At 69.5% G+C, this 56,505-nt stretch carries 49 protein-coding genes and 8 pseudogenes (1 of these 57 only partly in view); 30 read left to right on the forward strand and 27 right to left on the reverse strand.

Annotation, left to right across the window (positions count from 1 at the left end; genetic code table 11):
- Positions 1 to 45 precede the first annotated feature (45 nt).
- Entirely contained in the window at positions 46 to 660 is a 615-nt protein-coding gene (locus LJ657_RS39395; protein WP_232654497.1) for a carbon-nitrogen hydrolase family protein, read from the forward strand.
- Positions 661 to 833: 173 nt separating this feature from the next.
- Entirely contained in the window at positions 834 to 1,595 is a 762-nt protein-coding gene (locus tag LJ657_RS39400) for a class I SAM-dependent methyltransferase (protein ID WP_232654498.1), read from the forward strand.
- A gap of 166 nt (positions 1,596 to 1,761) precedes the next feature.
- On the opposite strand, the gene LJ657_RS39405 is transcribed toward LJ657_RS39400, so the two are convergent.
- Positions 1,762 to 2,121: a hypothetical protein gene (locus LJ657_RS39405; protein WP_232654499.1), complete on the reverse strand. Its 360-nt coding sequence runs from the start codon at positions 2,119 to 2,121 to the stop codon at positions 1,762 to 1,764.
- A gap of 163 nt (positions 2,122 to 2,284) precedes the next feature.
- Here LJ657_RS39405 and LJ657_RS39410 point away from each other — a divergent pair, with 163 nt between their 5' ends.
- The 4 genes from LJ657_RS39410 (at position 2,285) to LJ657_RS39425 (ending at position 4,797) form a co-directional block, all read left to right on the forward strand.
- On the forward strand, positions 2,285 to 2,779 hold the full coding sequence (locus LJ657_RS39410; protein WP_232654600.1) for a MarR family winged helix-turn-helix transcriptional regulator: 495 nt from the start codon (positions 2,285 to 2,287) through the stop codon (positions 2,777 to 2,779).
- Positions 2,780 to 2,914: 135 nt separating this feature from the next.
- Positions 2,915 to 3,532: a DsbA family protein gene (locus tag LJ657_RS39415; RefSeq protein ID WP_232654500.1), complete on the forward strand. Its 618-nt coding sequence runs from the start codon at positions 2,915 to 2,917 to the stop codon at positions 3,530 to 3,532.
- 45 nt (positions 3,533 to 3,577) lie between these two features.
- Positions 3,578 to 4,384, forward strand: coding sequence for an MBL fold metallo-hydrolase (locus tag LJ657_RS39420; RefSeq protein ID WP_232654501.1), 807 nt, complete (start codon positions 3,578 to 3,580; stop codon positions 4,382 to 4,384).
- Positions 4,385 to 4,386: 2 nt separating this feature from the next.
- Positions 4,387 to 4,797 carry a nuclear transport factor 2 family protein gene (locus LJ657_RS39425; protein ID WP_232654502.1) on the forward strand — a complete coding sequence of 137 codons (411 nt, stop codon included), beginning with the start codon at positions 4,387 to 4,389 and terminating at the stop codon, positions 4,795 to 4,797.
- Positions 4,798 to 4,825: 28 nt separating this feature from the next.
- On the opposite strand, the gene LJ657_RS39430 is transcribed toward LJ657_RS39425, so the two are convergent.
- Positions 4,826 to 5,470, reverse strand: a complete 645-nt coding sequence (locus LJ657_RS39430) for a dihydrofolate reductase family protein (RefSeq protein WP_232654503.1) — start codon at positions 5,468 to 5,470, stop codon at positions 4,826 to 4,828.
- Positions 5,471 to 5,530: 60 nt separating this feature from the next.
- Entirely contained in the window at positions 5,531 to 6,058 is a 528-nt protein-coding gene (locus LJ657_RS39435; RefSeq protein ID WP_232654504.1) for a helix-turn-helix domain-containing protein, read from the reverse strand.
- On the opposite strand from LJ657_RS39435, the gene LJ657_RS48380 reads away from it, so the two are divergent.
- The 3 genes from LJ657_RS48380 to LJ657_RS39445 all read left to right on the forward strand — a co-directional run bounded on the left by LJ657_RS48380 (position 6,042) and on the right by LJ657_RS39445 (position 8,932).
- A complete protein-coding gene (locus LJ657_RS48380) occupies positions 6,042 to 6,275 on the forward strand; it encodes an FCD domain-containing protein (RefSeq protein ID WP_308117121.1) in 234 nt (77 codons plus the stop codon). The genes LJ657_RS39435 and LJ657_RS48380 overlap by 17 nt on opposite strands.
- Positions 6,275 to 6,550, forward strand: a complete 276-nt coding sequence (locus LJ657_RS48385) for an FCD domain-containing protein (protein ID WP_269787467.1) — start codon at positions 6,275 to 6,277, stop codon at positions 6,548 to 6,550. The genes LJ657_RS48380 and LJ657_RS48385 overlap by 1 nt, the downstream gene beginning before the upstream one ends.
- A 93-nt stretch (positions 6,551 to 6,643) precedes the next feature.
- A complete protein-coding gene (locus tag LJ657_RS39445; RefSeq protein ID WP_232654505.1) occupies positions 6,644 to 8,932 on the forward strand; it encodes a transglycosylase domain-containing protein in 2,289 nt (762 codons plus the stop codon).
- 10 nt (positions 8,933 to 8,942) lie between these two features.
- Here LJ657_RS39445 and glpK read toward each other — a convergent pair whose 3' ends face one another.
- On the reverse strand, positions 8,943 to 10,457 hold the full coding sequence (gene glpK, locus LJ657_RS39450) for a glycerol kinase GlpK (protein ID WP_232654506.1): 1,515 nt from the start codon (positions 10,455 to 10,457) through the stop codon (positions 8,943 to 8,945).
- 42 nt (positions 10,458 to 10,499) lie between these two features.
- Positions 10,500 to 11,267, reverse strand: coding sequence for an IclR family transcriptional regulator (locus LJ657_RS39455; RefSeq protein WP_232654507.1), 768 nt, complete (start codon positions 11,265 to 11,267; stop codon positions 10,500 to 10,502).
- 149 nt (positions 11,268 to 11,416) lie between these two features.
- On the opposite strand from LJ657_RS39455, the gene LJ657_RS39460 reads away from it, so the two are divergent.
- Positions 11,417 to 11,851, forward strand: a complete 435-nt coding sequence (locus LJ657_RS39460; RefSeq protein WP_232654508.1) for an ATP-binding protein — start codon at positions 11,417 to 11,419, stop codon at positions 11,849 to 11,851.
- A gap of 178 nt (positions 11,852 to 12,029) precedes the next feature.
- Here the strand turns inward: LJ657_RS39460 and LJ657_RS39465 are convergent, their stop codons facing one another.
- Entirely contained in the window at positions 12,030 to 13,277 is a 1,248-nt protein-coding gene (locus LJ657_RS39465) for an MFS transporter (protein WP_232654509.1), read from the reverse strand.
- A 232-nt stretch (positions 13,278 to 13,509) separates the two neighbouring features.
- Between LJ657_RS39465 and LJ657_RS39470 the strand changes: the two genes are divergently transcribed.
- Positions 13,510 to 14,625, forward strand: a complete 1,116-nt coding sequence (locus tag LJ657_RS39470) for a pentapeptide repeat-containing protein (protein WP_232654510.1) — start codon at positions 13,510 to 13,512, stop codon at positions 14,623 to 14,625.
- A gap of 48 nt (positions 14,626 to 14,673) precedes the next feature.
- Here LJ657_RS39470 and LJ657_RS49415 read toward each other — a convergent pair.
- The 6 genes and pseudogenes from LJ657_RS49415 to LJ657_RS39495 all read right to left on the reverse strand — a co-directional run.
- Positions 14,674 to 14,780, reverse strand: a pseudogene (locus LJ657_RS49415) (integrase); the annotation flags it as partial.
- Between the two features lie 216 nt (positions 14,781 to 14,996).
- Positions 14,997 to 15,782, reverse strand: a complete 786-nt coding sequence (locus tag LJ657_RS39475; protein WP_232654511.1) for an alpha/beta fold hydrolase — start codon at positions 15,780 to 15,782, stop codon at positions 14,997 to 14,999.
- 287 nt (positions 15,783 to 16,069) lie between these two features.
- Positions 16,070 to 18,997 carry a Tat pathway signal sequence domain protein gene (locus tag LJ657_RS39480; RefSeq protein ID WP_232654512.1) on the reverse strand — a complete coding sequence of 976 codons (2,928 nt, stop codon included), beginning with the start codon at positions 18,995 to 18,997 and terminating at the stop codon, positions 16,070 to 16,072.
- Between the two features lie 10 nt (positions 18,998 to 19,007).
- Positions 19,008 to 19,874 (reverse strand): carbohydrate ABC transporter permease, encoded by an 867-nt coding sequence (locus tag LJ657_RS39485; RefSeq protein ID WP_232654513.1) that lies wholly within the window; start codon positions 19,872 to 19,874, stop codon positions 19,008 to 19,010.
- Positions 19,871 to 20,824: a carbohydrate ABC transporter permease gene (locus LJ657_RS39490; RefSeq protein ID WP_232654514.1), complete on the reverse strand. Its 954-nt coding sequence runs from the start codon at positions 20,822 to 20,824 to the stop codon at positions 19,871 to 19,873. Before LJ657_RS39490 ends, LJ657_RS39485 begins: the two co-directional genes overlap by 4 nt.
- Before the next feature lie 39 nt (positions 20,825 to 20,863).
- A complete protein-coding gene (locus tag LJ657_RS39495; protein WP_232654515.1) occupies positions 20,864 to 22,189 on the reverse strand; it encodes an ABC transporter substrate-binding protein in 1,326 nt (441 codons plus the stop codon).
- Between the two features lie 866 nt (positions 22,190 to 23,055).
- Between LJ657_RS39495 and LJ657_RS39505 the strand changes: the two genes are divergently transcribed.
- Complete coding sequence (locus tag LJ657_RS39505) at positions 23,056 to 24,078, forward strand: LacI family DNA-binding transcriptional regulator (protein ID WP_232654601.1); 1,023 nt, start codon at positions 23,056 to 23,058, stop codon at positions 24,076 to 24,078.
- A 10-nt stretch (positions 24,079 to 24,088) separates the two neighbouring features.
- Here the strand turns inward: LJ657_RS39505 and LJ657_RS39510 are convergent, their stop codons facing one another.
- The 3 genes and pseudogenes from LJ657_RS39510 to LJ657_RS39520 form a co-directional block, all read right to left on the reverse strand.
- Positions 24,089 to 24,466 carry a hypothetical protein gene (locus tag LJ657_RS39510; protein ID WP_232654607.1) on the reverse strand — a complete coding sequence of 126 codons (378 nt, stop codon included), beginning with the start codon at positions 24,464 to 24,466 and terminating at the stop codon, positions 24,089 to 24,091.
- Positions 24,467 to 24,745: 279 nt separating this feature from the next.
- Positions 24,746 to 24,971 (reverse strand): annotated as a pseudogene (locus LJ657_RS39515) (substrate-binding domain-containing protein); the annotation flags it as partial.
- Complete coding sequence (locus LJ657_RS39520; RefSeq protein ID WP_232654516.1) at positions 24,896 to 25,249, reverse strand: LysR family transcriptional regulator; 354 nt, start codon at positions 25,247 to 25,249, stop codon at positions 24,896 to 24,898. The gene LJ657_RS39520 and the pseudogene LJ657_RS39515, both read right to left, overlap by 76 nt.
- A 53-nt stretch (positions 25,250 to 25,302) precedes the next feature.
- Between LJ657_RS39520 and LJ657_RS49180 the strand changes: the two genes are divergently transcribed.
- From LJ657_RS49180 to LJ657_RS39550, 7 genes are all read left to right on the forward strand, one after another.
- Positions 25,303 to 25,602 carry a tautomerase family protein gene (locus LJ657_RS49180; RefSeq protein ID WP_372488034.1) on the forward strand — a complete coding sequence of 100 codons (300 nt, stop codon included), beginning with the start codon at positions 25,303 to 25,305 and terminating at the stop codon, positions 25,600 to 25,602.
- A 147-nt stretch (positions 25,603 to 25,749) separates the two neighbouring features.
- Positions 25,750 to 27,093, forward strand: a complete 1,344-nt coding sequence (locus tag LJ657_RS39525; RefSeq protein WP_232654517.1) for an alpha/beta hydrolase family protein — start codon at positions 25,750 to 25,752, stop codon at positions 27,091 to 27,093.
- 362 nt (positions 27,094 to 27,455) lie between these two features.
- Positions 27,456 to 29,660 (forward strand): HAMP domain-containing protein, encoded by a 2,205-nt coding sequence (locus LJ657_RS39530; protein WP_232654518.1) that lies wholly within the window; start codon positions 27,456 to 27,458, stop codon positions 29,658 to 29,660.
- A gap of 15 nt (positions 29,661 to 29,675) precedes the next feature.
- On the forward strand, positions 29,676 to 31,157 hold the full coding sequence (pgsB, locus tag LJ657_RS39535; RefSeq protein WP_232654519.1) for a poly-gamma-glutamate synthase PgsB: 1,482 nt from the start codon (positions 29,676 to 29,678) through the stop codon (positions 31,155 to 31,157).
- On the forward strand, positions 31,154 to 31,636 hold the full coding sequence (locus LJ657_RS39540) for a poly-gamma-glutamate biosynthesis protein PgsC/CapC (protein WP_232654520.1): 483 nt from the start codon (positions 31,154 to 31,156) through the stop codon (positions 31,634 to 31,636). The genes pgsB and LJ657_RS39540 overlap by 4 nt, the downstream gene beginning before the upstream one ends.
- A 44-nt stretch (positions 31,637 to 31,680) precedes the next feature.
- On the forward strand, positions 31,681 to 32,766 hold the full coding sequence (locus tag LJ657_RS39545) for an NlpC/P60 family protein (RefSeq protein WP_232654521.1): 1,086 nt from the start codon (positions 31,681 to 31,683) through the stop codon (positions 32,764 to 32,766).
- A gap of 56 nt (positions 32,767 to 32,822) precedes the next feature.
- Entirely contained in the window at positions 32,823 to 34,877 is a 2,055-nt protein-coding gene (locus tag LJ657_RS39550) for an ArnT family glycosyltransferase (protein WP_232654522.1), read from the forward strand.
- 189 nt (positions 34,878 to 35,066) lie between these two features.
- Here the strand turns inward: LJ657_RS39550 and LJ657_RS39555 are convergent, their stop codons facing one another.
- Positions 35,067 to 36,305, reverse strand: a complete 1,239-nt coding sequence (locus tag LJ657_RS39555; protein WP_232654523.1) for a PP2C family protein-serine/threonine phosphatase — start codon at positions 36,303 to 36,305, stop codon at positions 35,067 to 35,069.
- Positions 36,306 to 36,651: 346 nt separating this feature from the next.
- On the opposite strand from LJ657_RS39555, the pseudogene LJ657_RS39560 reads away from it, so the two are divergent.
- From LJ657_RS39560 to LJ657_RS49420, 3 genes and pseudogenes are all read left to right on the forward strand, one after another.
- Positions 36,652 to 36,977 (forward strand): annotated as a pseudogene (locus tag LJ657_RS39560) (DUF6879 family protein); the annotation flags it as partial.
- 94 nt (positions 36,978 to 37,071) lie between these two features.
- Positions 37,072 to 38,325, forward strand: coding sequence for a phospholipase D-like domain-containing protein (locus LJ657_RS39565; protein WP_232654524.1), 1,254 nt, complete (start codon positions 37,072 to 37,074; stop codon positions 38,323 to 38,325).
- A gap of 171 nt (positions 38,326 to 38,496) precedes the next feature.
- Positions 38,497 to 38,877, forward strand: a pseudogene (locus LJ657_RS49420) (transposase family protein); the annotation flags it as partial.
- On the opposite strand, the gene LJ657_RS39575 reads toward LJ657_RS49420, so the two are convergent.
- The 3 genes from LJ657_RS39575 to LJ657_RS39585 all read right to left on the reverse strand — a co-directional run bounded on the left by LJ657_RS39575 (position 38,861) and on the right by LJ657_RS39585 (position 41,325).
- Entirely contained in the window at positions 38,861 to 39,403 is a 543-nt protein-coding gene (locus LJ657_RS39575; protein ID WP_269787470.1) for a GNAT family N-acetyltransferase, read from the reverse strand. The pseudogene LJ657_RS49420 and the gene LJ657_RS39575 sit on opposite strands and share 17 nt — an antisense overlap.
- 555 nt (positions 39,404 to 39,958) lie before the next feature.
- On the reverse strand, positions 39,959 to 40,366 hold the full coding sequence (locus LJ657_RS48785) for an aldo/keto reductase (protein WP_308117123.1): 408 nt from the start codon (positions 40,364 to 40,366) through the stop codon (positions 39,959 to 39,961).
- Positions 40,363 to 41,325 (reverse strand): alpha/beta hydrolase, encoded by a 963-nt coding sequence (locus LJ657_RS39585; RefSeq protein WP_232654525.1) that lies wholly within the window; start codon positions 41,323 to 41,325, stop codon positions 40,363 to 40,365. Before LJ657_RS39585 ends, LJ657_RS48785 begins: the two co-directional genes overlap by 4 nt.
- A gap of 141 nt (positions 41,326 to 41,466) precedes the next feature.
- On the opposite strand from LJ657_RS39585, the gene LJ657_RS39590 reads away from it, so the two are divergent.
- Positions 41,467 to 42,120 carry a TetR/AcrR family transcriptional regulator gene (locus LJ657_RS39590; protein WP_232654526.1) on the forward strand — a complete coding sequence of 218 codons (654 nt, stop codon included), beginning with the start codon at positions 41,467 to 41,469 and terminating at the stop codon, positions 42,118 to 42,120.
- 473 nt (positions 42,121 to 42,593) lie between these two features.
- Here the strand turns inward: LJ657_RS39590 and LJ657_RS39595 are convergent, their stop codons facing one another.
- The 3 genes from LJ657_RS39595 to LJ657_RS48395 form a co-directional block, all read right to left on the reverse strand.
- Positions 42,594 to 43,781, reverse strand: a complete 1,188-nt coding sequence (locus tag LJ657_RS39595; RefSeq protein ID WP_232654527.1) for a terpene synthase family protein — start codon at positions 43,779 to 43,781, stop codon at positions 42,594 to 42,596.
- On the reverse strand, positions 43,778 to 44,383 hold the full coding sequence (locus LJ657_RS39600) for an ATP-binding cassette domain-containing protein (RefSeq protein ID WP_232654528.1): 606 nt from the start codon (positions 44,381 to 44,383) through the stop codon (positions 43,778 to 43,780). Before LJ657_RS39600 ends, LJ657_RS39595 begins: the two co-directional genes overlap by 4 nt.
- A gap of 708 nt (positions 44,384 to 45,091) precedes the next feature.
- Positions 45,092 to 45,217, reverse strand: coding sequence for a hypothetical protein (locus tag LJ657_RS48395; protein WP_269787471.1), 126 nt, complete (start codon positions 45,215 to 45,217; stop codon positions 45,092 to 45,094).
- Positions 45,218 to 45,508: 291 nt separating this feature from the next.
- Here LJ657_RS48395 and LJ657_RS39605 point away from each other — a divergent pair, with 291 nt between their 5' ends.
- Positions 45,509 to 45,853, forward strand: a complete 345-nt coding sequence (locus LJ657_RS39605; RefSeq protein WP_232654529.1) for a hypothetical protein — start codon at positions 45,509 to 45,511, stop codon at positions 45,851 to 45,853.
- An 87-nt stretch (positions 45,854 to 45,940) separates the two neighbouring features.
- Here LJ657_RS39605 and LJ657_RS39610 read toward each other — a convergent pair whose 3' ends face one another.
- Complete coding sequence (locus LJ657_RS39610; protein ID WP_232654530.1) at positions 45,941 to 46,864, reverse strand: helix-turn-helix transcriptional regulator; 924 nt, start codon at positions 46,862 to 46,864, stop codon at positions 45,941 to 45,943.
- A 174-nt stretch (positions 46,865 to 47,038) separates the two neighbouring features.
- Between LJ657_RS39610 and LJ657_RS39615 the strand changes: the two genes are divergently transcribed.
- The 4 genes and pseudogenes from LJ657_RS39615 to LJ657_RS48790 all read left to right on the forward strand — a co-directional run.
- A complete protein-coding gene (locus LJ657_RS39615; RefSeq protein ID WP_232654531.1) occupies positions 47,039 to 48,385 on the forward strand; it encodes an aldehyde dehydrogenase family protein in 1,347 nt (448 codons plus the stop codon).
- 150 nt (positions 48,386 to 48,535) lie between these two features.
- A pseudogene (locus tag LJ657_RS39620) lies at positions 48,536 to 48,824 on the forward strand (hypothetical protein); the annotation flags it as partial.
- 65 nt (positions 48,825 to 48,889) lie between these two features.
- On the forward strand, positions 48,890 to 49,999 hold the full coding sequence (locus LJ657_RS39625; protein ID WP_232654532.1) for an alkene reductase: 1,110 nt from the start codon (positions 48,890 to 48,892) through the stop codon (positions 49,997 to 49,999).
- Positions 50,000 to 50,270: 271 nt separating this feature from the next.
- Positions 50,271 to 50,767 (forward strand): annotated as a pseudogene (locus LJ657_RS48790) (alpha/beta fold hydrolase); the annotation flags it as partial.
- Between the two features lie 382 nt (positions 50,768 to 51,149).
- Here the strand turns inward: LJ657_RS48790 and LJ657_RS39635 are convergent.
- From LJ657_RS39635 to LJ657_RS39645, 3 genes are all read right to left on the reverse strand, one after another.
- Complete coding sequence (locus LJ657_RS39635) at positions 51,150 to 51,722, reverse strand: YbhB/YbcL family Raf kinase inhibitor-like protein (RefSeq protein WP_232654534.1); 573 nt, start codon at positions 51,720 to 51,722, stop codon at positions 51,150 to 51,152.
- A gap of 172 nt (positions 51,723 to 51,894) precedes the next feature.
- Positions 51,895 to 53,343 (reverse strand): MDR family MFS transporter, encoded by a 1,449-nt coding sequence (locus tag LJ657_RS39640; RefSeq protein ID WP_232654535.1) that lies wholly within the window; start codon positions 53,341 to 53,343, stop codon positions 51,895 to 51,897.
- Between the two features lie 89 nt (positions 53,344 to 53,432).
- Positions 53,433 to 53,870, reverse strand: coding sequence for a MarR family winged helix-turn-helix transcriptional regulator (locus LJ657_RS39645; RefSeq protein WP_232654536.1), 438 nt, complete (start codon positions 53,868 to 53,870; stop codon positions 53,433 to 53,435).
- Positions 53,871 to 54,154: 284 nt separating this feature from the next.
- On the opposite strand from LJ657_RS39645, the pseudogene LJ657_RS39650 reads away from it, so the two are divergent.
- Positions 54,155 to 54,556 (forward strand): annotated as a pseudogene (locus LJ657_RS39650) (recombinase family protein); the annotation flags it as partial.
- A 561-nt stretch (positions 54,557 to 55,117) separates the two neighbouring features.
- Positions 55,118 to 55,950: pseudogene (locus LJ657_RS39655) on the forward strand (type IV secretory system conjugative DNA transfer family protein); the annotation flags it as partial.
- A 122-nt stretch (positions 55,951 to 56,072) separates the two neighbouring features.
- Here LJ657_RS39655 and LJ657_RS39660 read toward each other — a convergent pair.
- A protein-coding gene (locus LJ657_RS39660) for a hypothetical protein (RefSeq protein WP_232654537.1) crosses the window boundary here: on the reverse strand, positions 56,073 to 56,505 show its 3' portion. Its footprint extends 257 nt past the window's final position; 433 of the gene's 690 nt are visible here — the last part of the coding sequence; the start codon falls outside the window, past its right edge — the gene reads right to left on this strand; the stop codon is at positions 56,073 to 56,075.

Raw genomic sequence — 56,505 nt, forward strand, 5'->3', positions numbered from 1 at the left:
AAACCGAACGCGGCGTAGTCACTGGAGAGCCCAGTGCATCGAAAGATGCCCGCTGGGTTCGGCGGGAGGCTGCGCGGAAAAGATCCGGAACCTCGGGACCTCGCCGCGCAGCCCACCCAGTACGTCATCTCCGATCGCGGCGAGGTCGTCACGCGTTATGACGAGCGCCTGCTGTCGAAGACGAAGATCTCGTACATGTACTCCCCGGGCGTCTCACCGGTGACCTTCGAGGTCGACGGTGTGCGCTTCGGCTGCCTGCTCGGCATGGAGATCCACTATCCGGAGTTGTTCGCGGAGTACGAGAAGCTGGATGTCGACTGCGTGCTGCTCTCCACCAGCGGCACGCCGGGAAACACCACCGCCCAAGCCCAAGTCCAAGGCCACGCCGCGTTCAACAGCTTCTGGGTCAGCCTGTCGGGGCCGGCGCAGGACAGCGTCACCGCACCGACCGGAATCGTCGCTCCCAATGGCGACTGGCTTGCGCGGTGCCCCGAGGACGGTTCGCCATCGGTAGCCGTCGTGAACCTCGACGACAGCTCCGAGGCCGCCACATCGGCACTGACCTACGCGCGTCCCTGGCGTCGTGAGTCGCGCTCGGGCCTCTACACCGAGCACCAGGTGAGCGACCCTCGCAGCGAAGACCGGACAGCGGCCTTCTAGCTCAGAAGCAGAATCCGAGGTGTTCGCGCGTATGGGATGGCTCCCGGCGCCGCGAGCACCCCGGCTCCTGTGAGTTTTGGCAACACCTGAGGACTTGCGGTGGGAGGCGCAGGGGTCTGGCGCCGTGGGAAAATCCGTTGCCGGAACAGCAGCATCGTCGATCAAATGTCACCATGACTCATGACGCCCCGGCGGACCATGTGGAGCAGAACCGACGCTTTTGGGATGACGAGGCGGCTGCGTGGCACGGGCCGCTCGCCCGTGACCACTGGGCGCAGGTGGAACCGTCCTGGGGATTGTGGTCCACCCCTGAGTCGCAGGTTTCCTTGCTTCCCGACGGCATCGACGGGATGCGCGCCATTGAGTTGGGCTGCGGTACTGCCTACGTTTCCGCTTGGCTGGCCAGAGCAGGAGCCCACCCGGTCGGGATCGACCTCTCCGAGAAGCAGCTCGCCACTGCTCGCGCGATGCAGACCGAGTTCGGCATCGACTTCCCCCTTGTCCTGGGCAATGCCGAGAGGGTGCCCTACGAGGACAACACATTCGGCCTGGCGATCAGCGAGTACGGTGCCTCACTGTGGTGCGACCCCTACCAGTGGATCCCGGAGGCCGCCCGGCTGCTCGTTCCAGGAGGCCGGCTGGTGTTCTCGCGCTACTCACCGCTGTTCGCACTGTGTGTACCGCCCGACGGACCGGCAGCCACCACTCTGTCCCGCGGCCAATTCGGCCTGACACGGTTGGACTGGGGGAACCGCGTGGAATTCGTCCTGCCGCACGGTGAGATGCTCCGTCTGCTGCGGGCCTGCGACTTCGTCGTCGAGGATCTGATAGAGATTCAGGCTCCCCGGTCCGCGCGGGACTACCTTGAGGTTTCCGCCGACTGGGCCCGGCAATGGCCCAGCGAGGAGATCTGGAAAGCTCGGCTGGCAGGCTGACAGCTCCGCAGGCACCGTGGATCGCCCTACGCATCCCGCGGAGCACCTCGAAGACGCGCGGCCGGCACGACGGCCAGGTAGGCACCGCCAACTGAGGCGCCCATCACGCACAGGCCGGCGAGCAGCTCCACCTCCGGACCCTCGTCAGCGAGATCTCCCGTTTCTCTCAGCTCATCGCCTGCTGCAGGAGTTGGTCAGCGTGGTGGTCGGTGCGCGCGACGTTTGCGCACGACGGCCGGCATCGGTCCGGCCGCGGGGTGTCGGAGACGTCCAGCCGGTGGCAGAGCGCTCGGTCGCGGTTGTAGACGCGCATCAGGAACGCTCGCGGGTTGTCGTAGACGGTCAGGGCCGGGTTGCCGAGGATGACCCGAGCCTGGCGGTGGGTGCGGACGGCCCCGGCCACCGGGGCTCGGGCGGCGGCGCTGATTGCTCGCCGGGCGGCGGGCCCGGAGATTCCCGTCCCAGCGGCGAGGTCGTCGGCGGTGGCCCCGGCGGTCTCGATGTCGAGCAGCTCGTGGATCACCAACGGGCGTACGAGGCAACCCTGTTCACGGAAGCGCCGACCCCAGGGAGCAGCGTTCGCCGACCGCCGACACCGCGACGACCGTCACCCTGCCCCCACATCCGGGGCGCCGACACGGCATGATCAATGGATGGAAGCCGTGGAAGACCCGACAGGCGGTGGCAGCGTGGGTGAGCAGGCGGACATCTCGTCGGCGAAAGAGGCTGCGAACGACCCGCTGGTGCTGGCGTTCGGAAGGCTGCAGGGGGCGGCGAACCGGCTCGAGTACATCCTGGGGCGGGCCCTGGAGGAGGAGTGCGGGATCAGCCACCTGATGTTCGAGGTGCTGCTGATCCTGGGGCGGGCGGACGAGCCGGGCCTGTCGATGCGGGCCATCGCCCAGGAGCAGGTGCTGACCACGGGCGGCGCCACCCGTCTGGTGGACCGGATGGAGGCGGCCGGGCTGGTCGAGCGCGCCGAGGATCCCGGCGACCGGCGCGGCCGGCTGGTGCGCCTCACCGGACTGGGCGAGCAGACCGCGGTCCGCGCCTCCCGGCTGCACGTGGAGAACATCCGCCGCTACTTCCTCGCCCCCCTGCCGCCGGAGGACCGCGAACGGTTCGCCGAGGACCTGCGCATCCTCAGCCACTCGGCCCGGGACGTCCTGCCACGTCTCCCCTGAAGGGCGCCTGAACCTGCCAAGTGCGACTATGACCGGCGTCACACGCGTAGGGAAATATCTGACGAGTCAGTTACTGTTTTCTCAGGCGAGTCGCTCGCATTCGGCGGGCGCACCCTCACCTTGCCGAGGTCTTCGATGAAGCTGGTCTACGTCTTCGACGCCTATTGCGGTTGGTCGCACGGATTCTCCGGAACGCTGCGCGAGGTCGTCTCCCGTCACCCCGACCTCCCGGTCGAGGTGGTCTCCGGTGGCCTGTTCACCGGGGCGCGCCGGGTGCCGATCCGGGAGTTCGGCTACGTCCAGGGCGCGAACGCCAAGATCGCCGAGGTGACCGGCGCCGAGTTCGGTGCGGGATACGAGCGGCTGATCGCCGACGGTTCGTTCGTGATGGACTCGGAGGCCGCCGCACGTGGGGTCGCCGCCCTGCGCCAGGCGGCTCCGGCCCGTGCGGCGGAACTGGCCGCCGCCCTGCAGGATGCCTTCTACGTCGACGGCCTCAGCCTCTCCGACCCGGCCACCTACCGGAAGCTCGCGTCGAAGGCCGGGCTGGACGCCGACGCCGTCGTGGCCGCCTTCGAGGGCGCCGAGGCGCAGAAGGCTGCCGAGGCCGACTTCCGTCGGGCCGCCGAGCTCGGCGTCACGGGTTTCCCCACCCTCCTCTGCGTCGACGGCGACCACGTCACCCCCCTGGCCTACGGCCGCGCCGACGTCGACGAGGTCGACCGCCGGCTCGCCGCGCTGAACACCCTCTGAAGCGCCGCCCCCGTCCCCACCCAGCCACTCCCCAAGGAGCTATCCATGAGCACCCTGTCCTTCAAGGTCCTCGACCTGGACTTCCCGGCCGGCAGCAGGAACAAGACCGCCACCCTCGTCACCGGCGAGAACGAGGCACTGCTGGTGGACGCCGGCTTCACCCGGGCCGACGGCCACCGGCTGGCCGCCGAGATCCTCGACGCCGGCAAGACCCTCACCACCGTGTTCATCAGCCACGCCGACCCCGACTTCTACTTCGGCGCCGAGGCCGTGGCCGACGCCTTCCCCGAGGCGAGGTTCGTCGCCACCCCGATCGTCATCGAGCACATCCGGCACTCCTACGAGGGCAAGCTCAAGGCCTGGGCCGCGCTCGGCCCGAACCTGCCCACCCGTCTCGTCGACATCGAGCCGCTGACCGGTGACCTCGCCCTGGAGGGCCACCGCTTCGAGCTCAAGGGCGGCCCGGCCGGACTGCCCGACCGCCACTACCTGTGGCAGGCCGAGCACCGCGCCCTCCTCGGCGGTGTCCTGCTCTTCCAGCAGGAGCACGTCTGGGTCGCCGACACCCCCACCCCCGGCGACCGCGCCGCCTGGATCGATCTGCTGGACGAAATGGCCGCCCTCGACCCGGAGTTGGTCGTCCCCGGCCACCGCCTGCCGGAAGCGCCCGCCGACGCCTCCGCCATCGCGGCCACCCGCGAGTACCTGCTCGCGTTCGAGGAGGAGCTGGGCAAGGCGGCCGACGGCGCCGCGCTGACCGAGGCGCTCGTCGCCCGCTATCCGGGCAACGGCATGCAGATCGCCGCACAGATCGGTGCGAAGGTAGCCAAGGGCGAGATGAAGTGGGGCTGACGATGACCGAGTTCGCCGTATCGACCGCCCCGGCCGATGTCGTACGCCGCCAGTACCTGGCCTCCGCGGCCGGTGACCTGGAGGCCCTGCGCGCCACCCTCGCCCCCGACGTGGAGTGGACGGAGATGGCCGGCTTCCCGCTGGCCGGCACCTACCGCACCCCCGACGGCGTCACCTCGAACGTGATGGAGAAGCTGGGCCGGGACTGGGACGGCTGGACCGCCCACGACGACAACTACGTCGTGGACGGCGAGAACGTCGTCGTCCTCGCCCGCTACACCGCCGTCAACAAGGCGACGAGCAAGCCGATCGACGTCCGCGTGGCGCACCACTTCGTCGTACGCGGCGGCCTGATCGTCCGCTTCGAGCAGTTCGTGGACACCGCGCTCGTGCACGAGGCCATGACCCCCTGAAGCAGCCCGAGGCGGCCGCGGCCGTGGTTCAGGCCGTGGCCGCCTCGTACTGCGGGCGGCCGGTGGTGCGGTAGGTCTGGATCGTCAGTCCCTTCGGGGTGGACAGCAGGTCGACCAGGTCGAGTCCCAAGTCCGGTCCGGTGGCGGGGAAGAGGCGCGTGCCCTGGCCGACGACCACCGGATAGGTCAGCAGTACGATCTCGTCGACCAGCCGACGGTCGAGCAACCAGCGGATCAGGGTGCCACTGCCCCACACCTGCAGCTCTCCGCCCGGCTTGGCCCGCAGCTCGCCGATGGCGCCCGCGACGTCACCGGACAGGACGGTCGTGTCCGCCCATCGCGGGTCGGTCAGCGTGGTCGAGGCGACGTACTTGGGCCGCGTGTTCAAGGCCTCTCCGACCGGGTTTCCCGGATCCATGCCCGCTCCCCAGGAGCCCGCGAAGATCTCGTAGGTCCGCCGGCCGAACAGGAACGCGTCGGCGCGCTGGAAGGTCTGGCTGATGAACGTCGAGGCCGCGTCGTCGAGCAGCGGCGGGGCCCAGCCGAAGCGCTCGAAGGTCCCGCTGCCGTCCTCGTCCGGAGCGTCGGTCTCGTGCCGGGGCCCGGCATCGATCCGTCGATGTCCCTGCGTCACTCCGTCGACGGAGACGTTCGTGACGGTTGTCAGTTTCATGGTCGCGGTTTCCTTCACGCCGGGGTCGTCATTCGGTACGACCGGACCGCGGAGCCGATCTCATCGGTCATGCACGGATTTTCCCGCGATCCGCGCGGCAACAGCCGCATGGGGTGCGCGGACTCGCTGACGAGCGAGCCCCGTGGCGCCAAGGCCATTCAGGCGGGCCGCCGCCCCGTCGGCCGGTCCTCCGCGCGGGGTCGGACCTCCCCCGGCGTACGGTCTGTGGAAGACCCGGGTGAAGCGCGCCTGGCCGGCGAAGCCCCGGTGGGGGGCGACTTCGGCGACCGTGAGGGGGCGGAAGGCCGGGTCGGCGAGCTGCTCGCGCGCTTGCGCCGGGAGCTGGTCGCGGGCATGGCGTGCGGGGGCGACACCGCTGGGCCGGAAGATGCGGATGAGGCGCCGGGGGGAGACGCCGAGCGCCTCCGCGACGCGTTCCGTGCTCAGCCCGGGGTCCGACAGGTGCCGGTCCATGGGGGCCCGGGCCATGGTCAGCCGGGAGGACATGGCGGGCAGGGCGGAAGGGCCGCCCAGTCTCGGGGCCGCGAGCGTACGGACGAGGTCCGGCACCGTGGCCTCGGTCCGCACGGCATTCCCGCTCCCCGCGCCCGGCGGCCCGGTCGGTTGGAGGGGCACGCGCGGCCGGGTCCCGGAGACCGACTCGCTCGAACGGAACCTGCGCGAGGCCGACGCAGCGGTGGAACGGGACGACCGTGAGCGGTACGCGGAGCTGGTGCAGGAGTTTCACGACCTGCTCATGGTCGGCTCCGACAACAGCAAACTGCGGCCCACTACCGGATCCTGATGAATCAGCTCGCGTACTCCCGGCTGGTGAACACCTCGCTGAGCCGGCAGGGCCACGCCACCCAGTGCGACCGCGAGCACCACCACGTCCTGGAGCTGATCCGGGCCAAGGACGGCGACAGCGCCGAGCGCGTGATGCGTGAGCATGTCCGGGCCCGGCCGACGCGCTCTGCCGGCGGGCCTGCCCATCGGCGATCGCCAACTCCCCAAGACGATGGTCCTGTTCGTCTCACCGGGCATGGTTCCGCCACAAAGGGGAAAATGCTATTCCATTAGTGGTATTCACGGCACTTCGGAGCGGCGCGCCGCGTCCGGTACGCGCCCCGAGGCGCACCCCCCGACCCTGCCGGCCTGAAGAACGGCGCAGGTATGAACAAGGGGGACAGCGAGTCGACCGGGAGAGCGGTTCCCGTATGGCGCAGGCAACTGCGCGGTGCGCGGCAGACCCGTCGGCGGGCCCGGCGGCTGCGCAAGGCGGCACGCGCGGCGATGCCCTGGTGGCGCAGGATGATCCCCACCTGGCGCATGGTGCTCAGCAGCCTGCTCACCATGGTCCTGCTCGCCGTCACGGCCTTCTTCGCCCTGTACGTGACCGTCCAGGTCCCCGATCCCAACGCCGCGGCAACGAGCCAGAGCAACGTCTACTACTACGCCGACGGCACCGAGATCGGCCGCACGGGCACGGTCAACCGCGAATCGCTGCCGCTCTCGGAGATCTCCGTCGCCATGCAGCACGCCGTGGTCGCCGCGGAGGACCGTACGTTCTACTCCAACCAGGGCGTGGACGTCCGCGGCATCCTGCGTGCGGCCTGGAGCACCCTCAGCGGCAACGGGCTGCAGGGCGGTTCCACCATCACCCAGCAGTACGTGCGGAACTACTACCTCACCCGCCAGCAGACCCTCGACCGCAAGGTCAGGGAGGCCATCATCGCGATCAAGGTCAAGGAGACGCAGAGCAAGGACTCCGTCATGGCCGGGTACCTGAACACCAGCTACTTCGGCCGCAACGCCTACGGCATCCGCGCCGCCGCACAGGCGTACTACGGCATCCGCGCCTCGAAGCTGAACGTCCCTCAGAGCGCCTATCTCGCCACGCTGCTCAAGGCACCCAGCAGTTACGACGTCTCCACGGCGACCCCGGCCCTCAGGACCGCGGCCGTCGCCCGCTGGAACTACGTCCTGGACGGCATGGTCCACCTGGGCTACCTGGACAGGGACCGGCGCGCCGGAATGGCCTTCCCGGCGCCCGTGGCGCCCCGGCCCACCCCCGGGGTCGGCGGCCAGGCCGGATACCTCATCGACATCGCCCGCCGGTACCTGGTCGACAACGACATCGTCGACGAGGCCACGCTCGGCTCGGGCGGCTGGCAGATCACCACCACCTTCGTGAAGAAGGACCAGCAGGCACTGGTCGCGGCGGTGAAGAAGGGCCTGCGGAAGCTGCCGGACACCCGTAGGGCCAGGTACATCCGGGTCGGCGCGGCATCCGTGGATCCCTCGACGGGACGGATCGTCGCCGCCTACGGCGGCCCCGACTACACGGTCCGGCCCTACAACGACGCCGTCCGGCACGACCTCCAGGTCGGTTCCACCTTCAAGCCGTTCGACCTGGCGGCCGCGTTGCAGAACCACTCCTCCACGCAGGACGGCCGTGCCATCACCCCCCGGACCCGCTACGACGGCACCAGCCGCCGCTGCGTGCAGGGCCTGCCCCCCGGTCTGCACTACTGCCCGCCCAACGAGGACGACCGCGACTACGGCCGGATCAGCCTGCGTACGGCGATGATGAAGTCCGTCAACGCCGTGTACGCGCAGGAGGGCGCCGACGCCGGTCTGGCCCGTGTCCGCAGGGCCGCCGTCGCGGCCGGACTCCCCGCCGACACGCCCGACATGGGCGCCACACCCGCCCTGACCCTCGGCGTGGCCACGCCCAGCCCGCTCGACATGGCCGGGGCGTACGCGACCTTCGACGGCCACGGTCGGCGCGTCGCCCCGTGGGCGGTGCAGCGGCTCACCCGTGACAACAAGGCGTACGACCTGCCCCGTCACGACGCCACCCGGGCGTTCTCCCGCACCACCGCCGACCAGGTCACCTCGGCACTGAAGAGCGTGGTCAGCCCCGAGGGCACCGGCTATCTGGCCGCCGCCCTGGGCCGGCCGGCCGCCGGCAAGACCGGCACGACGGACGACAACCTCTCCGCGTGGTTCGTCGGCTACACGCCCGAACTGACCACATCGGTCGCCATGTTCGCCGAGAGGCCCACGGACCACACCCGCATCTCGCTCGGCGAGGCCGCCGGTATCAACCGGGTCAACGGCGGCTCCTATCCGACCCGGATCTGGACCGCGTACATGACCGCCGCGCTGAACGGCCGACCGGTGGAGGACTTCCGTCTCCAGTTGCCCGCGCAGACCCACAGCCCGCAAACAGAGGCCAGGCCGCACCCCGCGAACCCGCCGAGCCACACCACGACCCCCATTCACAAACCGACGACGCCCGCCCCTACGACGACTACGCCCACGCCGCCGCCGAGCACACCCCCTGCGACCACGACTCCCCCGACGCCCACGCCGAGCGGGACCGAACCGCCCACACCCACGGACCCGCCGTCCACCCCGGCACCGAGCGGGACCAGCACCAGTCCCCCGCCCTCCTGACACCGCCGGGTCACGGTCGCTTCGGCGGCTGGATCCACCCCAGGGACCGCTCGACGGCCCGCTTCCAGCTGGCGTACTCCCACTCCCGCCGTTCGGTGTCCATGTCCGGCAGCCACTGGGCGGCCATGTGCCAGTTGCGGCGCAGGACCTGCAGGTCCGGCCAGTAGCCGACGGCGAGCCCCGCCGCGTAGGCGGCGCCCAGCGACACGGTCTCGTGGACGAGCGGCCGTACGACGGGAACGTCGAGCACGTCGGCCAGGATCTGCATGAGCAGGTGGTCGGAGGTCATCCCGCCGTCGACCTTGAGCTGTTTCAGGGCGAGCGTGGAGTCGGCGTTCATCGCATCGACGACCTCGCGGGTCTGCCAGCCGGTGGCCTCCAGGACGGCTCGGGCCAGGTGCCCCTTGGTGATGTACGAGGTGAGGCCGACGATGACGCCGCGGGCGTCGCTGCGCCAGTGGGGTGCGAACAGACCGGAGAACGCGGGGACGATGTAGCAGCCGCCGTTGTCCTCGACGGTGCGCGCCAGGGTCTCGATCTCGGGTGCGCTGTGGATCAGGCCCAGCCGGTCGCGGAACCACTGGACGAGCGAACCCGTGACGGCCATCGGGCCTTCGAGGGCGTAGACCGTGGGCTGGTCCGCGATCTTGTACGCGACGGTGGTGAGCAGCCCGTGCTGGGAGCGCACGAGGTCTGTGCCGGTGTTCATCACGAGGAAGCTGCCGGTCCCGTAGGTGCACTTCGCCTCGCCGGGCGAGAAGCAGGTCTGTCCGAACAGAGCCGCCTGCTGGTCACCCAGGGCGGCCGTGATGGGCACGCCCGGGAGAAGGGCGCGGGCCTCGCCGTAGCGTTCCGCCGAGGAGCGGATCTCCGGCAGCATCGAGCGCGGCACGCCGAAGAAGTCCATGAGCGCTTCGTCCCAGGTCAGCGTGCGGATGTCCATGAGCATGGTGCGACTGGCGTTGGTGGCGTCGGTGATGTGCAGGCCGCCGTCCGTGCCGCCGGTGAGATTCCAGATCAGCCAGCTCTCCACCGTGCCGAACAGCACCTCTCCCTCCCGGGCGCGCTGCTCCAGCCCGTCGACGTGGTCGAACAGCCAGCGGATGCGGGGCGCGGAGAAGTACGTCGACGGGGGCAGGCAGCAGTGTTCGAGGAAGAACTCGTCGCCGGGCTGCTCTCTCAGCTCCTCGACGAGCGGGGCGGTGCGGGTGTCCTGCCAGACGATGGCCCTGCCCAGCGGGGCCCCGGTCCGCGGGTCCCAGAGCACAGTGGTCTCGCGCTGGTTGGCGATCCCCATGGCCGAGATCTGCCCCGAGTCCACGCCGGCGTTCGACAGCGCCTCGGGGACGACGCGCTGGAGATTGCGCCAGATCTCGACGGCGTCGTGCTCGACCCAGCCCGGCCGCGGGAAGTACTGCTGGTGCTCCCGCTGGGCGACCGACACCAGCCGTCCGCTGTGGTCGAACAGGATGCATCGCGTGGAGGTGGTGCCCTGGTCGATGGACATCACATACCGCTCAACCATGATCGGCCCTGCCTTCCGATGTGTCGCGGAGGTGCTGGGGGCCTACCAGCGGGCCGCGCCCAGGTCTCTGGAGATCGCGCGTGCTGCCTCCCGGAGCACGGTGATCAGGGCCGGTTGAGGCCGGCCTTTGGCGTCGCAGATCCGCTCGACGGCGCCGGACACGCCGATCGCGCCCACCACGAGACCGCCCTGTCCTCGGATCGGCGCGGCGACGCCGGCTTCGCCCATGCTCATCTCCTGCACCTCGGCGCCCCAGCCGAGTTCCCGTATCTCGGCCAGTGCCCGGTTGAGCTCCTCCGGGTGGACCAGAGTGTGCCGGGTGTACGAGTCCGGTGCGGCCTCCAGCATCGCGTCGAGAGGCGTGGCCCCGAAGGCCAGCAGGACCTTGCCCAGTGAGGAGGCGTGCAAGGGCAGCAGTGCGCCGACGTCCAGGGTCTGGAGGGTGTCGTCCGGCCGGAAGACATGGTGGATGACGAGCACCCGGCCCTCCAGGGGCGTGCCCAGGCGTACGGCCTCGCCGCTGCGGGCGGCCAGCGCGTCGGCCCAGTTGATGGAGCGCGACCGCAGTTCGTTGACGTCGAGATAACTGGTGCCGAGGTGCAGCAGAGCCGCCCCGAGCTGGTACTTTCCGGTCGCCGGGTCCTGCTCCACGAAGTCCACATGTTGCAGGGTCCGCAGGATTCCGTGGGCGGTGCCCTTGGCCAGCCCCAGCGAGGACGCCACCTCGCCCAGCCCCATTCGACGGGGTCCGCCGGCGAGCAGACGCAGGATCGCCGCCGCCCGTTCTATGGACTGGACTGGGCCGGCCATGAAGCGATGGTAGTCCGAGTTTTCCCGATTTGGGGCTGTCGTTCGGTAATGCCGACCGATGTTCATTGACCAGCCCCTATTTCCCTCCTTAGCGTGCCATCACCAGCACGCCCGGCCTGCGGCCCCCAGCATTTCCCCGAGGAGGACACATGACAGCAGCGCAGCTCGACGCCGCGCCTCGCGGGGAAGCCGAACACGTCTTCCCACTGCCGCACGCCCCGGGGGCCGTCTCGGCCGTACGCCGACACATCCGCACGATCCTCACCGACTGGAACCTGGCCGCGGACATCACTGAGGACGTACTGCTGGTGGCCTCGGAACTGCTCACCAACGCCATCGTCCACGCCCTGCCCCCGGCGACGCTGAGCCTCTCGCGAAGCGAGGTGGACAGGTGCGGTGCCGTCCGCGTCGAGGTGACCGACAGGGGTCCGGTGGCGCCGGCGGGGCTGTCGGCCTCCGCCCTGGATCCGGACGAGCACGGCCGGGGCCTCGCCATCGTCACCGCCCTGGCGACCCGCTGCGGCGTCCTGGTGCAGCCGGGCGGGACCAGCCGGTGGGCGGAGCTGCAGGTCGACCGGAGCTGATCCCCCGCAAAGACCCGGCACCGCGCTGACCGATCACCGCGACCCGCCGGCCCGGCCCACTCCGCCGACTGGTCAGGGGCCGGGGGTCACGGCCCGGGTGAAGGTGCATCCCACCTGCCCGGCCAGTTCGCCACCCGAGCCGAGCAGGGACAGCGCTGGGAACCGGCGGACAGGCCGCTTACGCCGAACCCGCGTCGTCGGCGGTGGCGGGGAGGTCGGCATCGGTGCCACGCGCTGCGCCGGGGCCTCCGGTGCGGGATCGGCTCTCCACCGCCGGGGCCAGGAAGGCGGCACAGGCGACGCAGGCGAGGACGACGGCCATGGCGGGGCGCAGGCCGATATGGCCGCCGAGGAATCCGAGGCCGGGCGGTCCGACGAGGAAGGCTACGTAGCCGATGACGGCGACCAGACCTACCCGGGCTGTCTGGTCCGGGCCGGACTCCCCGGCGGCCGAGAGCGCGAGGGGGAAGCCGAGGGAGGCGCCCAGTCCCCACAGCAGCACGGCGGCACCGGCCAGGGCTGCGCTGTCAGAGACGATCACGAGGAGCAGGCCGAGTGCCCCGGACAGGGCGCTGGCGCGTACGACGATGGTGCGGCCGAAGCGGTCCAGAAAGTACGTGCCGGCGAAGCGGCCCAGCGTCATCGCGGCGGCGAATCCGGCGTAGACGAGGGAGCCCGCTGTGGCGTCCATGCCGTGCCCGTCGACCATGAGCAGCGGCAGCCAGTCGTTGGCCGAGCCCTCGGCCAACGCCATGGCCAGCACGATCGCGCCGATGAGGAGGAGCCGCCGGTCCTTCCAGACCGCAGGGTGCCGCCGGCCGCCGTCGGCCGCCCGCGATTCCTCGGTGGCGATCCGGCCGGTGCCCTCCGGGATGGAACGGGCCGCGTAGAGCAGGATCCCGGTGGCCGACAAGGCGACCGCCGGGAGATGCCAGTGGACCGGTATCCGGGCCGCCGTCGCCGCCATGCCCACGCCGGCTCCCAGTACCGTCCCCAGGCTGAAGCAGCCGTGCAGGCTGGGCAGGGTGGTTCGTCCGCTGAGCCGCTCCACGTCCGTGCCGTCGACGTTCACCGCCACATCACCGACCCCGAGACCGGCGCCGAAAGCGCACAGGCCCGCGGCCACCACCGGTGCCGATGCAGCGAGCGCGCCGACGCTGATCACAGCCATCCCCGCAATGAGCAGCCACGTCCCCCAGACGATGACGGGCCGCGTCCCGAACCTGGACACCAGCCGTCCCGAACAGGAGATCCCTGCCATCGAGCCGAGTGACAGCCCGAACAGCACCAGTCCCATCTGCGTGGTGGACAGTTCCAGCCGGTCGCGGATGGCGGGCGTGCGTGTCACCCACGACGACATCGCGATCCCGGCCAGCAGGAAGAGCAGGAACAGCGCCTGACGGCGCCGACGCACGGCCTGGTCCATGAGAATGCTTCTCCGAGCGAGTGGGGCGGCTGCTGCCGGGCATCGGCACTCCGCCCGGCTCGGACAATGTACGTGCCTGTTCACCATGGCCAGAGAGCGCTTGCAGTCACCTGCCGCAGGATCGGCTCCCTCACGTATAGAAGGTTCGCCGGATTCCGCCCTGTTCTGGGATCCTCTGGCTATGGGGGGATCTTTTCGTGACCGGTGGCGCCTGGCTCGTGCCGTCGCTGTGGTGCTGGCCGCACTGGCCGTGATCGTGTTACTGGGCGTCGTGCTCCTGGTTCTTCCGGGGCTGATGGTCGACCACGACCTGGCAGGTGGCCGTCTTGCTGCAGCGGACCGGTTGAACGCGGTGAACAACGTGCGTGCCACGCTTCTGCAGACGGTCGGCGGTGCGGTCGTCCTCTTCGGTGCCTATGCCACATGGCGGCAACTGCGCGTCAGCCAGGACGGGCTGAACGCAACCCGAGAGGGGAACATCACCGATCGCTTCAGCCGCGCCGTGGACCAGCTCGGCAGTGACAAGCTGGACGTGCGGATCGGAGGCGTCTACGCACTGTGGCGGATCGCGGATCATTCCGACCGCGACCGCGAGGCGGTCGTCTCCATCATGGCGGCGTATCTGCGGACACACCTTCCCTGGCCGCCGCAGGAATCCGCAGTTCCGGCGGCGGACGTGTCCGTCAACTCGGTGCCCCCGCTTGAGACCCGCGCCGCGGACGCCCAGACGGCGCTGACCTGCCTCGGGGTCCTGTACCAGGAACGCCGTCCGGAGTGGCTCAACGTCAGTCTGACCGACCTGCGCCGAGCCGACTGTGACGGATTGTGGCTGCGCGGGGTCAACTTCGACGGCGCATGCCTGGAAGCGGCGAGCGTCTATCAGGTCAATCTGAGCGAGGCGTCACTGATCGCCGCCAACCTGCGGCATGCCGAACTCGGCACTTCCGTTCTCCGCCGGGCGCGCTGTCTGCGAGCCGATCTGCGCGGCGCGCGCCTGGTCAAAGCCGACTTGAGGTCGGCGGACTTCTCCGGTGCGGACCTGCGGGAGGCGAACCTGCGCAAAGTCCGTGCCCAGGCTGCCGTGTTCGTCGGCGCGGACCTGCGGTTGGCCGACCTTCGGGGTTGCGACCTCACCGACACCGACCTGCGAGAGGCGAGGCTGGAGGGCGCGCTGACGAGCGACCTCACGATCTGGCCGACCGGCTTCGACGCTCGAACGGCCGGCGTCGTTGTCACGGCGGACCCTGGCATCGAACCGGACAACCTTCTTCCGGCTGCCGCGCTCACGAGGCGAGTCCCGCTGCTGCAATCGCAGCCGACGCATGGTTCGTCAGCGTCGGCGAATTGAGCAATGGGACAGCGTAGTCGATGGGCCGTCCGCCCAGGCGGATGCGCGCTTCTCGCTGCGAATGCGGGCGCGTTCCCTGCGCCGGGCGGCGAGCACGTCGGAGTGACGGCGTTGGCGTCGCGCCGGCGCAGGTAGCGGTGCAGGGCTTGGGTCTGCGCGGGACGGCTCAGGTGGCTTGAGTTACCGGGACACGGTTTCCGCCGGGTGCGCACGCGGACAGGCTCGGCCCCCACACCCCCAACCGTCGGACGGACGTCACCGCTCGTCCAGCCGCCACAACAGCCAACCCGGCGAACCTTCCCATGCCGAGCACTACGGCGAGGCATGGAGCAGCATGCGTCTCCCGGCAGCGCCGGCACCTGGTGCCGGCGTCACTCGGGCTGCGCCCACTCCCGGATGAGCTGCTCGGTGTGTTCGGGGTGCTCCTCGTGGAGGTAGTGCCCGACGCCCGGCCAGTGGTCCACGCGCGAGCCGGGCACGTGGAGGGTCGTCCGTTCCCAGTGCGCGGCCTCGGCCGACGTCCATACGGTCAGGGCCGGCTGGGTGCGCTGCCGCAGGTACGCCTCGCTGGACGGGCGGACGCCGACCGCGTCCGGAGCGGTGTACATGCCCGCGTACGCCTGGGCGATGACATGGTCCGGGGTGCCGAGCAGGGTGCGGACGTGGGCGGTGCGCAGCCCGGCGGGTGCCCGGTCGGAGAAGGCTCCGGCGACGAACTCCGCCGCCGCGCGGGCCCCGTGCTCCAGGTACTCGGCCATGCGCCCCGGAATCCCGTCCACTTCGGCACCGTGGGCACCGTGGGCCGGGTCGAGTGCGACGACCGACCGGACGAGCGCCGGGTGCCGGACCGCGAGCAGGTTGACCACCTGCCCGCCCATGGAGTGACCGACCGCCACCACCGGACGGCAGCCCAGCACCTCGACCAGCGCCGCCAGATCGTCCGCCATCTCCAGCGGCGTGTTGCCCGTCCCCGGCACCTCGGACCGTCCGTGACCGCGCAGGTCGGGCACGACCACCCGGAACCGGTCGGTCAGGGCCTCGGCGTGCGCCGACCATTGCCGGCCGTCGCCACCCCAGCCGTGCACCAGGAGCAGGGCTGGGGCCGTAGTGGATCCCAGGCTGGTGCAGAACAGGCGGATGCGTCCGAGGTCGATCATGCCCGGCCTTCCCGGTAGGCGGAGTACGCGAAGTACGGTCGGCCCGGCTGTGCAGGGCGCCGGGGTGGGTCAGGGCGGTCAGGCCCGAGGTGACGGCGGCGGACCGAACCGGCTCCGGCTCCGGTCAGGCCGGCGCCCACGGTGGTGATCCGGAGGAAGCCGCGACGCGAGTGCGGCTCGTTCATGGGGCGTCCTTGTCACTCGTCGTCGGGCGTGGAGGAGTCCTTCGCGGAGGGTGCGGGCCGGTGCGGTCCCCCGGGTTCCCGCCGCACCGGCCCGGTCGTGGGTCAGCCCCGGTACAGCACGAGGGTGCTGAGCGGTCCCAGCTTCGGGCGGTGACCTGCGCCGATGTTCTTCCCGGTGGCGAGGTCGCGGGCCGCGCCGAAGCTCTGGCGGGCGGGGAGGGTGACCGTCTTGTCGGTGCTGGTGTTCATGGCGATCAGGTAGTCGCCGTACTCGCACAGATAGAAGGGCGCGCGGCCGACGAGCATGGTCTCGACGCCGTCGAAGTGCACGCCGAGGGTGGGGTCGGGGACGTCGGCGGGGACCGGGGCGAGGTGGTAGACGTCGCCTTCGAGGGCCTGGTGGAGGGTGTCGCCGGGGGGTGGGAAGCCGCCGGGCGGGATGTGGGAGGCGCCGGGGTCGTTGATGGCGTAGTCCCACAGGACCCAGTCGCGGGCGGTGAAGGTCTGGTCGGTGTTGCCCGCGGAGCGTTCCCGTATGGTCGCCGAGCGCTGGTCGACGGGGGTGAGGTGGTGGATACGGGCGTAGTTGTTCACGCCCTGGCGGGAGCGGAAGTAGAGGGAGGCGAAGAGGAGTTCCCTGCCGTTCTTGACCGCGATGCAGCCGTTCTCCTCGTCGGTGAGGACGAAGTCGGCCCGGTCCCAGTCGGTGGGGATACGGCCGGGGCGGGCGGGCAGCGACTGGAACTCGGGATAGTCGCGGGAGAGGAACCGCAGGGCGTTCAGGCCGACCCGGGTCCAGGAGTGGGTGGCCTGGAGATGGAGCTGCGGGTGGAGCTGGCCGTCGGCGACCATCTCCTGCGTCCAGCCGACGATGTCGGGGTCCTTGAACACGGCAGCCGACATCACGGGGTTGGAGTCCCAGGCGGTGCGGGAGGCGTACGCGGTCTCGCCGGGGTAGACCTCGTTGCGCCAGCCGATGACGGTCTCGATCCGGGAGATCCGGCAGTGGTCCCTGTCGACGTCGACGACACGGAACCTGCCCCGCGCCTTCGTCATCCTGACCATCTGGGCGAGCAGTTCGGGCGCGTCCTGGCCCTGGAAGCCACGGGTGACCGACTCGTACATCATCACGAGCCAGTCGATGACCTCGCCGTAGCTGCCGACGTAGCCGAGTTCGCGGGTCAGGCCGGCCCGGGTCACCTGGCGGTAGCCGTCGCCGAGCGGCTTGGTCGGGTTGCCGTCGGCGTCCTCGGGGCCGAGGTAGGGAACCATGCCGATCGACTGGTACAGGTAGTCGCGGGCCCTGGCCTCGGGCAGGGCCTGGTCCGGGGCGAGGAGCTCCAGGGCGCGGTTGGTCTGGTAGAGGCCGATCGCGCAGATCTGGGCCTGGTTGCTGTAGTGCGGGAAGTGCCGACGCCAGTAGTCCCGGCTGGACCTGAGCATGTCGACGTAGGCGTCCTTGCGGACCGGCGGCACGGGTGTGGTCGTGTCGGCGGGGGCGACGAGGGTGACGTCGTCGAACCACGCGGTGCCGGGGCCGGACAGGCGCAGGTGCATCTCCATCTGGGTCGCACCGGCAGGGGTGTCGAAGACGAACCTGACGTATTCCCAGTCGTGGGTGCCCTTGCTCGCGTACACCTTGTGGTCGCTGCCGACCAGCTTGCCGTTCGCGTCGTAGAACAGCGGGTCGATGTGGGCGCCGAGGCCGGTGACGCCGTCGGTCCGGATCCAGGCGCCGTAGGTGTGGGTGCCGGAGCCGATCTTCACCCTGGCGGTCGAGTTGACGTAGCTGAAGCCGTTCGCGGTCCCGACCTGGAGTCTGAGCGACGCCGAGCCGGAGTGGGCGACGGTGGTGTCGCGGGTCCAGGTGCCGCCACCGCCGGCGGCCCAGCCGGGCATCTGCCAGGCGGTCGGGGTGTCGGCGCCGTCCTCGAAGCCGGGGTTGGTGATCGTGTACGGCGATCCGGTGACCTGGGTCTCCAGCCGGTCCCCGAGGTGCTCCCACAGCAGGGCCAGCACCAGGCCGACCCGGCCGAAGCCCTGCCACTGCTGGTCGGAGCCGGTCATGACGGTGGCGTCGGACTTCCAGGCCAGGTAGCGGCCGTCGATCGCCTGGAGGACCCGGTCCAGGGCTGCCGGGTTCTGGTGGGCGGGACTCCCGGACCACAGATAGCCCTCGGCCAGCGACTGCATCGCCCAGCCGTCCAGAGTGCCCGGGTTGGCGGTGGTGAGGAGATCCCTCTGGTCCTTCTGCACCCTTGCCTTGATGGCGTCCAGGACCTCTTCGCCGCCGGTGCGGGTCCCCGGTTCGGGCGCGGTGCCCTGGACCTCGCCCTTGGGCGGCGCGAAGTAGGGGTCGGTGTGGGTGTAGACGCGGTAGATGCCCCGCGAGGGTGTGGTCATGGTGCGGTAGAGCTGCGCGGCGTCCTGTCCGTAGGACCAGATGCGGCCCATCGCGCGGATCTCCAGGGTCACCTTGTCCTTTCCGGCGGTCATCTTCTCCGGCAGTGGCAGCGTGTGGAAGAAGAAGCGGCCCGGGGTGCGCGGCGCGGTGTCGAGGATGTCGAGACTGTCGACGGCGCCCTGGTCCTCGTAGCCGACCTGCCTGCCCTCGCAGAAGAGCTGGAGGCGCCACATGTTGGTACCGGAGGCTGCCTCGTCGGAGGTGGCGTCGTAGTCGTCGCCCCACAGCCGGACCGTGACATAGGTCGTGCCGGTCGGGCACACGGCGACGTCGAACTTCAGCGTGCCGCCCCAATAGGAGGCGGGGCTGGTGGGGTTGAGGATTCGGGCGCTCTGGCCGAGGCCGCCGGTGACGGTGTCGGAGAGGGTGGCGTGGAGCTGGTGCGCGGTCTCGGAGTCCGCGTCGCCGAGGACGAGGACGTCGAGCGGGGCGGGGCCGGGCGTGCGGGTGGTGTCCGGTTCGGCCGCGGTGGCCGGCGCGGCGGTCGTCAGGCCGAGGGCGGCCGCGGCGACGCCGGTCGCGGCGGCGTACTTGAGCACGTCACGTCTTCTGGGTGCGTCGGGCACGGTTGATCCTTTACTTGAGGCTGCCCATGAGGATTCCGCTGCGCCAGTACTTCTGGAGGGCGAACATGAAGACCGCCAGCGGAATGATCGACAGCAGGGACCCGGTGAGGACGAGGGTGTTCATGTCGCGGGATGTCTGGGCCTGTTGGACCCAGGAGAAGAGACCCAGGGTGACGGGGAAGGAGCGCTCGCCGTTGAGCATGAACAGGGGGAGGAAGAAGTTGTTCCAGATGTTGACGAAGTCGAGCATGAAGATGGTGATGCCGCCGGTGCGCATCAGCCGCAGCGCGACGGAGAGGAAGATCCGCGTCTCGCTCGCACCGTCGATACGGGCCGCTTCCATGAGCTCGGCCGGCACCGAGCTGTCGGCGTAGACCTTGCCGAGGTAGACCCCGAAGGGGTTGATGAAGTACGGGATCAGCACCGCCCACACGGTGTTGGTGAGGTGGATGTCCGCGAAGACCAGGTACAGCGGGAAGGCCAGCAGCGTGCTCGGCAGCAGTGAGGCACCGACGATGACACCGAACAGGGCGCCCCGGCCCCGGAAGTCGTACTTCGCCAGGCCGTAGCCGGCGGCGAGCGAGATCAGGGTCGAGCCCGCGGCGCCGATGGTGGAGTACAGGACCGAGTTGAGGATCCAGCGGCCGAAGACGCCGTCGTGGTAGTCCCAGATGGCGCGGAAGTTGTCGGCGAGATGGTCGGCGGAGAACCAGAGGCCGAACGTGGAGTACAGGTCCGTCTGGTTCTTCGTCGACGCCACGAGCAGGAACCAGGTGGGGGCCAGGGAGTAGAGCAGGAAGACGATCAGGAGGCCGGTGGTGAGGGCCACCGCACGACGGGTGGGGCGCACACCGCCCCCGGAGCTGACGGCGCTCATGACATCTTCCTGTTCGTGACGCGGTAGAAGACGAAGGCGAGGATGCCGGTGACGACGGCGAGGACGAGCGACTCGGCGGCGGCGTACTGGTAGTCGCCGGTCTTGAACGCCCGGTCGAAGATCTCCAGCATCGGAGTGAAGTCGGTGCTGATGGACTCGGGTGCCACATACCTGAGGAACAGCGGCTCGGTGAACAGCTGGAGCCGGCCGATCAGCGAGAACATGCCGGTCAGCACGAGGATCCCGGTGATGTTCGGCACCTTGATCGACCAGGCGATGCGCCACTCCTTCGCCCCGTCGAGGCGGGCCGCCTCGTACAGCTCGCGGGGCAGCGCCTGCAGCGAGGCGGAGATCAGGATCATGTTGAAGCCGATGCCCTGCCAGGTGAGCAGATTGCCCAGCGAGAGATAGGTGTTGAGGCCGCCGAAGAAGGTGACGCTCGTACCGGCTCTGTCCGCGAGGTCGACGATCGGGCTGGCCGTCGGGCTGTAGAGGAACAGCCAGATCAGGGTCGAGACGACACCCGGGATGACGTACGGGATGAGCAGTCCGGCCCGGAAGAAGCGGACCGCGCGCGCGGCCACGCCGTCGAGCAGCAGGGCCAGCAGCAGCGAGATGCCCAGCATCACGGTGATCTGCGCGGCCCCGAAGAGCAGGGTGCGCAGCACGCCGGTCCAGAAGGTGGAGTCGGACAGGATCGCCGAGAAGTTGGCGAGACCGGCATAGACGGTCTTCGTCGGGCCGAAGCCGATCCCGCTGCTCTTCTTCTCGTGAAGGCTCTGACTGAAGGCGTAGCCGATCGGTACGACGTAGGTGAGGAGGAAGCCGATCAGGAAGGGCAGCAGGAACAGCAGGCCCTTGTAGGCTCCCCGTCTCCCGGTCCGGCGGGGGAAGGTCCGCCTGACCGGGGCGTCGGTGGCGGCGCCGGCCGGCCGCGTGAGGGTGGACAAGGATCTCTCCCGGTTCAAAGTGGTGCGCCGGAGTCGGCGTCAGCTCGCGGCGACGGCCTTGACGCCCTTGTTCTTCAGGTCGGCGAGCACCCATTGCTGAAGGTGCGTCAGCATGTCCTTGACGGTGAGCTGCCTCTTCATGACCTTGCCCCACTGCTTCTGCATCTCGGAGTACATGGAGGCGTAGTCGGGCCCGTACTGCCACTGCTCGCCGACCCGGGAGGCGGCGGTGGTGATGATCTTCGCGCTGTCCGACTTCCCGTTGAACATCTCCGTCGGGATGATCTTGTCGACGTAGGGGGTGACGTCCTTGACCGCCGGGAAGAGACCCGACTTGGACTTCGGGTCGGTCAGCGCGGTCAGGGACTCCTTGCTGCTGGACAGCCAGGACGCGAACGCGACTGCCCGGTCGGGGTACTTGCAGCCCTTGAGTACGGCGGCGACGTCGAAGTTGCTGGAGGTCTGCGGCTTGGCGGGGTCGAAGAGCGGTGCGTCGGCGAGTTGCCACCTGCCCTTGGACTTGGGGAAGTTCGTGTCGTAGATGGGCAGTTGCCAGGTGGAGGTGGTCATCAGGATGGTCTTGCCGAGGTCCCAGGTCCTGAAGACGCCCGGGTCGGCGTAAGAGGCGTTGGAGGCCAGGTTGTCGTCGACCAGCTGCTGCACGATGTCGGCGGCCCTGAGCGCGTCGGGCGAGGTGAAACCGATCTCCCAGTGGTCGCCGGCGACCTTGTACCACTGCGCACCCGCCTGCCAGGACAGGTCGACCAGCGTGCTCGGGTCCTCGCCCGCCATGTTGAAGATCTTGACGTTCTTGTCCTTCTTCTGCACCGCCCTGCCCGCGGCGATCACGTCGTCCCAGGTGGTCGGCGCCTTGACGCCGTACTTCTGGAACAGGTCGGCACGGTAGGCGGTGAACAGCGGGGAGGACCCGGTGGGGATGCCGTACGTGGCACCACCGGGGCTGACCGCGTTCCACGCGGGGGTCGTGTAGCGGGACTTGTACGGGGCGGCGACCTTGGTGATGTCGGTGAGCAGACCGTCGGCGGCGAAGTTCGCCAGGTTCATCCCGTCCATCTTCGACAGACAGGGCGCGTTGCCGGAGGTCACCGCGGCGCGCAGCTTCTGGTAGACGGTGTCGCCGGCCGCGTTGACGTACTTGACCTGGGTCTCGGGGTGTTCCTTGTTCCACACCGCGACCTGCTGCTGGATGCCCTCGGTCCAGCTCCAGAACTCCAGTTGCACCTTGCCCTTGGTGGTCCCGGCCGCCGAGCCGGTGTCGCCACCGACGCCACAGGCGCTCAGGACGAGGGACAGGGAGAGGGCGGCGGCCGCGCCGGCGACGGCTCTCGTACGGGTGGTGCTCATCGGTCCTCCGGAAGATGGCGGACAGCGCCTGCGGCAGGGGGAGGGCGCGGGCGTCTGAAGGCAGATGAGAGGGGGAGGTCTACTTGTTTCAGTAACCGTTTCCCGTGGACGGTAGAACCTTCAATGGCACCGCCACAAGAGGGACGGGCCCAAATGTTTCGCCGATCTTGCGGGCGAGTTACCCGACCAGTTACCCAAAAGGGCCTCGTGGCCTGGGAGTTCGGCGTGACCGTCGATTCCGGCACAGCGTCACACCCCACTGCGTCACTCGCGCCTGCGGCATCGGACTACACACTCCACCGACTGCCGCAACGGAATACGTTTACTCTCCTGTTCCCTCCCCTGCCTCCTCACCGCCGACCTGCGATCGCCGGGCGGCACAGACGGCTCGGAGTCGTCGGAGGCTCCCGCGTCGGGCGCCGGCTGCTCGAACTGCTGCGGCCGTTCGACTTCACCGTGACGCTGTACGACCCCTACGTCGACGCCGCCGGGGGCCGCCGCGCTGGGTGCCGTACTCCTGCCGCTCGACGAACCGATGCGCACAAGCGGGCCGTCGTGGACGAGCCGGCACCGCTCGGCGCGGAGGCCCCCTCGCGCACGCCGTGCACCACGCCGACCTGGTCAACGGCGCCTGAACCCGGCACGTAGTGACAGGCCATCATGGGCGACGGGCATGGCGGCGATTTCCGAATCATGAATGGAAATCGTTTACTGCTGCGCCTCGGCGGTCTCCGTTCCGGTCCAGCCGCAAGCGTCGGGCCATGCAGTAGCCTCCCTCTGTGACCGACAGCGCAAAGGGCGCCCGCAGCAGCCCGCGAACAAACAGGGGCAAGCGGAGGGACACCCGGTCGGACAGGCCGAGCACCATCCGCGACGTGGCGGCACAGGCGGGTGTCTCGGTAGCAACCGTTTCCCGGACCCTCGCGGGCAACTACCCGGTCTCGGCAGAAACCAGAGCTCGCGTCATGGCCGCCGTGCAATCGCTCCACTACGTGGTGAACGTCCACGCGAAGGCGCTCTCCGGTGCCGTCGCAGGCCCCGTCGCCCTGGTCATCCAGGACATCACCGGGCCCTCGCTGGCCCATGTCGCGGCCGGCGTCGAACAGGAGGCCACCAGCAGGAACAGGCTGAGCCTGGTCTGCTCCACACATGGTGACCCCGCTCGCGAGGACGACCTGATCAAGCTCATGCGAGAGCAGCACGCCGCCGCGGTCGTCCTCGTCGGCGGTGTGGTTCCGGACGACGCCTACCACCGCCGTATGTCCGAGTACGCCAAGGCCCTCGACGCCGCCGGGTCCCGGCTGGTCCTGGTGGGGCGCCCGGGACTGCCCGCCGGAATCCCGGCGACCGTGGTCGACTACGACAACCGCGGCGGCGCCTTCCAGGCTTCCTCGCACCTCCTTGCCGCCGGGCACCGGCGCATCCTCTTCCTCGGCGGCGAGGCCGGGTTGAGCAGCGCGGAACAGCGCCATGACGGTCATCTGACCGCGCTGCGCGCCCACTCCGTCCCCCACGAGGCGGAACTGGACGTGCCCGGGTCCTACTCCCGGGCCTCGGGATACCGCCGGGTGCGCGACGCGCTGCAGGCCGGGCTGGACTTCACCGCCATCTTCGCCTGCACCGACGCGCTCGCCCTCGGTGCGCTGGCCGCCCTGCGCGAGGCGGGCCTGCGGGTCCCCCGCGACGTTTCGCTCATCGGTTTCGACGACGTCCCCTACGCCGCGGATCTGACTCCCTCCCTCACCACGGTCCGGGTCCCGTACGAGGAACTGGGACAGACCGCCGTACGCCTGGCGCTCGACCGCGAGGAGAGCATGAAGGGCGACGACCATGTGGTCCTGAGCACCCAGCTGGTGATCCGGGAGTCGGTCCAGCCGAAAAAGCACTGACCCAAGCGTGTCACCCGAGCCAACGGGCAGCAGCCTCATAGGTGTTGGCCGGGGTGCTGTTGAATGCGATGGCCGCATCGGGTGCGTGCCGCCGCACCAGATTGATCACCTGCTCGAGGAGTTCGACCTGATCGTCCGAGTGCCGCAGGCCACCGCCGACGGTGACGCACTCCCACGGACGGGCGCGCAGCGCACTGCCGACGACCGCTTCCACGTCGTCGCTTCCATCGAGGCCGATCAAACAGGTCTCCACGCCCACGCCGTGTTCGGCGAACTTGGTCAGCCCCGCCTCGATCGCCCTGGCCAGCGGCTCGGGATCCCACGGACCGGGCACCCTGTACGGATCGAGCCCGATGACGAGCACGCGGGGCGAAGCACTGGAGTCCATCTCTGGACGATACGCGTCGAACAACCCGCACATCAGGAGGTGACCACGCGCCGAAGCGGCAAGCCGCGTCGGAAGCCCGCCGGTTCTCCGCGTCGCGCCCCGCCGCGGCCGAAGTTCTCGAACAGGCACCACCGACCAAGTACTCACCGCACCGGAACACCCCTGCACACGCAGCCTGCTGCCCGCCGTCCCCCGCATGGGCCGGCAGCCGACCCGTCGGTGGTGAAGACCGGCCCCCCTCGGTGCGGCACATCCGACCGCACGCCTCAGGCAGGTGCGAGCCGTGGTGCCGCGCACGACGAGGCGCGGGGCGAGCACCAGCTCCCGGGGTTCGGTGCGGCCCTCGTCGAGGCGTTCGACGGCGGCGGTCACCGCGTGCCGGGGCCTGCTCCTCGGCGTTCCGGCTGACCGTGGTCAGGTTGAAGCAACTCAGCCGGGAGAGGGCATCGTCGTCGTGGCCGGCCACGGACACCTCGACCGGGACGGCGACACCGGCGCGGGTGAGGGGCTGCTGCTCTCCACCCCGTCGGCCACTCCGAGCGAAAGGGTCCCGGTGAGCAGGCCGGAGCGCGCGGCGCACTCGGGCTTTGCGGCGGCAACGACTCCCGCCACCGCCCGGGCATGCGGCACCAGCGCCTCGCCCGCAGCGGTCAGCCGCATGCGACTGGAGTCCCACTCGAACAGTGCCTCGCCCAGTTCCCGCTCCAGAGAAGGGCTCTGCCGACTGATGGCGGACCGGGCGACATGGCAGCGGGCCGCGGCCCTGGTGAACGACTCCTCCAAGCCGCATCATCGCGCTCGACGCCGGCCTGGGCTTCGAGCGGAGCGACAACACCGTGGTCGTTCAGATCTTCACGCAGGCCGGCCGCTCCACCGCGATCAAGCAGCAGCTCTGCGCCGCCATCGCCGACTCCCTGTCCAGGGTGGGGGTGGCCGGGCAGGACGTCTTCATCCGGTACGTCGAGAACACCCCGTCCGCCTGGTCCTTCGGCTTCGGGCACGCCAGTACGTGGAGGGCAACCTGGGAATCCCCGCTGCGGCGGCCGCTTCCTGAAGTTGCCCGGACCGTTCGGCCCCGATGTGCAACTGCGACGGCTACGGGAGTCAGCTGTGCATGGCCCTTCGGAGGCAACTGATCGCTGCGTACGTCGGCGGGCCGCGACAGCGCTCGGTCCCCCGTATGTGAAGGCGCCGAGGCCGCATCCCGAGGTCGGCTGCGGCAGCGGTACGGTGTGCGGCAGTCGATCGCCTGTTCCGCGGTCGCTGACCGATCAGGGGGTTTCATGAAGCACCGCCGCCCGCGCCAGAGTAATAGAGCGATCGCCAGAGCGGTCGGTTCCGCGGGTGCGCTGGCCGTCGCACTGGGTGTGGGGATGACGCCGGCGATGGCCGCCGGGAAGACGTCCGACACGACCACGGCCACCGGGTTCTCGCCCGACGAGCCCGAGCCGAAAACGGACTGGGCGCCCGAGAACGACGAGGGGCCGCTGGCCCAGAAGTCGGTGCACCCGGAGGCGTTCTCGTCGAGCCGCACGGCCGCGTCCGCTCTGCAGCTCAAGATGCCCGCGCCGACCGGGCCGAACAGCGTGGGCATGGTCGGCCTGCACCTCGTCGACTCGTCCCGTACGGATCCGTATGTGGGCGGCAAGCGCGAGCTGATGGTGTCGCTCTGGTACCCGGCCACTGCCACGTCCGGGCACTATCAGGCGCCGTGGATGCCGTCGATCTCCGGGGCCCACTACCTCAACACGCACGGGATGTCGCCGCAGCAGGTGACCCTGGCGACGACCGCGGGCCATGTCCTCGCCCCGGTGAAGACCTCGCTCGGCAAGCTGCCCGTCCTGCTGTACTCGACCGGACTGCACTCGGACCGCGCGCAGGGCACCGCGCTCGCCCAGGATCTCGCCAGCCGCGGCTACCTCGTCGTCACCGTCGACCACACCCACGACGCCAACGAGGTGCAGTTCCCCGGCAACCGGCTCGAGCTCAACGCGATGCCGGCGGGCACCCACTCCTCGGACACGCTCAAGGTGCGCGCGGCCGACATCAAGTTCGTCATCAACAAGCTCGGCACGATCAGCAGCGGCGGCAACCCGGACGCGGGCCACGCCACGCTCCCCGCCGGGCTGTCGGGCGCCGTGGACATGTCCCGCATCGGGATGTTCGGCTGGTCGCTGGGCGGTGGGGCGGTCGACACCGCCATGCAGCTCGACAAGCGCATCGCCGCCGGTGCCGACCTGGACGGCCAGTTCTTCGGTACGGCGCCGAGCAAGGACCTGGACCGCCCCTTCATGCTCTTCAGCTCCGGCACCCACAACCGCAACAACGACAGCTCGTGGCGCACGCTGTGGTCGCACCTGAAGGGGTACAAGGTCGACATCAAGCTCAAGGGCGCGGCGCACCTGTCGTTCTGCGACCAGGAGTGGATGGTGCCGCAGGAGGCCGGTCTGCTCGGCCTCTCCCAGGATCAGATCGAGCAGCAGTACGGCACGATCGACCCGGACCGGGCGGTCCAGGTGCAGCGCGTCTACCTCGCCGCCTTCTTCGACCAGACGCTGCGTCACAAGCACAGCACCCTGCTCGACGGGCCCGCGGACAAGTACCCGGAGATCTCTTTCGTCCGTTGACCGGGCAAGCTGACCGGGCAGACCGACCGGACAGCTGACCGGACAGCCGAAGGGCCGGGCCTGTTCCCGGGCCCGCCCTTCGGCGTGTCGAGGGGGGCCGGGCCCGCGTGCGCCGCCTCCGTCCGGGGGTCCTGTTAACTCGTACGACACATGCGGCGAACATGTGATGGTTATGTGACAGTCGGGGGTTAGGATGTTCGTTCCATCGAACATTCGGGCGCTCGGCGCCAGTTGAGGAAGGATCCGTTCCCCTGCCCTCCGCACCCCGGGCGCCGCGCCGACACCGCATCCGCCGCCGCGCCGATATGCCGATGCTTGGCGGGGTGCGCCCGCCTATAGCCTCACTTGTCATACTTCTGCTGGTGGTCGCCGCACTGACCGTGATCGGCCTCGACGGTGTCCGCGCCGCGCCCATCCCGCAGGCCGTGTTGAACGGGGAGCAGCAGATCGCCTCGGACACCGCGCAGTCGATGCGCACCGCGATCGACGCCGAGGCGGGCACGGTACGCCGTACGGCGGGCGCGTACTCGGCGACGAGCACAGCGACCCCCGCGACCACCCTCAAGGCGCTGACCTCTGCCAGGAAGGCGATCCTCGGCAGTGCGCTGCTCGACCGGCACACCGGCAAACTGCTGGCGGCCGGCGGCAAGACAGTGCCGCTGGCCGGGGTGGACGCAGCCAGGACGGCGTCCCGAGCGGTCCCGCCCCGGCTGGTGACGTCGGGCGGCACGCCCCAACTGCTGTACTTCGCCAGGGTCACACTGCCCGCGCAGCAGGACCCCGACCAGGACCAGTACCAGGCCCCGAACCAGCCCGAGCGGCAGTGGCTGCTGGTGGTCTCCGAGGCGCTCCCCTCCGTCACGGCGTACGGCGACGGACGCACCGCCGACGTACTGGACGCCGGCGGCACGGCGCTCGCCACCGCGGTCCACGGCAAGGCGTCGCCGGCCGCCGCCGACAGCGGTCTGTCCGCGTCGGCGACCCGCGCGGCGCACGGATCCGGGAGTGACACCGACGCCTCCGGGAGCCTGCTGGGCGCCACCACCGGCAGTCGGCACACCGTGGCCGGCTGGGCCCAGGTCGCCTCGGCGACCGGTCCGGGCGACACCGACGACCTCGGTCTGGTGGTGCTCACCTCCCACGCGGTGCCCGCCACGACCACCGCCGCCGACTACTCGCGCTTCGCGCTCGCGGCCGCCGGGGCCCTGGCCGGGGTCGCGCTGCTGCTCGCGCTGGCGCTGTACTTCTCCGTGCAACGGCCGCTGCTGCGGCTGTATCTGTCCGCCGGCCGGCTGGCCCGGGGCGCGACCCAGGACCGGCCGACCGCGTCGGCGGAGCTGTCCCGGCCGGTGCCGGTGCACGGCTTCGGGGAGCTGGCCCGGATCGGGCGGGCACTGGACTCGCTGCGCCGGCAACTGCTCGGCGAGAGCGGCCCGCAGGACTTCCCGGCCCGTCGCGGACCGGGCTACCGGGCGCTGGCCGTGCTCGGCGTGGTGGTGGTGGGCTGCTGGGCGGTGCCGATGGTCTTCCTGCTGAACCGGGCGGACGACGTGTCCGCGGTTCCGGCTGCCGTCCTCGCCGACCAGCAGGCGCGCACCGAGATCGCGACGGGCCGGATCCGGCAGTCCCTCGACCAGTCGTACACCGACCTGAGCACCGCGGCCGCCAGCCTGCCGGGCAGGAGCCGGGCCGCCCAGACCGAGGTGCTGCGGCGGACCCTCGCCGACCACAGGCAGTACCGCTCGCTGTATCTCCTGGACCGCTCGGGCGGCATCACGCTGAGGGTGGGCGGCACACCGCTGCGCACCCGCGTCCACGTGCCCGAGGGCGGCGGGATCACCACCGTCAACACCTCGGGCCGGATCCCGGCGATCGCCGGCTACGCCCAGGTTCGGGCCGTCAAGGGCAAGGCCAAGGCGGCCGGGGTGGTCCTGTTCGGCGAGATCGACGTGAAGGCGCTCAACTCCATCCTGCCCAGGCCGAAGCTGGGCAGCGTCTGGGTGACGGACGGCAACGAGAAGGTGCTGGCGGCCAGCGTCGGCTACCGCGCCTTCCAGTCGCTGCCCGACTCCGGGCTGACCCGTCTCGCCCGCTCCACCCAGAGCGCCCCCGGGACGGCGGGCACCCCGGCCTCGGCGGTGCACCTCACCTCCTCCGGCCCGTCGGTCGACGCCGCCGCGCCGCTGGCCCAGAGCGGTCCGACGGCCCGCCTCGGCTGGCACGTGGTGACCGCGGAGCCCGCGGCGGCGCTCCAGATCCCCGCGGTGCAGGCCGAGCAGCGCACCATGCTCGCCGGCATCCTGGGCCTCGCCGTCGGTGCGGCCTGCCTGGGCTGGCTGCATGTCGTGGTGATCCGGCCGCTGCGCGCGGTCGCCGTACTCGTCGAGCGGCTCGCCGGCGGAGACCGCCGTACCGTGCTGCATCCCGTCAACCACGACGAGATCGGCTCGGTCACCCGCAGCCTGGAGCTGATCCGCCAGGCCCTGGCGGAACGCGACCGGGCGGCCAGATCCGGCCAGGCCGCCAGGCCCTCCCGGGCCCTGCGTGAGAACACCCTCCAGCGGTAGAAGGACGGAATCGGCGTGCTCTTCCTCTATGTCATCGTCCTGCTCTGCTGCGCCGGGCTGTGGATCGCTGGGATCCTGGAGCAGCGGCGGCACTTCGCCTCGCTGGAGCAGATACCTACGCGGGTGCTGGTCAACGGCATCCGCGGCAAGAGTTCGATCACCCGGCTGTGCGCGGGCGCGCTGCGCGGCGGGGGCCTGGTCACGGTGGCCAAGACGACCGGCACCGCGGCCCGGTTCATCCACCCGGACGCCACCGAGGAACCGGTGTACCGGAAGTTCGGCATCTCCAACATCGTCGAGCAGATCGGCATCGTACGGCGGGCGGCGACCTACCGGCCGGACGCGCTGGTCATCGAGTGCATGGCGGTGATGCCCGCGCTGCAGGAGACCAATCAGGAGAAGCTGATCCGCTCCACGATCGGCGTGCTGTGCAACGTCCGCGAGGACCATCTGGAGGAGATGGGTCCGACGCTGGACGACGTAGCCCGCTCGCTCTCCCGCTCGATGCCGGTGGGCGGGGTGTGCGTGACGGCCGAGAAGGACCGGCTGCACATCCTCCAGGAGGAGGCCGACAAGCGGAACTGCCGGCTGATCGCGGTCGATCCGGAGTCGGTCACCGACGCCGAACTGCGCGGCTTCAGCTGGTTCACCTTCAAGGAGAACGTGGCGATCGCCCTCGCCGTCGCCGAGCTGCTCGGCGTGGAACGGCAGACCGCGATGCAGGGCATGTGGGACGCGCCGCCCGACCCGGGCGTGCTCTCCGTGGAGCGGTACATCACCCCCGACGGCGGACGGCTGCGTTTCGCCAACGTCTTCGCGGCCAACGATCCCGAGTCGACGCTGATGAACGTGAAGCAGCTGGAGGATCTGGGCGCGATCAGACGGCCGATCAACGTGGTCATCAACTGCCGCCCGGACCGGGTGGAGCGCAACGGCCAGATGGGCGCCATCGTCCCCGACCTCGCCGCCGAGACGGTGTTCCTGATCGGCCATCCGACCAGGAGCGCCCGCGACGCGATTCCGGCGGGCTTCACCGGGCGGGTGGTGGATCTCGGCGGCGACCGCCGGGACCCCGAGGAGCTGACCGCGGCGATGCTCGCGGAACTCGGCCCGGTCTCCTCACTGGTGGCGATCGGCAACATCCACGGTCAGGGCGAGCTGTTCCTGGAATGCCTGGCCGAGCTGCCGCTGGACGAGTCCGAGGACCTGTTCGACGCCGTTCTCGACGGCGACGGCCTGGACCAGGAGACCATGCAGATCGCCATACCCCGGCCGCGGGTCTCGGTGGCCCGGCCGCCCGAGCCGGAGCCGTACAGCTGGGTGGCACCGCTGGAGACACCGACGTACGCCTTCCGCGTCCCGGAACAGCGCGACCTGGCCCGCCGGTTCGCCGCCCGCCACGGCCGGTCCGACGACCAGAGCACCGCGGACGACCCGCACCACTCCCACGACCGGCACCACTCGTACGATTCGCCCCAGTCCACGAGGAACCAGTGATCCCCGCCAACCTCACCGCACAGACCGCCGCACTCGGGATCGCCCTCGGGCTGGTCTTCTCGCTCGTCTGCTATCTGACCACCAACCTCTCCCCCGGAGGGATGATCACCCCGGGCTGGATCGCCCTCACGCTCGTCACCGACGTGCGGATGGCCGCGCTGATGGTCGGCGTGGCGGCGCTCACGTACTTCATGACCAAGCTGCTGCAGCGCACGGTGATTCTCTACGGCAAGCGGCTGTTCGCCGCCGTGGTGCTGTGCGCGGTGCTGATGCAGACCACCGTGATGCTCGCCCTCAGCCATGAGTTTCCGCTGCTGTACACATCACAGACCCTTGGCTTCATCGTCCCCGGCCTGGTCTCCTACCAGATGGTCCGGCAGCCGGTGGCGGCCACGGTCATCTCGACCACGGCGGTGACGCTGGCCACCTACGTGGTGCTGGTCTCCGGTCTGTTGCTGGGCGCCCTGCCCACCGGCTGACCCGCCCCAACCCCTCTCACCTCACGCTTCCAGGAGGATCGGCCATGCACTCCAACCCCGTCGGCAGACGCGGCGGCCCGACTCGCCGCGCCGTGCTCGGAACGATCGCGGGCGTCGCGGCCGCCGGGGTGGCGGGCGGGTACGCCTGGGACCACCACCGGCACGGCAGCGACGACGGCGGGGGTGCGGTCGCCGACGGAACGGGGGCCGGCCCGAGCGCCCGGGCCACCGGGGCCCATACCTTCGAGCGGTTGTCCGCCCCCGCCCGCACCGTGGTCCGCGCCGCCGACGGCGGCACGCTCGCCACTTTCACCGACGGAGCCCGCACGGCCGTCCTCACCGGCCCCACCCGCAGCTTCAGCGAGCCGCGGACCACCGAGGCCAAGGTGACCACCGACGCCTGGGTACGGGTGCTGCCGCACGAGTGGCAGCAGGGCATGGAGAAGTCCGCCTCGTTCAAGAGCTGGTTCCGCAAGGCGCTCGGAGACACCAGTCCGGACGTCTTCGCGGTGGCGTTCCAGTACAGCAGCGCCGGGGCGCCCGACAAGCACAACGCCGCCGGCGTGCGTTACGCGGGCACCGCGCACTTCGGCCCGCGCAATGCCGCGGTCAACAACCCGCTGGACTTCGCCTTCCACGACGAACAGTCCGACTTCTACGACTATCTGGGCCTGCCCTGGACCTTCCCGGACGGCACGCGTGTGCAGCCGGAGCAGGCCCGCTACGGCGACGCCGACTGCTCCGGCTTCCAACGGCTGGTGTGGGGCTACCGGATGGGCATTCCCCTGCACAACACCAACGGCAAGGGTGCCGGCCTGCCGCGCCGCGCGTACGCCATCGCAGCCGACGGTCCCGGCCGTGTGGTGATCCCCCACACCGGCAAGCAGCAGGCCACCGACCTGAGCGTCCTGCAACCCGGCGATCTGGTCTTCTTCGCCATCATCAAGGACCGGCCCGACTTCATCGACCACTGCGGTATGTACATGGGCCTCGACGACCAGGGCCGGCACCGCTTCTATTCCAGCCGCTCCGCCGCCAACGGCCCGACCATGGGCGACATGTCGGGTCACGCGCTGCTGGACGGCACCGACTTCTACGCCCGCGGCTTCCGCGCGGCGCGCCGCCTGTGACCCCACCGCACGTGCACCGCCGCCTCACCTGACCTGCTGATCCGAGGACCACTGCCATGACCGCCATCCCCGCCGTCCAGCCCACCGGCGCGCACCGAGGCCGCCGGGCGGCGACCCGCCGTTCCGGCCCGTCGGAGGACGCCCCGCGCTGGGAGCGCCCGGCGCTCGCCGCGGTGCTGGTCGTCGCCGCGGTGCTGTACTCCTGGGGCATCGGGAACGCCGCGCTGCACCCCTTCTACGGCGCGGCGATACGGTCGATGTCCGAGAGCTGGCGGGCCTTCTTCTTCGGCGGGCTCGACGCGAGCGGTTCGATCACCATCGACAAGCTGCCGGGCGCCTTCTGGCCCGACGCCGTCTCCGTCTGGCTCTTCGGCCCGCACACCTGGGCGGCCGCGCTTCCGCAGGTCGTCGAGGGCGTGCTCACCGTGTGGCTGTTGCACCGGATCGTACGGGCCTGGGCCGGTCCGTTCGCCGCGCTGATCGCCGCGCTGGCGCTCACCCTCACCCCGGTCACGGTGGCCCTCAACCGGGCCACCATCCCGGACACCGCACTCACCCTGCTGCTGGTGGCGGCCGCCGGAGCGCTGCAGAAGGCGGTGCGCACCGAGCGGCTGCTGCCGCTGATCACCTGTGGGATCTGGGTCGGGCTCGCCTTCCAGGCGAAGATGCTGCAGGCGTGGCTGGTGCTGCCGGTCTTCGCGGCCGTCTACCAACTCGCCGCGCCCGGAGCCCGCTTGAACCGGGCCCTGCGTGTCCTGCTGGCCGGCGCGGTCGCCTTGGCGGTCTCCTGCTCCTGGGTGCTGATCGCCTGGGTGACGCCGGCCGCGAGCCGCCCGTACCTCGACGGCACGTCCAACAACGATCCGTTCACCCTGGTCTTCGGCTACAACGGCCTGAGCCGCTTCAGCAGCGATTCCACCGCGTTCGGCGCCGTCGCGGGCACCGCCGCCAGCCGCACCACCGGCAACACCGGCTGGGACATGCTGATCAACGACACGGTCGGCCCGCAGATCGCCTGGTTCCTGCCGCTCGCCGTGCTAGCCACGGTCCTGGGCATCGTCTGGCGCGCCGGGCAACCGCGAACCGACCCGCTGCGCACGGGATTTGTGATGTGGGGCGGCTGGCTCGCCATGCACACCCTGGTGTTCAGCGCCTCCAACGGCAACCACGCCTACTACACGGCCGTCATCGCCCCGGCGCTCGCCGCGCTGGCCGGCGGCGGCCTCGCGCTCTTCCGCTCGGAGTACGAGGCGACGTACGAGCCGAAGCCGGAGGCCCAGTACGAGCCGAAGCCGGAGGCGCAGCACGAGCCGAAGCCGGTGGTGCAGTGGGAACCGACGCTTGAGGCGAGGTACGAACCGACGCTGGAGTCAAGCTACGAATCGGCGAGGGAGGCCGAGCACGAGGCGGGCGGCCGACGGCACCTGGCGCTGCCGGCGGCGATCGCGCTGACGGCGGGGTGGGCGCTGGTGCTCGACTGGCCGACCCGCTTCGCCTCCTGGCTGTTGCCGGTCGCCGTGATGCTCGCGCTCTGCGGTGTGGTGGGCCTGTGGAGCCGCGGGCCGCGCACCTCGCCGCGGATGATCCACGCCGCCCTCGCCGCGGGGATCGCGGCCACCCTGGTCGTACCGGCCGGCTGGGCCGTCTCCGGCCTCAACCCGATCTACGCGGGCGCCACCACCTCGCCGATGGCCGGTCCGGTCGGCAAGTCGTACTACGAGCATCCCCGTCACGCTCCGCGGAGGCCGGGGCTCGGCCGGCCCAACGCCCGCGTCACCGCCCTGCTCGACTACCTCACCACGCACCGCCACGGTGAGAAGTACCTGCTCGCCACCCAGGCCGCCTACACCGCCGAGCCCCTGCTGCGCGCGAAGTCCGAGCCCATCCTCGTCATGGGCGGCTTCACGGGCAGCACGCCCTTCCCCACCGCCCAGCAGCTCGGCAGCCTCGTCGCCACCGACCAGCTGCGCTATGCGCTGCTCACCAGCCAGCGCACCACCACTCCCGCCACCACCTGGGTGAAGTCCCACTGCACCCGCATCAAGCCCACCGCCTACGGCCGCCGCACCGACGGCAGCTTCGTCCTGTACGACTGCAAACCTCAGCGGTGAGGCGACGGCCCCGGAACGGGACTCATCCGGAAGCGACAAGGACTCCTGGTCGAAGGACGGCGTCAGTTTCCCCACCGGGGAGAAGGGCGGCGGGGACCAGGCACTCCAGCTGCGGGCCGCCACGGACGGGACCACGCGGGGCACCCTGCAGTCCGAGTTCCACCGCACCGGGCCGACCGTCTTCACCGGCTACAGGCGGATGACGATGAGGGCGATGTCGTCCGCTGCGCCGCCGGTGACGTCGAGTTGGCCCAGCAGTGTGTCGGCCAACTTGTCGGGGGCGAGGGTGCTGTCCTGGGCAAGGGCCGTGGTCAGGCGTTCCAGGCTGGCGTAGATGTCCTCGCCGCGACGCTCGATGAGGCCGTCGGTGTACAGCACCAGGGTGTCCCCCGGGGTGTAGGTGAGGCCGGCCTGGGGGCGGGGGACGTGGTGCGGTCGCGCGCCCAGTGGCGGATCGGTGGCCTGGTCCAGCAGCTCGCAGATCCCGTCCGCGTGCACGAGGACCGGCGGCGGATGCCCGGCACTGCTGTAGATGATCAGTCTGCTGCGCGGGTCGACGAGTACCTTGACCGCGGTCGCGGCCGTGGCACCGTCCAGCGAGCGGGCGTACAAGCCGAGGACCTCCAGGGCCTGGGCCGGGCTGGGTATGGCGCGGATGGCCGCGCTCAGGGCGCTGCGGAGCATGCCCATGACGGCTGCGGCGTGCAGTCCGTGGCCGACGACGTCTCCGACCGCCGCGGCGTAACGGTCGGGCGGCAGGTCGACGACGTCGTACCAGTCACCGCACACGTTCAGCGACCTGGTCGCCGGCAGGTAGCGCACGGCGATGCTGTCGGTGTGCCGGTCCAGGTCGGGGGCGGAGAGCATGGCTTCTTGCAGGGTGACGGCGACCTGCCGTTCGCGGGCGTGGGCCTGGCGCAGCTCCTGGTTCAGCCGGTGCAGCTCACGGGCCCGCGCGTACAACTCGGCGGCCATGCCCCTTTCCCGCTCCGCGAACTCCGCGGTCAGCTCGCGGGCCCGGCGGGAGTGGACGAAGGCGGTCACGTCCTCGGCCCGCTGAACGATCCACCGCACCCTGCCGTCGGCCCCGGGGATCGGAGTGTGGATCTCCGACCACCACCGCTCCTCGAACCCGCCCGGCCGCTCGGGAGCGGGGATGTCGTACCGCTGCAGCACCAAGGTGTCCGGTTCTCCGGTGTTCAGCACCCGGCGCAGTGACGCCTTGAGGTTCCGCTGCGCGTTCTCGGGCGCACCGGGGTTTTCCGGCAGGGCGTCGAAGAAGTACCTGTCGACCAGTTCGTCCCTGGTCCGTCCGGTGGTGTGCAGACAGGCCGGGTTGACGTAACGGATCACCAGGTCCGTGTCCAGTACCAGGTACGGGCTCGGTGTGGCTTCGAAGAAAGCCGTGAAATCGATCTCCGCTACCATCAGGCGCTTCCTGTGGCCCGCGAGCGCGACGGCCGACACTTCCAATCTACGTGTGATCCGGCATTCGGGCTCACCGGATGCGCCGAGCCGGACGCCGGGTGCAGGCGAGGTGATCAGGAAGTCCCGGAAATGATCGAGGGCCTCCTATCACCCCAGTGATACGAGGCCCTGACCTGCGATGACAGTCTCATCAAACCGTCGGGACGACAGGATTTGAACCTGCGAGCCCCTGACCCCCAGAAGCCGAGGCCAAGGTCAGAGGGTCCATGCAGTCCGGGGAGTCCGGCAAACGTCCAGGTCAGTAGCCTGAGACGTCGGCTGCTGTGAGATGGCCTGTGATAGATGCATCGCCGACAAGCCGCCGACCACGGAGCAGCTGTTCTTACTCGACCACACCAGGCACAACGCGTCCGTCGGGGACATCCGATGTCTCTGGCGTGCGGGGCCGATCAGGCCGACCTGCCTGCGAAGGACTTTGGGATCTTCGACTCACGCATCGTTGCCCTGCTGGACTTCGACGACGATGACAACCTGCTCAACATCGAGCTGATTACGGCACCTGCCGAGGTCGTGCGGTACTCCATCGCGCGTGACGCGGCGATGCACCTTTCTGATGCCTTGTCACCATTGATGACTGTCGGTTGGTATGGGAACTGTCCGCTACCGGAATGAACTTGACACTCGGTCAGAGACGCCCTGAGTACGACAAGGAAGGCTCTGTTCTGTGACCTTTCTGCCTTCTCTCCAGGTTGTTCGGCACCTTCGTATGCCGACGGCCGTTGCCGTCGTCCTGTATCTGGTGGCCGTTCTCCTCGTCGGTACTGCGACACCCGCCGCGGCCCTGACCAAGCCCGTCATCAACGGGCCGGTGTTCAACGATCCCCTGGGTGCCCCGGCACAGCAGAAGGCCATTTTCACCCAGCTCGTCCGGCTGATCGACGCGACGCCTGGCGGGGCGACCATCCGCGGCTCGATGTACGAGTTCCAGGACCAGGAGGTCGCCGACGCACTGCTCGCCGCCGACCGACGCGGCGTCAACGTCAAGATCATCGTCGATGAGTCGACCTACGTCGGCCAGGCGGGCGTCGAGTACAACAATCCTGCCTACCGGTCACTCAGATCCGGGCTCGGAACCAATGATGCCGCCCGCTCCTGGATCGTCGTCTGCGACGACAAGTTCGAGGACCCCGACGGAGTGGACGACGTCGTACGCGGTTGCCTGAGCGTCGCCCCGCCGGCACCGGCCTACAACCACAACAAGTACTTCATCTTTTCGAGGGTCGGGCCCTTCGATGACGGCACCAGCTATTCCAAGGTCGTCTTCCAGACCTCCTCGAACCTCTCCGACTGGTACAAGGTCGAGTCCTTCAACGATGCCGTGACCTTCACGAACGCCACCGTGTACGACGGCTACGCGTCGTACCACGAGAAGCAGCGCTCCGCGCGTTACCTCAAGGGCGGCAACAACCACGCGTACTTCTCCACCCCGACCGGCTCGACCTATCGGGCCTTCTTCTTCCCGCGCGGTGACTCCTCGTACAACAACCCGGCCACCGACACCATCGTCAACGCCCTCAACGAGGTCAGCTGCGCCTACACCGGCACGGACGGGAAACGGCACCAGACCGACATCCGCATCGTGATGCACGCCTTCTACGGCTCGCGCGTCCAGGTCGCCGACAAGCTGGCCCAACTGCGCGGCAGGGGCTGCTGGATCGACATCATCTACGCCGAGAGCGACTCCAAGATCACCGGCAAGCTCACCGCCGCCGGCATCCAGCACCGTAGGTGCCGCATCCCCAACGGTCCCGGAATCGATGTTCGCCCGCACAACAAAGAGATCTTGATCGACGGTGACTACAACGGCGACATCACACCGCGCGTCTACACGGGCAGTGCCAATCTGGCAGGGTCCTCGCTGCGCTCGGCCGACGAGGCAATCGTACGGATCGTCAGCGCCTCCTATCACTCAAAGTACCTGAGCACGTTCTACAAGATCCGCTCTGCCTGCGGCGGGTGATGCTCCGCGGTGCCTGTGGCAGTTCCGCCTGACCGTGGCGGGCCGGCACGATCCGCTATTCCCTGGTCCATGTCGAAGCCTGTACCACGACACGAAGGTCTTCGGAATGATTTTGTCCGTCGGGAGCTGCGGTTCATGGGGCGGGGAGATCTCACGGATAGGCAGTGGGCGGTGCTGGAGCCATTGTTGCCGAAGAGGATGAAGGTGGGGCGGCCGGCGATCTGGCCCCTGCCGACCGGCCCAACCGGCCAACCCACACATGCGTATCAGGCGTACGCCTCCCGGAGGAATCGCGCCTACCTGCGCCGACGGGGATTCCGCTGCACCATCCCCATCCCAGACAAAGCCGACCAGGCGCGCAACCGCAGGAAGCACGGTTCCCGTGGCGGCCGGCCACCGACGTTCGAACCAGAGGACTACAAGGCCCGACACGCGGTCGAGTGCGGCATCAATCGCCTCAAGAGGCATCGAGCCGTGGCCACCAGGTACGACAAACTCGCGGTCCGCTACGAGGCCACCGTGCTGGTCGCAGCCATCAACGAGTGGTTGTGACGTACTGATCCGACGACAACTCGAACACCCGCACTCGCCGACCGCAGGTGGGATTGACGGTCTCACGGACCGGATGCATCCCCAGTTTGGTCATGATCCGTTCGGAGGCGTCGTTGCCCACTTGAGCGATGCTGACCATCCGCTCCAGCCCTCGCTCTTCGAACCCGAACCGTACAGCGGCCGCAGCAGCCTCGGTGGCCAAGCCCTGCCCCCAGTGGGAACGCCCCAGCCGCCAGCCGACCTCAACCGCTGGCAGTACCTCCGGCAAGAAGTGGGGCACCGAATGGCCGGTGAACCCGGCCAGCTCGCCAGTGGACCGGATCTCCACGGCGAACAGGCCGAAGCCCTGTGACTCCCACTCGCTCTCCCATGCCTGGATCCCGCCGCGAGTCTGCTGTTCGTCACGGACGCTGCCGTCACTGATCCATCGCATGACCTCGGGGTCGGCATTGATGGCAGCCATGGGCGCAACGTCTTCCTCGCGCCAGCGACGCAGGATCAAACGGGGAGTCTCAAGCGTGATCATCCAATGATTCTGGAGCACCAACGGGTTCTCCACCATCCTCACCGGGCACTTTCGATACACGCCCTAGCCGAACCGGCGCCGGCCCCTGCTCTCTCTCCAAGTTCGCGAACACGAGCAGGAACGCCATCTCCGGCGACGTCAACCAACTCCGGCCCCCGCCGCGTGGCCCGAGTCCAAGATCCCGGATCAAGCTCTGTCACGGCGCCTGACAGTGAGGCCCGAGGGCTTCCGTCGATCAGGCGGGCGACTTGCTGGGCGTGTCCGCCCTCTTCCCGGATCTTCACCACGGTCGATACTGCGATGCAGATCCGTGCACCGACCACTGGTCCCCAGAACTGGTCCCCAAGTCAACCTCGCTGAGTTTTCGGCCCAGTTGGAGGAGACGCTTGTGTCATCGCCGACGGGGCATCAGCGACGCACGGCCGAGGACCGCCGCATGGTCAGGAGGCGGGTTAGCCAGGTCCGGTCACGGCGTGAGATCTCGCGACTCGCCGCCTGAGCTCGCGGATGGTGTCCTGCCATTGCCAGGAATCACTGCCGCACCACTCTGCTTCATCATCCGGCTGCCAGGCCGCCAGTTCGTCCAGGCGAGCGATCACCGTGGAGGTCTCGGTGCCGGGAATTCCGGTGCACCGGTCGAGTCGCCTTTTTTCTTGGTGGCCGGCGCGGCGCGGTCGCGGTGCGGCGCGGTCGCGGTGCGGCGCGGTCGCGGTGCGGTGCGGTGCGGTCGCGGTGCGGTGCGAGGGTCCGGCCAAGGAGTTCCTCGTTGGCTCCGTCGCCGTAGAAGTCGCCGGTGTCGAACATGGTGACGCCCGAATCGAGGGCCTCCAGCACAGTGGCTGTGGCCTCGCCCGGGTCAGCGGGGCCGTAGGCGCCGGTCATGCTCATGCAGCCGAGGCCGAGTCGGGAGACCGCCAGGCCGTCGGCTCCAAGGGAGGTGGGGATGCATCGTTCCTCCCTCACTTCGCCAGGGCTGCGTGGAGGAACGCGAGGATCTCTGCCTGGGCGGCCTCGGCCTGTGGTTCCAGGCCGGGCAGGGTGAGGAACGCATGCTTTGCTCCCGGATATTCGGAGAGTCGCACAGAGGTACCTGCCTGGCTCAGCCGCTGGACATAGCGGCGGCCGTGGTCGGCGACCGCGTCCTGGGTGGGTACCACCACGAGCGCTGGGGCGAGGTCGCTCAGGTCGTCTGCGTGCAGGGGCGAGAGTGCGCGGGCGTCGGCTCCGAGTGGAACGGCGAGTTGCTGAAACAGCCGCAGTTGCGGCAGGGCCCGGGTCGGGCTGTAGGCGTACTCAGCCATCGAGGGGTAGTCGAACATCGTCTCGGTCACGTCAACTGCGGGGTTGACCAGCACCTGCGCCGTGAGTTCCAGGCCGGCCTCTCTGGCCCGGAGAGCCGTCAGCGCGCTGATCAGCGCGCCGCAGCTCTCACCGAAGACGGCGACGCGCGCCGGGTCGACGCCCCACTGCGCTGCGTGCCGCACCACGTGCTGGAGCACGTCCCAGCCGTCGTCGGCGGCGTTCGCCAGCGGGCTGCCGGGGGCGAGGAGGCGGTGCTCGACCGAGACGACGAGGGCGGGCAGCCGCGCGGCGAGGTGGCTATTGGTCCAGTCGCACTGCACCGCGGTGCCCACGAAGCTGCCTCCGTGGACGTGGACCACGAGTGGCAGGTCGGTTCGGGCAGATGTTTCGTCGTCTCCTGCCGGGGCCGGCCGGTAGACCCGGACCGGGAGGGCGCGGCCAGGCAGCGCGATCTCCCGCCAGTCGATCGCGGCGCCGGGATCCGGGTCTCCGAGGATCGCCCGCGCCGCGCTGGAGGCTCGGAACCGGTTCTCCGCATCGCGGTAGACGAGCAGTTCCTCGGCCGTGATCACCGAGAAGTCCGGCTCCTGCGGCCGTGTCTCGGTAGTGGTCTCGCTCATGTGCCCCTCTCCCCTCCCGGCCGGACCCTGGGTACGCCGTGACCGGACCATGTAGTGCACTCGATTATGCACGCAGTGCGTGCACAGGCAAGCGCAAGCATGAGTGCATGGGTTAGGCTGAGCCCTGACGAGAGGAGCGGGATGACGGGCCGACGGCGATGGTCGACCGAGGAGATCCTGGACGCGGCGGCGGAACTGCTGCGCACGGGCGACGCCGAGTCGTTCAGCGTGCGCAAACTCGCCGCATCGCTCGGGACCGACTCATCCAGCCTCTACCGCCACTTTCGCAACAAAACTGAACTGCTGCGCGCCGTTGCCGATCGGATTCTGCTGGTCGCCATGGACGGTTATCGCCCCGTGGGCGACTGGAGGCAGCGCGTCACCGCCCTGGCCCTGCATCTGCGCGAGGCATTCGGCGAGCAACCCCAACTCGCCGCGGCGTGGGGACGCTACGGGTCCGGCGGCACCGGATCCCGCATGGTCATGGAGGAGCTGCTTCAGGCCCTCAGCGCGTCCGGTCTGCCCGACGAGGAGATCCCGGTGCGGTACCACCGCATCGTGCTCCTCCTCGCCGCGCTGATCGCCGCCGAAGCAGGTATCAGCACCATCGCCCCCAAGGAGTACGAACAGGGCATGGAGCAGTTCCGCGTCGCGGTGCTCGGCGCCGACCCTGAACGCTTCCCCGCCCTGGCCCGCTTCGCCCGCGACGTCCGCCCCCTCGGAGCAGACCGCCGCGCCGCATTCGAAGAGATGCTCGCCGCCCAACTCGCCCACATCGAGGCACAGATCCCCTGACGCGCCGGATCACACGACCGTGCGGTCGGGGCACGCCGCTGCCGCAGGTCCGGCGCCGGAGGCCGGGTGCAGGAGTCGCGGCCGAGGACGTTGAGGTGGTCGTAGTCCGACCGTCCGTATAACCGTGCCGGGGATGTGCCGCGTCTCGTGAGACTGAGCCAAGTGCCACCGACGTGAGACCGCTTGAAAGTAGATGGCCAGGAAGTTGGCCTATGTCACGGACGGCGAGACCCTACACATCCTGTGGGATCTCAAGTGCCGTGTCATTTCCTCCGGCCAGTATCACGCCCACGCCGTGTCACAGGTCAGTGGCTTACATCGAACACGCAGGCCGAGGAAATGACGCGGAATCCGAGACAGCCGACGGATGACACGGCGTGAGACAGCGCGAAAAGCCGCAGGCCACAGCGCTGCCGCATGAAGCCGAGCGCGGGACCCTACCAACGTCATGGCCAACAGCGTTCCGAGGGCCATCAGCAGTGGTCCCACCACCAGGAGATGCTCGGGTAGGGCAGGGGGCTGGTGTCGGTGGTCGACAGCGACGGTGCCCAGTAGGCGGGTGTCTTGGCGACGTCCTCCAGGACGATGCGATGTGCGGCTGACGGGTTGTAGCGCGGCGCGCACAGGGAGGCTTCGGTGTTGGCGACGATGAACTGACCGAGTCGCTCGATGAGGTACCGCAGGGGCGTCTTGGCCGAGGGCATCAGGCGCTCGCGCAGGCGGAGGAAGAGGAGCATCAGGCGGTCGCGCGTCTCGATCGCCGCGGCGACGGCTTGGTCGAAGGAGAGCCCACGAGCCGCTTGCAGGACGCCCACGAAATTCGGGGAAGTCTGGCCTTCTGCCTTTTCCTTTTGGTAGGAGGCGACATCGTTTTCCACTCCGACGACCAGAGTGCCAGCTTGGGGCAGGGCGTTGCGGGTGCGGTGGTGGAAGGCCAGGAGACCCAGGAGTGCGGCGGCGGCGAACCACAGCAGCTGCAGAGCGAGGTATGCGGGTACGGAGGTGGCGGAGAACCCGGCCGCAGTGGCGGCTTGCACGGAGCCGTAGGTGGGCAGCAAGCGTGTCAGCGGGCTGTCGGCGCCGGAGCTGACCATGGGGTTCTGCAGGGCGACGTCGATGACGCTGGTCATCACCAAGGCGAACATGCCCTCGACCTCGCGGCGCAGCAGGGATCCGAAGACCACGCCCATGGCCCCGTACGTCAGCGCGGCGCAGAACAGCGCGGCGGCCAGCAGGTAGGGCTGTTTTGGTGTCCAGGCGATGCGCATGGTCGCGGTGGCATAGGCGGCGAGGAGGGCGGAAGCCAGGACCAAGGAGGCGGCTTTGGCCATCACGAGATGGGTGCGGGGGTAGCCGGCCATGGCCAGGCGCCGGTCGAAGCGCCCGCCGGTGAAGGTGGCGGCGAACATCATGAAGCCGGTGACCAGGGTGACGGCGTTGAGGGCGCCGGTGATCTGAGTCAGCTCATTGCCGGCAGGCGCCAGCCTCTCTCCGGTGGAGGCCAGTTGGAAGGGAGCCACTCTGTCGGGAATGGTGAGGTAGACCAGGCCGACCCAGGTGGGAAGGAAGAAGACGACCAACAGCATGGCGAACCGGTTGCGGGCGTGTTCGACGAGGTCGTACCGGGTGGCTGTGGTGAACAGGTTCAGGTGTGTCCTCATGCTGGCGCCGCCGTCTCCAGACGCAGCGCCCCCGCCTCCAGGCGCCACAACTCATCGAGGCGTTCGGTGTCGTAGGCCAGATGAGAGACGACCAGGACGGAGCGGCCGGCGTCGCGCAGCTGGACGGCCAGTTCCCAGAATCGCTGATAGGTGTCCCAGTCGAAACCCTGGTACGGCTCGTCGAGCAGCAGCACCTGCGGGTCGTGCATGAGCGCGAGCGTGAGGTTCAGCTTCTGCCGGGTCCCGCCGCTGAGCGCCCCGGCGCGCACATCGGCGTACTGGGAGAACTGCAGAGTCTCCATGACTTTCTCGGCATGACGCAGGTCGGCAAGAGCGAAGGCCGTCTTGAAGAACTCCAGGTGCTGCCGGACGGTCAGGGCGTCGTTGAGGACCACATCCTGCGGGCAGTAGCCGAAACGCCCCCGGTGAAGGACAGCGCCACGATCCGCTCGCAGTTCACCTGCGAGGATCTTCAACAGGGTTGTCTTGCCGGCGCCGTTCTCGCCGACGATCCCTGCCAGCACGCCGGGCCCGAGGTCCAAGTCGATACCCCGCAGGACCACCCGCCGATGGTAGGCGTGATGCACCCCGCATACCTCCACCGCACCGCCCCCCAGCCCATCCAGAAAGTACTGTCACCATGTCATCCGGAAATTAGATGGCACGGAACACGGCCAGACCCACAGCCTTGACTCCAAACCGCCTGAAACGGTGAAACAGACGCACGACGTGGCTCGAAGAGGACATGCGGCAGCTGGCCGAGGAGCTGGGCTGCACACGGGCCACCTTTGAGACGAGCAACCGGCGCCTGGTTGAGGCGGACTGGCTTGCTGGTGATGCCCGCTGCTCCAGCCCTCCGGCCCGCTCGCACAAGCCCAGCCGCGCCACCAGGTTCTTGAGGTCGCTGCCATTGCCGTCAACTGCCGACCGCGGCGACCGCGCCGCGGCCCGGCGGACAATCTCCCTACGCACGGTCTCCTGCAGCCGCCGTTCGACCTGCCAACTGACACGGAGCCAGTCGTCCGTTCCGTGCTGACCTGCAACGTGCGGTGGCCGTCCATCTTGATTCATGCGCTGTTGGACTGGTCCAGTGCACCGCACGGAGTGTCCGGGGACCGGCTGTCTCTCGTGCCACGTAGATGTGACCGTGCTGCTCTGATTCCTCCGATCCAGCCGATGCTCGCGACAGCACGGCGGCAACTGCCCCCAAGGACAGTTGGACGAACGAACCGAGGAACTGGACGCGACACGTGCCGCCAACCGTGAACTGACCCGCGCGCTGAACCACACGCCGGAGGGAACGGGCCCGCCTACAGCCCGAAGGCCCCGCCCTCGATCAGGATGAGCAGACCGATCGGGGCGATGGGACGTGTCTGGCACCGCTTCACGAGCCGCCAACGGCCCTCGACGCTCAGGGGCGCATTCGCGTGGGGCACTCGTCGTCCTCTCGAAGTCAGACGACGGCCGACGCATGTATCCAGAGGGGCGCAGACGTCCCACCTGTCGTGCTCTCGGTCAGAGACGATCCGCGAAGTGCACCCCTTTGACCCGCGCTTTACCTGGACGTCGAGATCTGGCCCCTGCGCGAGCGCCCAGCTGCAGAAGGAGGCGCGAAAGCGCCCTGTCCCGAGCTGAGCCCGTCCAGCAGGAGGTCCCCGAGCTCGGAGAAGGCGTCACCGGCGGTCAGGCCGGTCCTCTCCAGGAGGACCCCCGACTGGACCGCGTCGATGGTGACTGCCACGACGTGGGCGGCGAAGTGGCCGTTGAGCGCGCGGAAAACGCCGGTCTGCACGCCATCCTCCGGCACGCTCACGGCCCACGAACCGAGCGACGGGGCTCCGTCCACGTACGTCTACGACCCGGCACGCCCCACGCCGGCCCTTGGTGGGCCGCTGCTCACCCTCGACGGCGGTGGCAAGGACAACGCCGACCTGGAGAGTCGCTCCGATGTGCGCACCCTGTACGAGGAGGCCATCCGTCAGCTGGCCCTCGAAAACGACGCCCTGCGCAGCGGCGGCACCGTTCTTCCCGTGCCCAACCGCAGCACGCCCGCGCCACGCGCGCCGTCCTGAATCCGGCACTGCCCCCAGAGGAGTCTGGCGTGATGAAGGACGCTGGGCGTGGCGCGCAGCCCACTACCGATGATCAAGGGAAGTTCATCAAGCCGTGCGTGTCGGCGGCATCCCGGCTCCCGCCCTCGTCGCGTCGGTGCCCCAGCTGGCCAGCAGTCGCAGTGCCTCCGCGGACGGGGAGCCCGGTTCGGCGTGGTACGTCGCCAGCATCTGTTCGTGGTCGTTGGCCACGTGGAACGACTCAAGGCGGAGGTCGAGTTCACCGACGAGCGGGTGGTGCAGGCGCTGGATGCCGTGACACCTGTCCTTGACGTCGTGGGTGGCCCACAGGCTCCTGAACTCTTCGCTCTTCACCGAGAGTTCGCCCACCAGCGCGGAAAGCCGGGCGTCGTTCGGATGGGAGCCGGCGTCCATGCGCAGCTGAGCGACGACGTCGCTGGCTTTGTGCTCCCAGTCCACAAACAGGTCGCGGTAATCGGGCCGCAGGAAGACCAGCCGCGCCCAGTTCTGCTCCCGCGTGGGCAACTCGGCCCATTCGCCGAAGACCGCCGCGGCCATCCGGTTCCAGGCGAGGATGTCCGAGCGCCGCCCCACGAGGATCGCCGGAACACCGTCCATGGTGTCCAGCAGCGTAAGCAGGTGGCCCCGCACCTGCTGGGCGCGGCCGGCCGGCTTCTTCTTCTGCTGCTTCGGCTTCGCCAGGTGCGTGAGGTGGGCGTGCTCGGCGTCGCTCAGCCTGAGCGCGCGGGCGATGGCGTCGAGGACCTCCGCCGACACGCTCTGCCCGTTGCCCTGCTCCAGGCGCGTGTAGTACGCCACCGAGACGTCCGCCAGCTGGGCCAGCTCCTCGCGGCGCAGCCCCGGCACCCTCCGGAACCGTCCGAAGTCCCGCAGCCCCACGTCCTCCGGCTTCAGCCGGGCCCGCCGGGTGCGCAGGAACTCACTCAGCTCGGCACGCGGGTCCAGAGCGCCGGCGGCAGCCTCGTGCACCGGCTCGGGGTGTTCGTCCATGTCTTCGAGTATCCACGGTCGGACGCACACCAGCCTGACCCAACCAGTGGTAGGCACCGCGCACGTACGCAAAGCCGTGACCTGGGTGAATACCGGATCACCCAGCACGCTGGAGACCGTGCCCGGCTGGAAGGCAGCCGGAGCGTGGCGTGCATCAAGAACGGAGTAAATCCCATGACCGCAACACAGGGGATCGAGTCGAGGCCGCACCGGACGGAAACGGCGGCGGAGGTGGTCGGCCGTCTACGGGCGACGTTCAACACCGGCGTCACCCGCCCACTGGACTGGCGCATCAACCAGCTGCAGCGGCTGCGGGCCCTGCTGGTGGAAAACGAGCAGGAACTGATCGAAGCGCTCTGGGCGGACCTGAGGAAGAACGCCGCCGAGGCGAAGATGCAGGAGATCGACTTCACCGTCGCCGACATCGATGAGGCACTGGCGAATCTCGAGAACTGGCTTCAGCCCCGCCCGGTGGAGGTTCCCGCCCACTTCGGTCCCACGACAACGGCCTACACCACGTACGACCCGCTCGGGGTCGTCCTGGTGATCGCTCCGTGGAACTTCCCGCTGCACCTTCTCATCGACCCCATCATCGGCGCCCTGGCCGCCGGCAACACCGTGGTGGCCAAGCCCAGTGAGATCTCGGTGCACACCTCGGCGGTCGCTTCACGCCTCCTGCGAGATTACTTCGACGCCGACGTGCTCACCGTCGTCGAGGGGGGCGCCGAGGAGACCACGGCCCTGCTGGCACAGCGCTTCGACCACATCTTCTACACCGGCAACGGCACCGTCGGCCGGATCGTCATGGCCGCAGCAGCCAAGAACCTCACCCCCGTCACCCTCGAACTCGGGGGCAAGTCACCCGTCTTCGTCGCACCCGACGCCGACGTGGACGAGACCGCGAAGCGGCTGGTCGGCGCCAAGTTCGGCAACGCCGGACAGCAGTGCATCGCCCCCGACTACGTTCTGGCCGATCCTGCCACCGCCGCCGCACTGGTTCCCGCCCTCCGCGCGGCGGTCGAAGCCCGGTTCGGCACCACCCCACAGAGCGCAGCCGACTTCGGCCGGATCATCAACGAGCGGCACTTCGACCGGCTCACCCGTCTGCTCGATTCCGGCCGGGCGGCGGTGGGAGGCCAGCACGACCGCGACGACCTGTTCATCGCACCCACCGTGCTCACCGATATCGACCCCGCCTCACCGGTCATGCAGGAGGAGATCTTCGGTCCCATCCTCGCCGTCGTCGAAGTCGCCGACCTCGACGCCGCCATCGCCTTCATCAACGAACGTGACAAGCCCCTCGCCCTCTACGCCTTCACCACCTCCGAGGCCACCAAGTCGCGCCTGGTGAACGAGACGTCCTCCGGCGGCGTCGCCTGGGGCCAGCCGGTGACGCAACTGCTCATGCCCGGCCTGCCCTTCGGCGGCGTCGGAGAGAGCGGCATGGGCCGCTACCACGGCCGCTACTCCCTCGAGACGTTCAGCCACCTCAAGGCCGTCGCGGACGTGCCGCTCAGCTAGGCCCGCGCCTTCGCGAAGCAGCCCGTCCGAGGGGCGATCGGCCGATGGAAGGGCCTCAAGCCGGTGAGAACGAGGAGCGCAGAGATCGCTGTTCCCGCCACCGCCGCGAGCGCGTTCCAGGTGAAGCCGTGTATCGGTCCTCCTCGCGGGGCGCGACGAGGGAGCCGGTCGCGGCGCGGCCCACAGACACCGATCCGTACCGACTCCGGCGGCGGCACCCATGACTTCGTCACCTGGCTGACCTCTGATCGTGCGCAAGGAGCGAACGCCCGTACTCCGGCGGGCAGTTGCACTTGAACGCCGTCGACGCCGACGGCACGCGGCTCTCACCGCGTTCGTCGCCAACACCACCCACACCCCGATCGCGGTCCTGGAACCGCATCACCGTCAGCGGGCCCGCGCCTGCCCGGAGGACCGCATCCGCGCCTCCGCCGGAACAGCGCGGACCTCCTGCGTCACAGACCTTCATCCCGTTTTCCCCGTATTGCAGAAAGAAAGAAACACATGACTGCCAACATTTCAGACGTTTCGCCCGTTCCATCGCTTTTCTCCCCCTTCTCCCTCGGGAAGATCGAGCTCGCCAACCGCATCGTCATGGCACCGATGACCCGGGTCCGGGCCGGTTCCTCCGGCATCCCCGGGGACCTCATGGTCGAGTACTACCGGCAGCGGGCGAGCGTCGGAATGATCATCACCGAGGGCACCTACCCCGACCACGCGTCGCAGGGGTATGTCGGTGAGCCGGGCATCGCCACCGACGAGCAGGCAGCCGGCTGGCAGCGGGTGTTCAAGGCGGTACACGCCGAGGGCGGCCGCATCGTCCTGCAGATCATGCACGCCGGCCGCGGCACCCACCCCGACATCAACGGCGGCCGCCGCATCCTCGCCCCCAGCGCGATCGCCATCGACAACAAGACGTTCACCGAGAAGGGCGAGCAGCCCTACCCCGTACCGGAAGCGATGACCACCGCAGAGATCCGGGCAGCCCTGGAGGACTTCGCCGCCGCAGCCCGCCGGGCCATCGAGGCGGGAGCGGACGGCGTGGAACTCCACGGCGCCAACGGCTACCTGCTCCAGCAGTTCCTCTCCCCGGCGGCCAACCAGCGCACCGACGAATACGGCGGCTCGCCGCAGAACCGCGCCCGCTTCGCCGTCGAGGTCGTCACGGCGGTAGCCCAGGCCGTCGGTGCCGAGCGGGTCGGGCTGCGGATCTCGCCGGAGGTCGACCTCGGGGATGTGTTCGAGACCGACCGGGACGACGTCCTGGCCACCTACGGCATCCTGCTCGACCAACTGCGCCCGCTGGGCCTGGCCTACCTCTCCGTACTGCACGCCGAACCGGGCGGCAACCTCGTACGGGAGCTGCGACGGCGCTTCGACGGCAAGCTGATCGTCAACAACAGCTTCGAGAGCCAGACCACCCGCGAGCAGGCGCTCCAGCAGATCGAGGCCGCCCACGCCGACGCCGTGGTCGTGGGCCGGGCCCTCATCGCCAACCCCGACCTGGTCGCACGCTGGCAGGGCGGCCACCCGGAGAACGAGCCGCGGCCGGAACTGTTCTACGGGCCGGGCGCCGAAGGCTACACCGACTACCCCTTCCTCGAAACGGCTTGAGGCCCACGGTCGCGCCTGTCCATGCGGCAGTCCCACCCACACATGGACAGGCGCCCGACCGGCGACACTGTGCCCGCCCCTTGAGCCCGCGGCCACACCGGCGATCACCGGCTCGAGGGCCGTCGGGTCCGTCAGGGCGTTGACGGCCCAAAGCGCCTGAACGTCGTCGAAGGCTGGAACGGCGCCAACGACTGGAGTCGATCGGCCCGATCCGGATTGCGGAAAGCTATTGCCTGGTGCCGGACGGACATGGCAGCGAAGCCCGACAACCGATCTGCCGGAGCGGGTCCGTCGCGTCGTGGCGGTCAACACCTACGACTTCCGCGGCGGGATCGCCCGCTCCAGCCTCCTGGCCCGCGTGGTGGTCAGCGGTGTCCTCACCCCCGGAGTGGGCCCGGTCATCGCAGGGGCGGAGCCCAAGCCCGCCCTCCGCACGATCCTCCAGGGCGGCCTCGGCGACAAGAGCGCCCTGCGGGACGACTACCTGGACGAACTCCTCCAGGTCGGCACCCGCCCCGGCTACCCGACCGTGGCGCGAGCCGTGTACCAGGCCCTGCCCAGCCTCATCACGGCCCGCTCGCGGTATCCCGAGGTCAAGGCCCCGTGCACTTCGTCTACGGGGAGAAGGACTTGTCCCGCACCTCGGACCGGGAGGCCAACAAGCAGCTCTTGCCGGCCGCCGACTTCACGCAGTTGCCGAAGGCCGGCCACTTCACCGCCCTGGAACGGCCCGACGTCCTGGCCGACGTGCTGAACGCGGCGGCGTGAGCGTCCCGAGACCGCCGTGGTCACCCCCGATCGGGGTGACGCGTAGGGGAGGGCCTGGCTTGACTCTGTCGGGGATCTTGGATTTTCCCGGTGCGGCAGCATGATCAACGGGCATGCTCGGGTGGTTCCGCCGACCGATGCAGCTGTTGAGGTGCCCGTTGTCCCTGCGCCCCCGTTCCGGTGAGCAAGTCCCGCCGTTGACTGCGCAGGTTGCGCGGGCGAGCAACCCGGGTGGTACGGCGGCGATATGGGTGCGTGACCGGCTGGACGGGCTGTGGTGCGACGAGGACTTTGCCGTGTCTGACCGGCGGCGCACGGCGCGCGGCCCCAGAACTCAGCGGGGCTGCGGGGCGCCGTGCCGCAGGCCGTCGTAAAGGAGGGGTCAGCGTTCCACGGTGCCGACGAGCCGGCCGCGGGCGAGGACAGGCGCAGTGATGGAGGGCAGAAGGACGCTGGGCCTTGCGCTGTCCAGTGCGGTCTTGCCCGCGGTCGCGCCCAGTGGGGTGGCAAGGGCGAAGAGTTGGAAGGTGTAGTGGTGGGGGCCGTGGCCCTTGATGGGTGCGGGTCCTTGGTATCCGCGTCCGATGACGGAGCGCAGTATCGTGACGCCGGGGGCTGGCTCTTTCGCGGCGAGGGCACCGGGGGCGAGGGAGCGTACGTCGGGGTCGATCAGGACGACGCAGTGGACCGCGGGCTTGGGGGTGGGGACGTCGGTGTCCTCGACGACCAGCAGGAACTGAGCGGTGCCGGTCGGCGGTGGATTCCAGGCGAGGTGGGGGGAGATGTTCCGGCCGCCTGCGTTCTTGGCGTGGTGCTCCGGCGGCATCGTGCCGAGGTGGTCGAAGCTGCGGCTGCTGAGGTCCAGTAGTTCGGGCCCGTGGAGGTTCGGGCGATTCCACGCGGCGTGGGCATCGCCTGACCTGCGGTTCTTCAGAAGTCGGCCGAGGATGGGCATGGTGGTGCTCCCAGCATGTCGGGGGTCTCATCGTGGGTTGCGGTTTCGCCGCGTTGAGGAAGACGCGGTTCGGTGTGGTGGCGTGTCTCGGTGTCCGTGCCGGTGCTGGTGGGGTCGACGTGTGTGGCGTGGGTGCGGACGCCACACACGTCGCCTGTCCCTCACTGGCACGTCAGACGGTCTGAGGTAGTTTGGTGGTTTCTGGCTTCCTGGGCGCTTCCGTCGGGGTGCGGCCTGGCAGCAGCAGGCTCAGGACGAGTGAGAGAGCTGTGAAGCCGGCTGCCCACCAGAACGCCTGGTCGAAGGCGTGGGCTGCCTGGGCCGCCGACCCCGTGTGGTGGCGCAGGGCGATGTCCAGGATGACGGCGAGCACGGCGACACCGAAGGACCCGCCGATCTGCTGGGTGATGCGGGTGATGATGCCGGCGTGCGGTATCTGCTCGCGCCGCAGGCCGACGAACGCGGCGGCTTGCAGGGGGATGGATACGGCGGCGAGGCCGAAGCCGCGGACCACCAGCACCGCCATCAGGAGCCACCTGTTCGTCGTGGTCGTGGCCAGGGCCAAGGGCACGGTGGACAGTCCCACGATGGCGAATCCGGCGCAGGCGACCCACCTGGCCCCGAACTTGTCGCTGAGTCCGCCGGCCAGCGGGCGGCTCAGGAGCGCGCCGAGGCCCAGTGGTGCGACCAGCAGGCCTGCTTGGAGCGCGTCGGCTCCGCGCACCTGCTGCCAGTACAGCGGCAGCAGCGCCATGCTGCCGTAGAGCGCGGCCCCCGACAGGAACATCGACGCGGACGCTGGGGCGAGCGGGCGGTGCGCAAGCAGCCGGACGTCGACCAGGGCGTCGCCGGAACGACGGATCGAATACAGGGCGAAGAGCAGCAGCAGGAGGGCGCCGGCCAGCAGCGGGGCGAACGAGTCCGTTCGGCCGAAGCCGCCGCCCCTCGCGGAGTTGGCCATTCCGAACAGGAACGCGACCAGGCTGGGTGAGAGCAGCAGCCAGCCGAGGGTGTCGAAGCGCGGCCGCGCGTCGGTGGTGTCCGGGTCCAGCATCCGCCAGGCGAGGACGAATCCGACTGCACAGAAGGGGACGTTCACCCAGAACAGCCACCGCCAGTCGAGCCAGTTCAACAGGACGCCGCCGATCACCGGGCCCGCGATCGGCCCTACCACGAACGGCAGGGTGACGATCGACATCGTGCGCCCCAGCGCCTTACCCGCCGCCGCCTGCATGATCAGTGTTGAGAACAGAGGGAGCATGAGTCCCCCGCCGAGCCCCTCGACGATCCGGAAGACGATGAGGCTCCCGGCGTTCCAGGCCAGACTGCACAGGACCGAGCCGACCAGGAACACGGCCAGCGCGAACATCCACACCCGCCTACCGCCGAAGCGGGACTGTGCCCAGCCCGCCAGCGGGATGGACACGCCGAGCGCCAGTAGGTAGCCGGTGCTCACCCACTGGATCGTGGAGATCGGCACGTGCAGCTCCTGCGAGAGGGTCTGCAGCGCGACGCTGACGATCGTGGTGTCGAACACCACGGCCAACGAGCCCACAATGAGCGCGACGGCGACTTTCATGACTTTCGGATCGATGCGATCCCCTGCGGTTGCCTTGGTCACGGCGGCCCCTGCCTCTCCTTCTCGCGCTGGGACTGGATGCCAGTCCTGGAAGAGCGCGGCGACCGCCCCGCTTCCCATTCGGTCGGGGATCAGATCCTTTGTGCCAGCCGATCGAGCAGTGGCGCGGCCACCGCGAGCTGTTCCAGCTCCCGCGGCGTGAAGCCGTCCGCAAGGGCCTGCGCGACCTGCTCGGTGCGGGAACTGCGCTTGTCCGCCAGCGCCTGTCGACCTGCGTCGGTCAGCGCTAGCAGTACGCGCCTGCCGTCCCGCGGATCGGCGCCGCGCTCGACCAGTCCGCGCGCTCGGAGACCGCCGAGCGTGGCCCCCATCGCCTGCGCGGTGATCTGCTCCTGCCGGGCCAGCTCCGCGGACGTTGTCGGGCCGATACGGTCCAGATGGGACAAGGCGACACGCTCGGGCATCGCGAGCTCGCCCTCGACACGCACCTGCCGCACACGCCTCAGCAGTGCGCCGACGCCGGCCAGCAGAGCGGTGGCGATCTCACGGGCATCCAGCTCCTCACTCATACAATCAACTTACCTTATCAACCTGCCTTATAAAAATCAGGACGCCACTGCCCCCGCCCTTGGCACTAGAGATTTGCCGGCTCGGCCCGACATGACTGAGGTGGGTCCATCCCGAGGGCCGCCTGTCGTCAAACGATCGTTTGACGACAGGCAGACGGGGTGTCCGATGACCCCGCGCAATCCGGGGGTTCGAGGCGGCCCGAATCCAATCAGATCCGATGGTGATCGCTGACAGGGTTTGACGACAGGTAGGGTCCGATCCTCCGTACGGAAGGGGCCCCTCGGTGGCGAACCTGGTCTATGAGCGGGTCTCGACCGACCAGCAGTCCACAGCCCGGCAGGACCTCGTCCTGGACGAAGCCGGGATCGAGGACCCGGTCGTCTTCGAGGAGGACCCGGGCACCTCCAGCCGCCTCCACCCGCTCCAGCGCCCGAGGTTCCGCGAACTGCTCACCTACGCGCGGCCGGGCGACACCGTGCACATCTCCGAGATGTTCCGCCTCGTGCGCGGCAACCAGCACATCCTCGACGTGCTCGACGTCCTGCACCGCGACCGCCTCGCCCCGCGCATCCACGACGGCGCGTTCTCCGCGATGGACCTGACCGCCCGCCACCCGCGTACCGGCGAGCTGCTGTTCACGGTGAAGTTCATGATGCAGACCCTCGCCGCCGCCGGCGAACTCCAGCGCGACCTCCAGCTCGAGCTGACGTACGACGGGCTGCGCACGGCCGAGGCCAAGGGCAGCAAGGGCGGGCGCCGCCCCGCCGTGGCGGCCGCGAAGGCCGATGACGTGCGCACGGCGTACCTGGAAGGCCGCTCGATCGCCGCCCTCGCCCGCGACCACCGGGTCAGCCGCGGCGCCATCCGTACGGCCGTCGCCGACCTCCTACCCGACCACTCCGCCGCCGAGGAGGCAGCACCCGCCCCGGAGTTGCCGGTCACCCTCGACATGCCCGGCAAGATCGCCGACTACCTCCGCACCATCGAGCTGGAGCCCGCCGAGCGTCCGTGCTCGACCAGGGGCAACCGTACGGCGCGGCCAGGGCTACACCCTGCGCGTCAGCGCCGTCCCCGCCGTACACCGCCAGCTCCTCGCCCGCTGCCAGCCGCTCGACGGCGGCCAGGGCGTCCCCGCAGTCCCGGCCCAGCGCAAGGCCCGCGGCGAGTACGAGAACCGCGTCAGCGCCCTCATGCCCTGACCAAGATCGTTCTCACCGATAACCGCTGTACCGATGTTCCCCGAGCCGTGCTCCTGGCCGCAGCCCTCGACAAGCGCCCCATCACCGACATCATGCAGTGGCTCGCCTTCCCCGCCGACCGCACCCCGCTGGACATCCTGCGCGACCATGGCTTTGCCGCCGTCGCCGCTCAGCTCAAGGGCACCGTCGAAGGGCCGCCCGAGACCCGAGACGGCATCTACGAGACCGCCCAGCAGTACGCCTCCGCGCTCCTCAATGCGGAAATCGCCGCGTGGGTGACCCCGCAGAAAGACGTCCCGGAATTCCGGCCGGAGCAGTTCGTCACCTCCACCGACACGCTGTTCCTGCCCATCAAGGACGGCGGAGGCGGAGCCTCGGCCCTGATCGCCGCGTGCGCGGACTCCGTGATGCGGGCAGCGACCGCGCAGGCCGAACGCGCAGGCGGACGCCTCGACCCGCCCATGCTCGCGATCCTCGACGAGGCAGCCAACGTGTGCCAAATTTCGGACCTCCCGGATCTGTACTCCCACCTCGGCAGCCGCGGGATCATCCCGATCACCATCCTGCGGTCCTACCGCCAGGGCCAGAAGGTCTGGGGAGACGCGGGCATGGACGCCATGTGGTCCGCCTCGACCGTCAAGGTCATCGGCTCCGGCATCGACGACCCCGACTTCGCGGACAAGCTCAGCCGCTTGATCGGCGACCACGACGTGGAGACCACGTCCACCTCGCACTCGGAGTCCGGGAAGTCGACCTCGGTCAGCATGCGACAGGAGCCGAGGAAGTGTCCGCGGCGTCCACCCGCGCGTCGCAGGCGATCACCGCCCGAGCCGTCGCGAAGCACGCACCGACGCAGTCCGACTTCGGGAAGGCCGCGTGAGCGACGCCCCGCTGCACCTGGTGGCAGCCGTATGACCTTTTCGGCTTTCGTACTTCGGTGATGGCGGCACCAGCCAGACCTGGACCCAGAGTTCACGCACCGACACCCCGCCGATCGCCCAGCTACTCGGCCCCGACGACCGCGATGTCGTGCGGCGACCGCGGATCGATTTCGTAGTGGGTGCCGAACTGGCTGCTGAACCCGACCACCCGCACGGTCTGCCCCGGCTTCAGGCCGGAGACGTCGATGCCCGTTTGCACGTTGACGAAGACCAGCACGGGGCCCGAACCGTCGTCGACAGACAGCTTGTACCCGTAGGGCAGGTCGCTCGTCGGCCCTTGGGTGATCCTGCCGACGACCTTGACGAGCCGCCCCTCGGTGGCCTCTGCGACCGCGGCGGTGCCGACCCGCTCCGGTTTCACCGCCCGGCCCCCGGGCCGGAGTTCGACGTCGGAAGGATCGGCCGGCACCAGGGTCAGCAGTCCGGAACTGTCCCGGAGCGTGCCGGTGATGCGTGCGCGCTGACACGGGTACGCATGCACGTCGCTCTGCAGG

This window comes from Streptomyces guryensis, from assembly GCF_021261325.1.
Classification (GTDB): domain Bacteria; phylum Actinomycetota; class Actinomycetes; order Streptomycetales; family Streptomycetaceae; genus Streptomyces; species Streptomyces guryensis.

Excerpts from the sequence above, each read along its gene's own strand:
- LJ657_RS39625 (WP_232654532.1), top strand. The coding sequence starts at position 48,890 with ATGACTGCCAACATTTCAGACGTTTCGCCCGTTCCATCGCTTTTCTCC.
- LJ657_RS39455 (WP_232654507.1), bottom strand. The coding sequence starts at position 11,267 with ATGGCCGGCCCAGTCCAGTCCATAGAACGGGCGGCGGCGATCCTGCGT.
- LJ657_RS39590 (WP_232654526.1), top strand. The coding sequence starts at position 41,467 with ATGACGGGCCGACGGCGATGGTCGACCGAGGAGATCCTGGACGCGGCG.
- LJ657_RS39510 (WP_232654607.1), bottom strand. The coding sequence starts at position 24,466 with ATGGACTCCAGTGCTTCGCCCCGCGTGCTCGTCATCGGGCTCGATCCG.
- LJ657_RS39425 (WP_232654502.1), top strand. The coding sequence starts at position 4,387 with ATGACCGAGTTCGCCGTATCGACCGCCCCGGCCGATGTCGTACGCCGC.
- LJ657_RS39575 (WP_269787470.1), bottom strand. The coding sequence starts at position 39,403 with ATGATCACGCTTGAGACTCCCCGTTTGATCCTGCGTCGCTGGCGCGAG.
- LJ657_RS39610 (WP_232654530.1), bottom strand. The coding sequence starts at position 46,864 with ATGGACGAACACCCCGAGCCGGTGCACGAGGCTGCCGCCGGCGCTCTG.
- LJ657_RS39400 (WP_232654498.1), top strand. The coding sequence starts at position 834 with ATGACTCATGACGCCCCGGCGGACCATGTGGAGCAGAACCGACGCTTT.
- LJ657_RS39635 (WP_232654534.1), bottom strand. The coding sequence starts at position 51,722 with ATGCCCATCCTCGGCCGACTTCTGAAGAACCGCAGGTCAGGCGATGCC.
- LJ657_RS48385 (WP_269787467.1), top strand. The coding sequence starts at position 6,275 with ATGAATCAGCTCGCGTACTCCCGGCTGGTGAACACCTCGCTGAGCCGG.
- LJ657_RS39550 (WP_232654522.1), top strand. The coding sequence starts at position 32,823 with ATGACCGCCATCCCCGCCGTCCAGCCCACCGGCGCGCACCGAGGCCGC.
- LJ657_RS39395 (WP_232654497.1), top strand. The coding sequence starts at position 46 with ATGCCCGCTGGGTTCGGCGGGAGGCTGCGCGGAAAAGATCCGGAACCT.
- LJ657_RS39565 (WP_232654524.1), top strand. The coding sequence starts at position 37,072 with ATGCCGACGGCCGTTGCCGTCGTCCTGTATCTGGTGGCCGTTCTCCTC.
- glpK (WP_232654506.1), bottom strand. The coding sequence starts at position 10,457 with ATGGTTGAGCGGTATGTGATGTCCATCGACCAGGGCACCACCTCCACG.
- LJ657_RS39420 (WP_232654501.1), top strand. The coding sequence starts at position 3,578 with ATGAGCACCCTGTCCTTCAAGGTCCTCGACCTGGACTTCCCGGCCGGC.
- LJ657_RS39605 (WP_232654529.1), top strand. The coding sequence starts at position 45,509 with ATGGTGACTGCCACGACGTGGGCGGCGAAGTGGCCGTTGAGCGCGCGG.
- LJ657_RS39585 (WP_232654525.1), bottom strand. The coding sequence starts at position 41,325 with ATGAGCGAGACCACTACCGAGACACGGCCGCAGGAGCCGGACTTCTCG.
- LJ657_RS39615 (WP_232654531.1), top strand. The coding sequence starts at position 47,039 with ATGACCGCAACACAGGGGATCGAGTCGAGGCCGCACCGGACGGAAACG.
- LJ657_RS39430 (WP_232654503.1), bottom strand. The coding sequence starts at position 5,470 with ATGAAACTGACAACCGTCACGAACGTCTCCGTCGACGGAGTGACGCAG.
- LJ657_RS39445 (WP_232654505.1), top strand. The coding sequence starts at position 6,644 with ATGAACAAGGGGGACAGCGAGTCGACCGGGAGAGCGGTTCCCGTATGG.
- LJ657_RS39475 (WP_232654511.1), bottom strand. The coding sequence starts at position 15,782 with ATGATCGACCTCGGACGCATCCGCCTGTTCTGCACCAGCCTGGGATCC.
- LJ657_RS39495 (WP_232654515.1), bottom strand. The coding sequence starts at position 22,189 with ATGAGCACCACCCGTACGAGAGCCGTCGCCGGCGCGGCCGCCGCCCTC.
- LJ657_RS39485 (WP_232654513.1), bottom strand. The coding sequence starts at position 19,874 with ATGAGCGCCGTCAGCTCCGGGGGCGGTGTGCGCCCCACCCGTCGTGCG.
- LJ657_RS39460 (WP_232654508.1), top strand. The coding sequence starts at position 11,417 with ATGACAGCAGCGCAGCTCGACGCCGCGCCTCGCGGGGAAGCCGAACAC.
- LJ657_RS39555 (WP_232654523.1), bottom strand. The coding sequence starts at position 36,305 with ATGGTAGCGGAGATCGATTTCACGGCTTTCTTCGAAGCCACACCGAGC.
- LJ657_RS39465 (WP_232654509.1), bottom strand. The coding sequence starts at position 13,277 with ATGGACCAGGCCGTGCGTCGGCGCCGTCAGGCGCTGTTCCTGCTCTTC.
- LJ657_RS39645 (WP_232654536.1), bottom strand. The coding sequence starts at position 53,870 with ATGAGTGAGGAGCTGGATGCCCGTGAGATCGCCACCGCTCTGCTGGCC.
- LJ657_RS39595 (WP_232654527.1), bottom strand. The coding sequence starts at position 43,781 with ATGAGGACACACCTGAACCTGTTCACCACAGCCACCCGGTACGACCTC.
- LJ657_RS39415 (WP_232654500.1), top strand. The coding sequence starts at position 2,915 with ATGAAGCTGGTCTACGTCTTCGACGCCTATTGCGGTTGGTCGCACGGA.
- LJ657_RS39545 (WP_232654521.1), top strand. The coding sequence starts at position 31,681 with ATGCACTCCAACCCCGTCGGCAGACGCGGCGGCCCGACTCGCCGCGCC.
- LJ657_RS39525 (WP_232654517.1), top strand. The coding sequence starts at position 25,750 with ATGAAGCACCGCCGCCCGCGCCAGAGTAATAGAGCGATCGCCAGAGCG.